The sequence below is a fragment of the Actinomadura meyerae genome (assembly GCF_900188445.1).
In the GTDB taxonomy this organism is placed as follows: Bacteria; Actinomycetota; Actinomycetes; order Streptosporangiales; family Streptosporangiaceae; genus Spirillospora; species Spirillospora meyerae.
Genome location: NZ_FZOR01000025.1, coordinates 1 through 57,150, shown reverse-complemented (window position 1 = coordinate 57,150; position 57,150 = coordinate 1). Strand labels below are relative to the sequence as shown.

Here is a 57,150-nt window from a genome sequence, read left to right as displayed (position 1 = left end):
GCCTCGTCCGGATGCTCGCCGAGGCCGACCGCCCCGTCTGGACCCGGATGTCGTTCGCCACCGCCGAGGAGAACCTGCACCGCGCCGCCCGCGACGGCCTCGACGCGACCCTCTACTGGCCGGGCATGGGGGAGGTCCCCGCCGCCGAGCTCGTCCTCCGCAAGCTGCTGCCGCTCGCCCACGAGGGCCTCGACCGGTGGGGCGTCGACCCCGCCCGCCGCGACCGGCTCCTCGGCATCGTCGAGCGGCGCTGCGTCAGCGGGCAGACCGGCGCCGCCTGGCAGATCGCCACCGTCAACGCCATCGAGGAGTCGTCGGGCACGTCCCGCCACGACGCGCTCCGGATGATGACCCGCTCCTACACCGAGCACGCGCGCGGCAACACCCCCGTCCATCTGTGGCCCACCGGGCCCTGATCTTCACGTCTCCTCCACATTCCACGCCCGACGCACGCATATCGGGCTTCTAGAGTCTGGACCCGTGACGGGTAACGAGACTCGCGTCCTCGTGGTCGAGGACGAGCCGACGATCGCGCGCGCCGTGGCGGACCGGCTGGCCGCCGAGGGCTTCGGCGTCGAGACCGCGGGCGACGGGCCCTCGGCGGTCGAGCGGGCGCGCGCGTACGAGCCGCACCTCATCGTGCTGGACGTGATGCTGCCCGGCTTCGACGGCCTGGAGGTGTGCCGCCGCGTCCAGGCCGAGCGCCCCGTGCCGGTGCTGATGCTCACCGCGCGCGACGACGAGACGGACCTGCTCGTGGGCCTCGGTGTCGGCGCCGACGACTACGTGACCAAGCCGTTCAGCATGCGCGAACTGGTGGCGCGCATCCGGGCGGTGCTGCGGCGCGTCGAGCGTCCCGCCATGGAGCCCGCGGACGGCACCGTCCGCCTCGGCGACCTGGAGATCGACGAGCGCGCGCGCCGCGTCCGCCGGGACGGCTGCGAGGTGCACCTCACCCCCACCGAGTTCGACCTGCTCACCTGCCTGCTGCGCAACCGCGGCGCGGTGCTGACCCGCGCCGTCCTGCTGGAGCAGGTGTGGGACTGGGCGGACGCCTCCGGGACCCGCGTCGTCGACAGCCACGTGAAGGCGCTGCGGCGCAAGCTCGGGCAGGAGCTGATCCGCACCGTGCACGGCGTCGGCTACAGCCTGGAGCCGGCGCCGTGAGCCCGATCGTCCACCGGCTGTGGGCGCGGCTGCCCCGCCCCCTGGACCCGCTCCGGTCGATCAAGGTGAAGTTCGGCGTCGTGGTCGTCGTGACCGCGTGCGTCGCCGTGCTGATCGTCCTGTGGGGGTACCCGCTGGGGTTCCGCGCGCGGCAGACGATGCCGGTCGGCGTGCTGATCTCCCTCGTCGTGATACAGCTCCTCGCGCACGGGATGACCGCGCCGCTCCGGGAGATGACGGCGGCGGCGCGGGCGATGGCGCGCGGCGACTACAGCCGCCGGGTCCGCGCCACGTCGCGGGACGAGGTCGGCGAGCTGGCGCAGGCGTTCAACCGGATGGCCGCCGACCTCGCCGAGGTGGAGCGGCAGCGCCGCGACTTCGTCGCCAACGTCTCGCACGAGCTGCGCACCCCGATCAGCGCGCTGCACGCCGTCCTGGAGAACGTCGCGGACGGCGTCACGCCCGCGACCCCCGCCGTCCTCGAATCCGCGCTGGAGCAGACCGAGCGGCTCGGCCGGCTCGTCACCCAGCTCCTCGACCTGTCGCGCGCGGAGGCGGGCGCGGCCGTCCTCGACCTGGCCGACATCGACGTCGCCGAGTTCGTCGACGGCGTCACCGCCGAGGCCCGCGCCGGGCACCCGGAGGCGGTGTTCGAGACCGACGTCGCCCCCGGCCTGCACGCCGTCGCCGACCGCGACCGCCTGCACCAGATCGTCGCGAACCTGCTCGACAACGCCGCCCGGCACGGCCCGGACGGGCGGCCCGTCACCGTCACCGCGCGTCCCGCGAACCTTCCGGGCGGACTGGTCATCGAAGTGGCCGATGAGGGACCCGGCATTCCCCCCGAAGAGCGCGCCCGCGTGTTCGAACGCTTCTCCCGCGGCGCGGCGCCCGGCACGCGCGCCGGTACGCCCGGCGGCGGCACCGGCCTCGGCCTCGCCATCGCGAACTGGGCCACCGACCTGCACGGCGGCGACATCACCGTCCTGGACACCCCGACCGGCTGCCGCATCCGCGTCCTGATCCCCCCGACCAGCGGAGACCCGACATGACGACCGACCCCGAGGATCCCGCCGACCAAGCGCAGGCGGACCCGAAGCCCGGCGAGGAAGCGAAGAAGACCCCCGTCGCGGTGTCGCCTCCGCCGGGCGCGGTGCCCCCGCCGCCCGGCGCGGTGCCCCCGCCGCCGGGAGCGGTGCCGGCTCCGCCTTACCAGGGGCAGCCGGGTTACTGGGCGCGGCCGGGGACTCCGCCGCCGCTCGCCTACAAGCCCACCAAGATCGAGAAGGCGCTGAAGGCGTGGCGGCGGCCTGCGCGGCCGATGGCGCCGTCACTGCTGGCGGGCACGCTGATCACCGGAGTGATCGGGGCCGTCACGGTCGGGCCGCAGCTCCGGGCGGGGCTCCTCGGCGTCGGCGTCGTCATCGCCGCCGTGGCCGTCACCTATGTGGCGGCGGCGTCGGCGTGGTCGGCGGGACGGATCGTCCGGCCCGGCGCAGGACGGCGGGGAACGCGGGTCAACCGGACGGCGCTCGTGTTCGGGCTGCTCGCCCTCGGCCTGGCGTCGTCCGCCGCGCTGCGGGAGGCGGAGTGGGTCGTCGTGCCCGCGCTGCTGCTCGCCGTCGCCGCCGGGTCGTACGCGGCGTCCGGCGGGCGGTCGTGGCCGGAGGTGCTGCTCGGCGGTCTCGCGGTCGTGCCCGCGGGCGGCGCCATGCTGCCGTGGGTCGCGGAGAGCGGCTACCGGACGGTGACGTCCGAGAAGAGCAACGCGTGGCCGGTGATCCGGACGTCGCTGATCGCGGGCGGGCTCCTCGCGGTGTTCGGCGCGCTGTTCGTCGGGGCGGACGCGGCGTTCGGCACCCTCGCCTCCGACCTCGTCCCCGACGTGTCGCCGTTCTCGGGCGTCCTGTACCTGTGCGCGGGCGTCGTGACGATGGCGCTGGCGTCCGCCGGGGCCTACCTCGGGCAGTCGCCGCCGCCGCTGCGCATGCTGGCCCCCGAGCCCGGCAAGCCCGCCGGGCGCTGGTCGTGGGCCGTGCCGATCGCGGCGCTCGACCTGCTGTTCCTGCTGTTCTGCTCGATCCAGGCCGGGGTGTTCCTCGCCGACGACAAGGACGAGCTGCTGCGCTCCACCGGCCTCACCTACGCCGAGTACGCGCGGCAGGGGTTCTTCCAGCTCGTCGTCGTGACCGTGCTGGTGCTGGTGGTGGTCGCCGCCGCCAAGCGCTACGCGCCGGACGCCACCCAGGGCGACCGGATGACCGTCCGGGTCCTGCTGGGTCTGCTGTGCGCGCTGACGCTGGTCGTCGTCGCCGTCGCGCTGCGCCGCCTCTACCTGTACGAGGAGACGTTCGGCTGGACGCGGTTGCGGCTGTGGGTGCACGCGTTCGAGCTGTGGCTCGGCCTCGTCGTGGTGCTGGTCGCCGTCGCCGGCGTGGTGCGGGGGCGCGTCCCCTGGCTGCCGCGCGCGGTCGCGGGCAGCGGCGCGGCGGCGATGATCGCGCTCGTGCTGATCAACCCGGACGGGTTCATCGCCGAGCACAACGTCGCCCGGCACGCCCAGCTCGGCAAGATCGACGTCCGGTACCTGCGGGAGCTGTCCGCCGACGCGGTGCCCGCGCTGGACGCCCTGCCGGAGCCGCTCCGGACGTGCACGCTGCGCAGGATCGCCGCCGGCCTCACCGAGGACGAGCCGGCGATGAGCGCCAACCTCGCGCGGGCGCGGGCCAGGGAGATCCTGGAGCGGCGGCCCCTCGACGGCTCGGCGGACTGCCTCAGCCCGTCTCGTCCATCGTGAGCAGGGCGTAGGCGGCGAGGGTCGAGTCGTCGGTGATGCGGCCCGCCCGGATGAGCGCCTTGAACTCGTCCCTGGACATCCATTTCTGCCGCATGTCCTGCTCCTCGGGCTCCCGGTCGGTCTCCCCGGCCACCAGGTCGGACGCGACGAAGATGTCGAAGCCCTGGCCGCTCGTCCCGTGCGAGCAGTTCAGGTGGCCGAGATGCCGCAGCGTCCCGGCGCGCAGGCCCGTCTCCTGGGCGAGTTCGAGGCGGGCCAGCTCCTCCGGCTCGGCGGCCTGGCGGCCGGGCAGCGAGCCCTGCGGGAAGCTCCAGGTGCGCTTGCCGATCGGGTACCGGTACTCCTCGACGAGGTGGAACCCGCCGTCCTCGACCGGGATGACCAGCACGAAGTCGGGTTTGTCGACGACGCCGTAGATGCCGCGCGAGCCGTCGAGGCGCTCGACCTCGTCCTCGCGGACGACCATCCAGGGGTTCTCGTAGACGATCCGCGAGCCGATCCGGCGGACCGCGGGCTCTTCGCTCATGTCAGGCTCCCGACCCGTAGCGGTACACGAGTTCGTGGCGGTCGCCGACCACCACCCGGTGGGTGACCTCGACGACGCGGTCGTCCTGGTCGTAGGCGCGCCGCCACAGGGTGAGGACGGGCTGGTCCGGGCCGATGCGCAGCGTCTCCTGCTCGTCGGCGCGCGGCAGCCGGCACGTCACCGACTCCTCGAACGTGATGCGGTGGCCGGTCTCCTCCAGCCGCGAGTAGATGCCGCCCGGACCGGTGTCGACCTCCAGCAGCACGGGGATCCGCTCGACGATGGGCCAGATGACCCAGGTCGTCGCCGTCTGGACGGGCGGCTCCCCCTCCACGCCCTGGACTCGCGCCCGCTCCAGCACGCGCGTCCCGACGGGGACGTCCAGCCGGGGCGCGAGCCGCTCGTCCGCGCGGATCTCGGTCACGGTCGTCCGGGTGAACGGGCGGCGCCCGTCCCGCTGCGCCGACACGTGGAAGCCGCGCCACTCGCCGACCTGCCGCGTGATGTCGGCCGCCGCGCGCCGCACCTTCGGCGCGGTGCGAACCTGCGCCCCCGCGCCGTGCTGCAACCGCACCAGACCCGTCTCCGCGAGGATCCGCAGCGCCCGCCGCACGGTGGACCGGTCGGCGCCGAACTCGCCCGCGAGCCGCCGCTCGGACGGCAGCCAGGACCCCGGTTCGAGCTCGCCCTCGACGATGCGGGCGGCGAGCGCGTTCGAGATCACCTGTGCCTTCGTGGGGGGTCGCGGCATACCAGATCAGATCCTGCTCCGGGTCGGTGCGTTGACCTCACACCGTACAGATCCCACCCGTCCGGGCGGCCTTTTGGGGTTCTGCGGAACGTGTTGTGGGCGGTGCTTGGTAGTCCTATGGTAGACCCACCATAGGCCGACCGAGGGAGCCCCGGACCATGTCGGTGACCATGTGCATGCCCGGGTGGCGCAGCGAACGCTCGGGCGAGGGCCTGCGCGCCACCAGGGTCACCCGGCTGTCGGACTACCAGCTCGTCAACGGCTGCCTGGAGGAGATCCACGCGGCCGACGAGGGCGAGCTGTGGCTGCTGTGCGACGCGCAGACCCGGCTCGCCGAACGCGTCGCGACCGCCGAGCGGCTGCGCTCGCTCCGCCGCGGCTGACGCGCGGCCGGACCGCGGCGGGGGCGAGCGGGCCGCGGTGCTCAGCGGCGGAAGCTGACCACCTCGCCGGAGTCGCCGACCGCCTCGCGCGACGGCGGGATGATCCGCTCGCCCGCGTTGTCGGCGAGCAGCGCGCGGGCGCGCAGCACGATCTCCAGGTCGAAGCGCAGGTCCGGGTCGAGCAGCTGGTCGCCGAACAGCTCCTCCAGCTGGCGCAGCCGGTACCGGACGGTCTGCGGGTGGACGTGCAGCCGCATCGCGACCTCGTTGGCGTTGCGGCCCGACTGGAGCCAGGCGAGCAGCGTCTCCGCGAGCCGGTCCTGCTGGCTCGGGCGCAGGTGCGCCAGCGGCGCGAGGCGCAGGTCGGCGAGCGAGGTGATGAGGCCCTCGTCCTGGAACAGGATCAGCGTGGACATGTGCTCGACGCTGCGGATGACGCCGCTGTCGGCCTCGATGACCCCGCGCTGGACGAGCGACAGCGTCTTGCGCGCCCACTGGATCGACCGGGCCGCCTCCATCAGCGGGACCGTGGGGCCGACGACGGCGAGCGTCCCGGCGAGGGCGCGGTCGACGAGCTTGGCGCGGCCGGGGCCGTCCGGGTCGGGGATGATCAGGCTGGGGGTGCGGCGGGTCAGGTCGGCGAGGACGTCCGGCGGGAACGCGGGTTGGCGGGCGTCCTGGTTGTGCCGGCCGAGCGCGACCGCGGCGACCGTCCGGGGAACGGGCCAGTGCGCGGCGGCGGCGAGGTCGGCGATGGCCTCCTGCGCGGCCGGCGGGTCCGCGAACAGCAGGTCGAGCAGGCGCTTGCGGCGGCGCTGCATCTCGCCCGCGACGGCGGCCTTGGCCTGCGAGAACCCCTCGGCGGCGGCGTGTGCGAGCTCGTCCTGGAACTGCATCAGCACCTCCCCGACGGCGCCCAGCGTGCGGGGGGACACCTTCAGCACCTCGGCGCCCTCGGTCATCCGGCGCCACGCCACCATGCCGCCGACCCGCATCGCGGTCTGCATGGCGTCGAGGCTGCGGCCCTCGCCGGCCTCGCCGCGGCCGATGGCGCGGAAGAAGTCGGTCACCGGGGCGGGGTCGTGCGCCGGGTCGGCCACCCGGTCGACGAAGTAGTGCAGCACGCGCTCGACGGCGAGCCGCAGGGTGCCGGAGTAGGAGCCGTCCCCGGGGCGGTCGTACTCCCTGACGCGCGTCTGGATCTCCTGGATCATGTCGTCCGCCACCTCGTCGAGGTGCGGCCGCATGTGATCCGCCAGTTCCCTCGGCAGATCCGCCCATGGGCGCCCATTAGTGGTCGAACCGTCGTTCGCCACGGACTCTCCCTTTCCTCAGTTCCCCAGCGTTGCGCGCCATACACGGGGGGTAATTAATTACTTATGCGACTCATGTGAGGCAAATCATGACCCGTGACGAGCTCGGGCGCAAAGTCTAGGTCGACTTTCGACCAGCTTCGGCCGACGCGATGACCATGGTTCGACAACTCCGGGAACTTCCGCCGACGACCCGTCACATCCAGGCCCCGCGCCGGACCCCCACGCACCCCCGCGCGCCCGCCCCGGCGCCGTGCTCCCACCACCGGCAAGTACTTGACGCAGCGGAAAGTAGAAAGTACTTTCTTCATCGGAAAGTACTTCTTGAGTCAGCAGGAGTCCCCATGAGCGACCAGTACACCGACGCCGCCGAGGCCCTCGCCGCGATCGAGCGCACCCAGCAGCGCGCCTACGCCGACCAGCGGCTGCCGGTCTGGTACCTCCCGGGCGTGGTCGCCCTCGGTACGGCGGCCGCGGTCGCGACCGAGCTCGACGGCGCCGCCCAGGCCGCCGTCACCGGCGTGGCCGTCGCCGGGCTCCTCGGCCTCGTGTACGCCCTGTCCGCCCGCACCCGCATCAAGTTCCGGCCGCGCACCTGGACGCCGAAGGCCGCCGCCGTGATGGCGCTGTGGATCGCCTCGATCTTCGCGGTCTGGGGCGTCGTCCCGCTCGCGGCCGGGCTCGCCACCGGCTCGGGCGTCTGGCAGAAGGTCCTCGCGGGCGCCGTCACCGCCGCCTACAGCGCGGCGACGCTCCGCCGGGCTGAGGACATGGTGTTCGCGCGCCTCGCCGGGAAGGTCGTCCGATGAACCTCGACCCGGTGATCCACACCCCCGCGCGGCTGCAGATGGTCTCCCTGCTGGCGACCGCGACCGAGGCCGAGTTCGGCTTCGTCCGCGACAGCCTCGGGCTGAGCGACTCGGTGGTGTCCAAGCACGCGAGCGCGCTGGAGAAGGCGGGCTACGTCGAGATCCGCAAGGGCTACGTCGGCAAGCGCCCCCGCACCTGGTTCAAGCTCACCCGCGAGGGCCGCCGCGCGTTCGACGAGTACGTCGCCACGCTCCAGCGGATCGTCGGCCGGCCCCTCGCCGACGCCCCGGCGGAGAGCGAGCACTGATCGCGCGGCCCGCGGGGAGAGCGGCCCGCGGGGAGAGCGGCCCGCGGGGAGAGCGGGCCGCCAGAAAGCGGGCCGCCAGAAAGCGGGCCGCGCGAGGCATAGCGGCGCGCCTCCGGCGGCGTCTGGAAGGGGGACACCAAACCGGAGGTGACGATGGACGACGCAGCGGAGCGGCGATTCCGCGAGTTCGTCGAGACGAGATCGGTGGCCCTGATGCGGCTGGCGTACCTGCTCTCGGGAGGCGACCAGCACGCGGCCGAGGACCTGCTGCAGACCGCGCTCGCCAAGACCGCGGCGCGCTGGGGCAGCGTGGACAACCCGGAACCGTACGTGCGGCGCGCGATGTACCGCCAGCAGGTCAGCGACTGGCGGCGGACGCGGCGGCGGCGCGAGACGCAGGTCGGCGCCCTCCCCGACGGGGCCGGGCCCTCCCGGCCGGACGCCGCGGCGGCGGTCGATCTGAAACTGACCGTGCGCACGGCCCTCGCCCGCCTCACGCCCAAGCAGCGCGCCGTGCTGGTCCTGCGGTTCTTCGAGGACCTGCCCGAGGCCGAGGTCGCGCGCATCCTCGGGTGCGGCGTCGGCACCGTGCGCAGCACCACGCACCGCTCGCTCGCCAGGCTGCGCGAACTCGCCCCCGAACTGAACGCCCTGGAGCCCGAGGAGGCCCGCCGATGAAGCCGGAGACGATCGTCAAGAGCACGCTCGAGGAATGGGCGGACGAGGCGCGCGTCCCGGCCGGCCTCGCCGACCGCGCGCTGCGCCGCGGCACCCGCCGCCGCTCCGCCAGGTTCGCCCTGTTCGGCGGGACGGGGGCGGTCCTCGCCGGGGCGGCCGCCGCCGTCCTCGTCGTCGCGGGCGGCGGCACGGGCGGCGTCCAGGACCGGCGGGAGGTCGCGTTCGAGCCCGTGTCCCTGTCCTCGGACACGTCGGTGCGGACCGACCCCGGCAGCGCCTTCCCCCGCCGGCTCGTCGCCGCCGGCCACACCGCCGTCGCGGCGTACTACACGATGAACAGGGGCATTGACCGCGGTGCCGCGCACCTCCGGCGCACCTGGCACCTCTACAACCCCTCGACGGGCGAGTACGAGAAGGTGCCGTGGACGTACCTCAGCGTCGCGCCCGGCATGCAGCGCGCGGCCGTCCTGCAGGGCCCGCTGCCCGCGCGGCGGGTCGGCGTCCTCGACATGAAGACGCGGAAGGTCACGAACTGGATCCCGGTCGAGCGGCCCGTCGGAGGGGTCGCCTGGTCGCCGGACGGAAGCCGGCTGCTCCTGACGTCCTACGCCTCGGACCCGGACGCGCGGGGCGTGCCCGAGAAGGCACCGCGGACCGGCTACTACATCACGGGCAGCGCGTCCGACCCCGGCCCGTTCCACCCCCTGCCGCCTGAGCGCGGCAACCCGAACTACCGGCAGGACCTGGGCTGGAGCCGGGACGGGAAGCTGATCTGGTCGCCGACCGCGCAGGTCCCGGCCAAGGTCTTCCACGACCTCGACGGCAGGCGGCGGCCCGCGCCCGCGCACGAGGCGACCGACGCGGAGGAGGCCGGCCTGTCGCCGAACGGGAAGCTGGTCCCCCGGTTCGGCCCCGGTCCCGGCCCGTCCGTCACCGTCACCGACGTGGACAGCGGCCGCAAGGTGGCGGTGCTGCCCGTCCAGCAGGCCCTGGCCTGGGCGGACGACGACCGGCTGTTCGCCCTCGGCTGCGACGTGCGCAAGTGCACCCGCAAGAACGAGTTCCGCAACCGGCTCCTGCTGGTCTCGCTGACGGGAAAGATCACCCCGCTCACCGGATACCAGCGCTCCGACAGGGCCGGCTCCTGGATCCCGGTCTTCACGCACCGCTGAGCCGCACCGTCCGCACCGGGCCGCCGTCCCGCCTCGGGGCGGCGGCCCGGTGCGGACGCTCGGGGCGATTCACCTGAACAGCACCGGTCCCCCCAGCCGACGGGCGTGTGAAATCGCTGATCGCCGCCCGCACCGCACATGCGTCGAGCCGGGGTCAGGCCAGGAAGTGGTCTAGGACGAGGTACGCCCCCAACCCGACCATGGACGCCCCCGACAGGCGGCCGACCAGGCGGGTCCTGCCGGGCGTCCCCTTCAGAACGGTCCGGGTGAGAGTGCCCAGGCAGAGGTACCAGACCCAGCAGGTGGCCATGAAGGTGAGGCCGAGGACGCCGATCTGCGCGGCGATGGGCCAGCTGTCGCCGGGGTCGGTGAACTGGGGCAGGAGGGCCACGAAGAGGAGCAGGCCCTTGGGGTTGAGCCCGCTGACGCCCATGCCGCGCAGGAAGGCACGCCGCCCGGTACCCGCATCGGGGCCGTCGCCCGCCGTGGCGGGGCGGGCGAACGTTGTCCCGCCGTGCCAGACGAGGTAGGCGCCGCCGACCAGGGTGAGGACGGTCAGCACGGCTGGGGAGCCGGCGACGAGTGCGCCGACGCCCGCCGCGACGGCGAGGGTCATGGCGGCGTAGCCCGCGACCAGGCCGCCCACCGCCGGCACGACGGAGCGGCCGTGCAGCCCGGCGCCGATGGTGAACGCCCAGTCCGGGCCGGGGACCGCGATGAGCAGCAGGGCGATCGTCCAGAAGGCGAGTACCGAGCCGGCCGCCATGGCTCCCCTCCCTGATGGGGGTCATTGCGGGAAGACTAATCAGGATTGTCCGGAAGGTGTTCTCAACTTTCCCCGAGCACGCCGCTGTCAGTGGAAGGATCTTCTCCATGGACGCGATCGACCGCAAAATCCTTGCCGTGCTCCAGGAGGACGGGCGGCTGACGGTCACGGATCTGGCCGCGCGGGTCGGGCTGAGCGTCTCGCCCTGCCACCGGCGGCTGCGGGAACTGGAACGCAACGGGACCATCCGCGGCTACCGCGCGGTCGTGGACGCCGCCGCTCTCGGCCTGACGTTCCAGGCGCTCGTGTTCGTCACCATGCGGCAGGAGGACAGGGACACGCTGCTCGGCTTCGAGGACGCCGTCGCGCGGGTGCCCGAGGTCGTCCAGGCGCAGCGGCTCTTCGGCGATCCCGACTACCTGCTGCGCATCGTCACCGCCGACCTGACCGCCTACCAGGAACTGGAAGACGACGTGCTGTCGGCGCTGCCGGGCGTGCAGCGGCTGAACTCCACGCTCGTGATGAAGCACGTCGTGGACGAACGCCCGCTGCCCACCTGAGCGCTCGCCATCGGCGGGCCAAATGCCGCCGCCCCCGATCACGAAATATCACGGAGTCGTTTTCCAACGCTCATCCGGCGCTCGCCGAAAACGCGTCACACGCCGCTTGTCCACGCTGAGGCGAACTTCACTCACCGTATCCTCGTCGCCCATTCATGTGATCATGATCACGTCGAGGCAACCGCGATTGCGGTCTCACTCTGCGTCATATTCACTGATCAACGGGCATGAACCGGCGAGAAGTCGCGTAAGCGCGAGAGGCGGTTTACCGGCCGCAGCGAATGTCCGTCTCCGGCCATCCAGCCGATGGACCGTCCAAACCCCCTGGTGGTGGGGCCGATCATCGCTAAGCTACGGGCTCAACATTCTCCTTCGTCTCCCTGGCACCTTCTCGCGAGTGCCCTGCATTGCCAGCCGCCGGCCCGCGGCATATCCCCCGCCATTGCACGGTGCGAATCTCGCCCGCCCGGGACACGGAGAAGCCCCAACAGAGGAGAGAACCAATGCGCGCGAGTCGGCTGGCCGCGGTGGGAATCGCTGCGGGATCCATGATGCTCGGAATGGCCGCCCCCGCCTTCGCCACCCCGGACGACACCGTCACCCCGGGCGCCTTCTGCGACGAGGCTGGCGCCACCGGCAAGACGGACAAGGGCACGGCCATGGTGTGCAAGCCCGCCAAGGACGGGAAGCTGCGCTGGGTCTCGGCCACGCCCGGCGGTGACGAGCCCGGTGACGGCAACGAGAACCCCGGCGGCGAGGACCCGAAGCCGACCTTCAAGTTCGGCTACGACAAGGTGAAGCTGTCCAGCCTGCGCGTCGCGCCGGGCTACAAGACGACGTTCACGGTGACCTGCCCGACCGCGGTGACCATCACCGGCAACGGCTACACCCAGAACCCGCTGCCGGTGAAGAAGGCCGGCGAGGACACCTGGACCGCCACCGGGACGTTCCGCAAGAACCTCCCGAACCCGACGGTCGCCACGGTGGTCTGCAAGGACTTCGGCTCGGTCAAGTACAGCACCCAGCCGGAGAAGGGCGAGAACAAGCCCGGTAAGCCCGGCAAGCCCGGCCAGATGAAGCCGAAGACGCCGAAGATCCCGACCGGCCGCATCGACACCGGTGACGGCAGCACCTACGCGCAGAACGAGGGCGCGCCGGCCGGCCTGCTGGCCGCCGGGTTCGGCGCGCTGATGGCCCTCGGCCTCGGCGCCGTCGCGCTGCGCCGCCGGACGGCCGGGGAGCGGTCGTAACGTTGCCGGAACTCCCTGCTTCGGCCACCGGTCGCCGCGCCGTCGGCGCGGCGACCGGCGCGCTGCTCATCGGACTGCTGTTCAGCGGCTGCGGCGGCGACGACGGCGGCAGCGCCTCGCCCGGGACTCCGGAGCCCGCGGCGACGCAGACGACGGGCGCGACCACGCCCGCGTCGAACGCCCGTCCGCTGTCCCAGTCGCAGCCGACGAAGATCGCCATCCCGAAGATCGGCGTGTCGGCCCCGGTGGGCTCGATCGGGCTGCGGCCCGACGGGCGCGTCGAGGAGCCGCCGCTGAGCAAGCCGAACCTCACCGGCTGGTACGAGGAGGGCGTCACCCCGGGCGAGGTCGGCCCGGCGGTGATCCTCGGCCACGTCGACGCCAACGGCAAGGCCGCGGTGTTCGCCCGGCTGAAGGACCTGAAGCCCGGCGACAAGATCTCGGTGTCCCGCGAGGACGGGTCCACCGCGACGTTCGCCGTGGAGCGGGCCCAGCGCGTCGACAAGGACGCCTTCCCGCACGAGAAGGTGTTCGGTGAGACGCTCGACCACGCGTCGCTCCGGCTGGTCACCTGCGGCGGCGCCTTCGACAAGAAGATCGGCCACTACAAGGACAACCTGATCGTCTACGCCAAGCTGATCGGTTCCTGACCCGCAGTACCGAGGAACGCCCGCCGGTGGACGCACCGGCGGGCGTTCCCGTCTCCGCCCCCCGACAGCCTTCGATGCCCATAGCCTTCGATGGTGACGGAGAAGCACAGCCCGCACGAGCGGTGGGTGCCTGGAGCGGGACGCGACAATGACGAGGTCCGGGCAGGGAGCGAGGAGGCTCGCCTGGCGTTCGAGCTGGGGAACGCCGGGTGGTCAGCGGGTGGTGATGAGGCCGGACTCGTAGGCGATGATCACTAGTTGGGCGCGGTCGCGGGCGCCCAGTTTGGTGAGCAGGCGGCCGATGTAGGTCTTCACCGTGGCCAGGCTCAGGTGCAGGTGCCCGGCGATCTCGGTGTTGGACAGGCCGCGGGCGACCAGGGTGAGGACGTCGCGCTCCCGGTCGGTGACGCCGTCGAGGGCGCGCGGGAGCGGGCGTTCGGGCTGGGGCAGGCGGGCGAACTCGGCGATCAGGCGGCGGGTCACGGTGGGCGCCAGGAGCGCCTCGCCCGCGGCGACGACGCGGACGGCGTTGAGGAGGTCGGCCGGCGGGGTGTCCTTGAGGAGGAAGCCGGCGGCTCCGGCGCGCAGGGCCGAGAAGACGTGCGCGTCCAGGTTGAACATGGTCAGCATGAGCACGCGGACGCCTGCGGTGCCGGTGTCCTGGTGGATCCGGCGGGTGGCCTCGATGCCGTCCATGTGGGGCATCCGCACGTCCATCAGGACGACGTCGGGCCGCCGGGCACGGACGAGTTCGACGGCCTCGGCCCCGGTGGCGGCCTCCCCGACCACCGTGAGGTCGGGGGTGGTCTCGATGAGCGCGCGGAAGCTGCCGCGCAGCTCCTACCAGTCCTTCCACATCTTCCAGTACGCCTCATTCGCGATCATGCTCGGCTGGATCGTGCTGGCGATCGGAACCTGGCGCTCCGGCGTCCTGGGCCCAGTGCGCTCCCTGGCGCTGGCGCTCATGGCGCTGCTTCCGCTCGGGGTCCTGAAGGGCACCACACCCCTGTCGATCGTCGGCACGGCAGGCCTGTGCATCGCACTCGTCCCCCTCGGACTCGCGATCCTCTCCAACGGCCCCCGCCCCACCCGCCGGTCGGCGACCCGGTTCAGCCTCAGCGCCCTGGCGGTGGTCACCCTCGCCTTCGTCTCGTCCCTGGGCTGACCCCCCCGACTCGGGTAAAGGTCTTTCGTCGGCAGGGACTTGTCTCCGTCGGCGCCCTTGACAGCGATGATCAGCCCTTCTCATTCTTAACTTCGGCTGACGATTTCCCATGGCGATCACCGGGGGCGGGTATGTCTTTCTGGAGTCGGCAGATGGTCGTGCGGAGCGCGACCGGGTTTCTATTGCTCGCGGGATCGCCGGTTGTATTCGGCGCGGAACCCGCCATGGGGGCCGCCGACTCGACTGTCACGGTTTGCGCGGTGCCGAAGAGCTCCCCGCATAACGAGAAGACCGTGCAAGTGGCGAAGCAGGCCGTCGGCAAGCTGCTCGCCCGTTCCCTCTCCTATCCCGGGCCGTGTGCTGAGTACGGGCAGAGCGCGCCCCTCGGGAACGGGAGGCTCACCGCGTTCTCGCAGACGAGAGGGAAGACCCCGCTGGTCATCGGGCTGCTCGCCAAGGACGGCACCTACGACGGCCTCCCGTACGAACCGCCCACCGGCGGGATCTGGTGCTACGACAAGAACGGCGACGGCACCGTCGACCAGCACCGTGAATGCACGGGCGGGCATGAGAGATCCCTCCACTTGAGCCCGAAATTCAAGAAGAGGGTCGACTCGCCGTTCACCTACGTCCTGGCCAACTGGAACCCGATGGGGCACATGCCTCCCCAGATATGGGACGTTCCGCATTTCGACGTCCATTTCTACATGAACCCCGAAGCGGAGCGGCTCGCGATCCGCCCCGGACCGTGCCCGCAGCTCACCAACTGCGACGACTACCCGAAGGGGAAGATCCTCCCGGCCGCGAAGTACCGGCACCCCGACTACGAGGACACCGACGCCGTCGAGCCCGGGATGGGCAACCACCTCGTCGACACGACCGCCCCCGAATTCCATGGGGCGAAGTTCACGTCCTCGTTCATCTACGGCATCTGGAACGGCAAGGTCACCTTCTACGAGCCGATGGTGAACCTCACGCAGTACAACGGACTGCGCAACGGCACCATCGCCGACCGCTGCGTTCCGATCAAGCTGCCGCGGGCGTACGAGCGCTCGGGCTGGTACCCCACGCGGTACTGCCTACGGCACCGCCACAACCGCGCCGAGACGGTGACCTCGCTAGAGGGGTTCGTCTACCGGACGGCGAGCTGACTCCGGCGGCTGAGGCGTCCGGGCCCCTGACGGCGGAAAGCACTGACCGCCGGGGCCGGCCCGGCGGTCAGGGGGTACTGCTCCTTCACTCCTTGATCAGTTCGGGAGTCTGGTGGTCGGGTGCCGGGGTCGGGTCGGAGGTCCGGGTGCCGGTGGTTGCCACCAGAAGGAGGGCGGCGCCCGTCAGGGCCACGCCGAACCAGGCGATGTTCGTGACGCCCAGGTGGTCGGCGAAGAGGCCGCCGAAGAGGGCGCCGAGCGCGATGGACGTGTTGTAGGCCATCGTGTTGAGCGACATCGCGGCCTCGAAGGTCTCCGGTGCGGCGGACAGGGTCATGTTGACCTGGGAGAGCTGCACGACGCCGAACGAGACGCCCCAGAGGATCAGGGCGACGATCGCGCCCGTCCTGCCTCCGCCGATCGCCAGCAGGAGGAGGAGCGACGTCACGAGGCCGACCGAGCCGACGATGAAGCTGCCTCGCAGGCTCTTGTTCACCGTGTAGCCGGCGATGAAGTTGCCGATCGCGCCGCCGAGGCCGAAGAGCATCAGGACGACGGTGATGAAGACGGCCGAGGCGGACGCGCGGTCCTCCAAGAACGGTCGGACGAAGGTGTAGGCGCCGAAGTGGCCGAGGACGAACAGCACCACGGCGGTGAGGACGAGCCGCAGCCGCGCGTTGTGGCGCGGCAGGCCGTAGACCTCGCAGACCGACACCGCGTTCGACGAGGGCAGCGACGGCAGGATGATGGCCACGGCCAGGAGCACCAGGACGCTGAGGCCCGACCAGATGAGGAACGTGGTCCGCCAGCTGGTGAGGTCCTCCAGGATCGTCCCCAGCGGGACGCCCACGACGGTGGCGATCGAGATGCCGGACATCACGGTCGCGGCGGCACGGCTCGCGTGCCGTTCCGGGACGAGGCGCATCGCCATGCTCACGCCGATCGCCCAGAAGACGCCGCTCGCGAAGCCCATGATGAGCCGCGTCGCCAGCACCGCCGGGTAGTTCGGCGCGACGGCCGTGATCAGGTTGCCCAGGGCGAGCACCACCAGCAGGGCGGACAGCAGGACGCGCCGGTTGACGCGCCGCGTCCACGCCACGATGAACGTCACCGCGAGGCCGGCCGAGACTCCGTAGAGGGTCACCATCAGCCCGGCGACGCCGACGGAGATGTCCAGGCTCTCGCTCAGCGGGGTGAGGAGGCCGACGGGCATCAGCTCGGTGGTGAGGAAGACGAAGAGGCTCGCCGTGATGGCGGCGACGCCCAGCCACGCGCGCGCGGGGCTCTGCTCGGTCATGGTGCTCATCCCTCCGCGTCCTCGGGGTACCAGCGCAGCTCGATGACGTTGCCGTCCGGGTCCTCGACGTAGACCGACTTCGCCGTGCCGCGGGCGCCGAACCGGTCGACCGGGCCCTTGATGACGGTGAACTCGCCGGACCCGATCAGCCGCTCCCAGTCCAGGGGTTCGATGGCGAGGCAGAAGTGGTGGACGTTCGTCCCGTCGCGCGGGCCCTCCAGCAGGTCGATGATCGTGGACTCGCCGACCCGGACGGTCGGGAAGCCCGCCTTCCCGGCCCGCCACTCGTCGACACGCTCGGGTCGCAGCCCGAGCGGCCCGGTGTAGAACTCGAGCGCCCGTTCGGCGTCCCGCACGTTGAGCACCAGGTGGTCGATCGCTTTGACGCGTACCACAGGTCCCCTCCAAAAACCTTTTAACGTTGAAATCTTCAACGCTGAAGACTGTAGGCGCGGTGATACCTTGACGTCAAACACTTCAACGTTGAGGAGTTCAGGTGACGCGTGACGCCCTCGACCTCGTCCTGGAGCAGTGGGCCCGCGCGCGCCCGGACCTGGACGCCTCCCCCATGGGCGTGCTGGGCCGGCTGTCCCGGGTGACGCGGATGGCCGAGCGGGAGCTCAAGGCGCTGTTCGCCGAGTTCGGGCTGGAGCGGGGCGAGTTCGACGTCCTCGCCACGCTGCGGCGCGCGGGCGCGCCCGGCGGCATGACGGCGGGCGCGCTGGCGCGCCACTCGATGGTGACCTCCGGAGCCGTCACCAACCGGCTCGACCGGCTCGTCGCCAAGGGCTACGTCACCCGCGACGTCGACCCCGCCAACCGGCGCACGGTCATCGTCGCGCTCACCCCCGAGGGCCGTGACCTGATCGACCGCGCCGTCACCGCCCACCTGGAGAACGAGCGGCGCATCCTCGCCGTGCTCGCCCCCCGCGAGCAGGCGGCCCTCGCCGGGCTGCTGCGCACGCTGCTGCTCGGCCTCGGCGACGCCGCCGACGACGGAGCGGCCGAGGACGGAGCGGCCGAGGACGGAGCGGCCGAGGACGGAGCGGCGGCTGAGGAGGCATGACCAGGCACATGAAAAGGGGACGGGCCCGGCGCGAACCGGGCCCGTCCCTCGCGAGCGGGTGTCAGCGGCGGTAGAGGTTCAGCTTCTCCTCGCCGATCTTCTCGCGGAGGACCGGGTCGTCCACGCCCAGGCCCTCCTTCTCGGCGCCGCACAGGACGGCGACCTTGCCGATGTGCTGGTTGGTCTGCACGGCGCGGGTCGCCTCCCCGGCCTCCTCCAGCGGGAACGACTTCGACAGCGTCGGGTGGATCATGCCGAGGCCGAACAGCCGGTTCACCTCGGCGGCCTCGTGGTAGTTGAAGCCGTGCGAGCCGATGATGCTCTTCAGCCGCATCCACAGGAACCGGTTGTCGTACTCGTGCTTGTAGCCGGTGGACGAGCCGCACGTCACGATCTTGCCGCCGCGCTTGGCGACGTAGACGGACGCGCCGAACGTCTCGCGGCCGAGGTACTCGAACACGATGCCCGGGTCCTCGCCGACGAGGCTCCGGATCGCCTCGCCGAGGACGCGGCCCGCCTTCGGGTGCCGCAGCCCCTGCTCGCCGAGGTTCAGCTCGTTGCGGTTGATGACGTGCTCGCAGCCCTGCGCCCGGACGATCTCGGCCTTCTCCTCCGACGACACGACGCCGACCGGGATGCCGCCGCCGTTCTTGACGAGCTGCGTCGCGAACGAGCCGAGCCCGCCCGTCGCACCCCAGATCAGGACGACGTCGCCCTGCTTCATCCGGGCGCCGTGCGTCCCGACCAGCATCCGGTAGGCGGTGGCGGCGCACAGCGTATTGGAGCCGGCCTCCTCCCAGGTGAGGTGCGCGGGCTTGCGGATGAGCTGGTTCGCCTTGACGATGCAGTACTCGCCGAGCGACCCGAAGTTCGTCTCGAAACCCCAGGCGAGCTGGGTCTCCGACATCATGCCGTCGTCGTAGGAGCCGTGGTCCTCCTCGTCCACGTAGGACGGGGACAGCACGACCTTGTCGCCGACGTTCCAGTGCTTCACGCCCGCGCCGGTGCGGACGACGACGCCGGAGCCGTCCGAGCCGAGGATGTGGTACGGCAGGTCGTGCCGGGCGCCGTACCAGCCCTGCCGGCCGAACTTCTCCAGGAACGCGAACGTCGGCACCGGCTCGAAGATCGCCGACCAGACGGTGTTGAAGTTGATCGCGGCGGCCATCACCGCGACCACGCACTCGTCGGGCGCCAGCTCGGGCATCTCGACCTCGCCGACGTGCATCGAGCGGCGCACGTCCTTGTCGGTCTGGCCCTCGAAGATCCCCACTTCGTCCTTGCGGGTGAACGCGGCGCGGAACCGGGTCGGCAGGTCGATCTCCTGCAGCTCCGGACCGCTCGCACCGGAGCGGACGGCGTCGAGCAGGGCATGGGACGAGCCGGACTGGGCCATGGGGTCCTCCGTGGGGGACGACGGGGTTCGGGGGGTGTGCCGGCCCTCAGCGGGCCGTGGTGGACGTGAGGACGGCGTCGCGCTCCCGCCGTCCGGCCAGCCTGCCCTCCAGGTGCGCGGCGAGAACCTCGACACCGGGCGGGTCCAGCAGGTTGAGGTGGTGCACCCCGGGGATCGTGACGATCTCCAGGTCTGAGCAGAGCCCGCCGAAACCGTTGGTCCCGTCGAGCACGTAGCGGGCATCCCGGACGGCCCAGGGGGTCTCCTCGGGCGCGTAGTACAGGATGACCCGACCGTCGTACGGCTCGGGCTTGTACGCCTCCAGGGAACGGGTGTCCTGGTGGGACGTGAGCTGGTGGGTGAGGGCCGCCGGGGGGATGTGGTCGACGAGCGGGGCCGCGCGCTCCATCACGAGCGCGAACTGCGCCTCCTCGTCCAGGCCGGACAGCTCCTCGTAGGTGAGGGTGACCCCGAGGCCGTACGTCTCGTTGATGTAGTCGGCGAAGGCGGAGAAGCGGCGGGCGAGGGTGTCGGACTCGTCGTCCACCGGCAGCGGCAGGCCCGCGTCGAACAGCGCCACGAACTCGACCTCGCGCCCGGCGGCGGTGAGCTGCCGCGCGGTCTCGTAGGCGAGGACGCCGCCGAACGACCAGCCACCGAGGCGGAACGCGCCCTCGGGCTGCGCCTCCTGGAGGTGCTGGACGTAGCGGGCGGCGCGCTCCTCGACGGACGGCGCGTCCTCGAACCGCTCCAGCCCGTACACCGGCTGGTCGTCGCCGAGCAGGTCGATGAGCTGGCGGTAGCAGGCGGTGGTGCCGCCGGCGGGATGCGCGATGAAGATCGGCCGGCGGGTGCCGGAGGTCTTGAGCGGCCGGACGGTCTGCCGCGCGGCCTCCTCGTCGGCGGCCCGGATGAACTCGGCGACGTTCTCCGCGGTCGGGACCTCGAACAGCTCGCCGCGGGTGACCTCCGCGCCGAGTTCGGCGCCGACGCGGGCGACGACCTCGTCGGCCTGGTGCTCGCGGCCGCCGAGGTCGGCGAAGAAGTCGGCGGTGACGCCGACGCGGTCGACGCCGAGGACGTCCTCGATGATGCGGACCGCGAGCCGCTCGGCGGCGTCGCGCGGCATGACGTAGCCGGACTCGGCGTTCGACACGGCGGTGGGGGCCGGGGCGCCGCCGAGGCCGAGCTCGCCCGCCGCCCACTCCTCGAACACGTTGACGCTGGCGCCCTGCAGCAGCACCGACGCCGGGACGGTCAGCCCGAGGTCGTGCTCGACGCCGCTCTTGATCCGGACGGCGACGAGCGAGTCCAGGCCGAGGTCGGTGAGCGGGACGGCCGGGTCGAGGCGCTCGGGGTCGAACCCGAGCACCGAGGCGATCCGGTACCGGACCTGCGCGGCGATCAGCGCGCGGGCTTCGGCGGGGTCGAGGTCCTTGAGCGCCTCGACGCCGGGCCAGTCGCCGGCGTCGCCGGTCCCGGTCCCGCCCGCCGCCTCGGTCAGCGCCGCGAAGTACGGCATGGTGCGGATCTCGGGGAACAGCCCGACCGCGGTCGCCGGGTCGAAGCGCAGCACGCCCGCCGCCGGGACGTCGTGGACGAGCAGCGCCTCCAGCGCCTCCGCGCCCTCCGCCGGGCTGATCGGGTCGATGACGGTGACCGAGGCGTCGGCGGCGCCGCCGACCTGCGACCAGGTGCCCCAGTTGATCGTGGTGCCGGGCAGCCCGCGGGCGCGCCGGTGCGCCATCAGCGCGTCGATCGCGGCGTTCGCGGCGGCGTAGGCGGCCTGTCCGGGCGAGCCGAGCAGCGCGGCGGCCGAGGAGTGCATGACCAGCCAGTCGAGGTCGAGGTCCCGGACGGCCTCGGCGAGCCGGCGCGCGCCCTCGACCTTCGCCGTCCACACCCTGTGGAGATCGTCCGGGCCGAGGTCGGCGATCAGCCGGTCGTCGATGGCGCCCGCGCCGTGCACGATGCCGCACAGCCGCTTGCCGCCCTCCCGGGCGACCGCGACCAGGCGCTCGGCGGTGCCGGGGGCCGCGATGTCGCCGAGCACGACGCCGACGTCCACGCCGTCCTCGCGCAGCCGGGCGATCACCTTCTCGGCGTCGGCGCCGGGGCCGCCCCGCCCGGACAGCACGATGCGCCCGGCGCCGCGCTCGGCCAGCAGCCGCGCGGTGACCAGGCCGATCCCGCCGTACCCGCCGGTGATGATGTAGGAGGCGCCGCGCCGGACGATCCGCTTGGGCTTCGCGGGCGCGGCCGGCAGCGCGGCCTGCGCGAGGCGCGCCGCGTACCGGGTGCCGCCGCGCCAGGCGACCTCGCGCTCGCCGGCGGCGGCGAGCAGCTCGGCGACGAGGTCCTGGGGGCGGTCGACGTCCACGTGGGTGGCGCGCTGGACGGTCCGCTCGAACGCCAGCACGCGGGTGATAGCGCTGATGAACCCGTGACCGGGCAGCCCCTCCGCGCCGTGCACCGGGAGGGCGTTGCGGGTCGCGACGTAGAGGCGCGGGCCGTCCGGCAGGGAGCGGCTCACCCCGACGGTGGTGAGGACCAGCTCCTCGTCGACCAGGTCGGCGGACGGGACGAGCACGACGCCCTCGACCGGTTCCTCCATGGCGGGGTGGTCGTCCGGCGGGCCCGCCGTGACCTGGTGGCGGACGACCCGCTTGCCGCGCTCCTCCAGCCCGGCGGCCGTCGCGGCGGCGAGCGCGTCGTCCCGGTCGGACAGCACCAGCCACGTGCCGCCGCCGGCCGCCCCGGCCTCACCGGCCGCCCCGGCGCCGCCGGGCAGGGGCGACTCGTCCCAGACCAGCTCGACCAGCTTGTCCTCCAGCGGCACCGGGACGTCGGGGCGCTCGACGCGGCGCAGGACGATGCCGGTCGCCTCGGCGAGCAGCTCGCCGTCCGCCGACAGGAGGACGACCGAGCCGGTCACGCCCTCCTCGTCGCGGACGACGCTCGCCCGCACGTGGCCGCCGCGGTGGGTCGGGCCGTGGACGCGGAGGCTGCCGATCGTCTCGGCCAGCCAGACGCCGCCGTCGCCGCCCGCCGCTCCGTCCGAGAGGGCCGCCTCGTCCGACAGGACCGACAGGCAGCGGTCGAAGACCTCGGGGTGCAGCCGGTAGTGGCGGCTGCCGCGCTCGGCGCCCGCGACCTCGGTCGCCGGGCCCGGTTCGGGCACCGCGGGGGCGAGGTGGTCCTCGCCGACGTCCGCGCTGGCCAGCCGCGCCCAGGTGCCCGCGGGCGTCAGCGCGTGGATCTCCACCCGCTGCTCCGCCTCGGTGAACGTCGTGGTGACGGTGGTGTGGTCGGCGAGCGCGAGCGGCCGCTCCATCCACAGGCTGTTGACGCGGACGTCCTCGGTGCCGAGCGCGGTCGCGCCGGCGGCCAGCGCCATCTCCGCGAACGCGGCGACCGGCAGCGCGCGCAGGCCGTGGACGGCTAGGCCGTCCAGCCACGGCTGCGCGGCCGTGCCGACGTCGGCGCGCCAGGCGTGCCGGTCCTCGCCGGGCAGCTCGACGTGCGCGCCGAGCAGCGGGTGCTCGTCGCTCCGGCCCGACGCGCGGGCCGACAGGTCGACCCAGTGCCGCTCGTGCCGCCACGGCGACTGCGGCACGTCGACGATCCGCCCGTCCGGCGGGACGGCGACCTTCAGGCCGTGGGCGGCGAGGGTCGCGAGCTGCGCGTGGAACGTCAGCGTGTCGTCGGTCTCCTCGCCCTTGCGGGCCCGCTTGAGCGTGTGGGTGACGAGCGCGCCCGTCCCTTCGAGGGTCTCGCCGACCGCGTGGGCGAGGATGGGGTGCGCGTTGATCTCGACGAACGTCCGGAAGCCGTCCTCGGCGGCGGCGGACACGGCGTCGGTGAGGCGCACCGCGTTCCGCAGGTTCGCGGCCCAGTGGTCGGCACCGAGCGCGGCGTCGGAGTCGAGGTGGGCGCGGGGGTCGTCGAGAGCGGTGGTGTAGAGCTTGATGCCGTCCGCGAGGGGGGTGCCGCGCTCCGCGCCGACCTCGGCGAGGAGTTCGCGCAGCTCGGGCAGCAGCGGGTCGACCTGCGGGGAGTGCCCGGCGCCCTCGGCCTGCACCATCCGGGCGAGCCGCCCCTCGGCCTCGGCGCGCTTCACGACCTCGGCGACCTGGCCGGCGTCGCCGGTCACGACGGTCTGCTTCGGGGACGAGTGGACGGCCGCGTACACCTCGGGCAGGCCGTCCGCGAGCCGCGCGACCTCCGCGGCGGACGCGCCGAGCACCGCCATCGCGCCGCCGCCGACGAGCCGGGTCAGCAGCCGGGACCGGCGGCAGATGACGCGGACGCCGTCCTCGACCGTGAGCGCCCCCGCGACGACGGCCGCCGCGACCTCGCCCATCGAGTGGCCGACGACCGCGCCCGGCGTGACGCCGTAGGACCGCCACATCCGGGCCAGGCCGAGCTGGATCGCGAACAGCACCGGCATGGCGTCGGCCGGCCCGTCCGGCTTGCGGCCCTCTTCGAGCAGCGACCACAGGTCGGGGAAGCCCTCCTCGGCGAACAGGCCGTCGAGGTCGTCGATCGCCTCGGCGAACGCGGGCTCCTCCTCCAGGAGGCGCTGCGCCATGCCCGCGCGCTGCGCGCCGTAGCCGGAGAAGACCCACACCGGGCGGCCGGGCGCGCCGATCGCGGAGCCCGTCACGACACCCGGGTGGGGACGCCCTTCGGCGAGGGCCGTCAGCCCTTCCACGAACCCGGCGCGGTCGCGGGCGGAGACGGCGGCGCGGGCCCGCCCGCGGCCGGCGCGCCGGTGCAGGGTGCGGGCGACGTCGGCGAGCTCCACGTCGTCGCGGTCCGCGAGCCACCCGGCGAGCAGGGCGGCGTGGTCGCGGACGCGGTCGTCGCTCGTGTCGGACAGCGGGAACGTCCGGACGACGGCCGGCTGGACGGCCGCCTCCTGCGGGGGAGCCTCCTCCAGGACGACGTGCGCGTTCGTCCCGCCGAAGCCGAACCCGGAGACGCCCGCCCGCGCCGGGTGGCCCCTGTCGGGCCACGGGGTCTCCTCCGCGACGACCGACAGGTGCAGCTCGTCGAACGGGATGTGCGGGTTGGGCTCCTTGTAGTGCGCGCTGGGCGGGATGACCCGGTGGTGCAGCGAGAGGACGGCCTTGATGAGCCCGGCTATGCCCGCCGCGGACTCCATGTGGCCGAGGTTCGACTTCGCGGACCCGAGCAGCAGCGGCGCGTCGCCATCGCGTCCCGCGCCGAGGACCTCGCCGACCGCCTTGGCCTCGATCGGGTCGCCGAGGAACGTGCCCGTCCCGTGCGCCTCGACGTAGTCGACCTCGCGCGTGTCGATGCCCGCGCTCGCGTACACGTCGCGCAGCAGGGCGCGCTGCGCGTCGGAGTTCGGCGCGACGAGCCCGTTCGAGCGGCCGTCGGAGTTCACGCCGGAGCCCCGCACGACGGCGAGGATTCGGTCTCCGTCGCGCTGCGCGTCCGACAGGCGCTTCAGCACCACGGCGCCGCAGCCCTCCGCGCGGACCATGCCGTCGGCGGACGCGTCGAACGCCTTGCAGTGCCCGTCCGCCGCCGTCCCGCCGGCGAGGTCGAACGTCATCGTGACGGTCGGCGACAGCAGCAGGTTCACCCCGCCCGCGAGCGCCACGTCCGCCTCGCCGCTGCGCAGCGCCTGGACGGCCAGGTGCGTGGAGACCAGCGACGACGAGCACGCCGTGTCGACGATCATGCTGGGGCCGCGCAGGTCGAGCAGGTACGACAGCCGGTTCGCGATGATGCTGAGCGCGGCGCCGGTCGCCGTGAACGGCTCCAGCGACGCCAGGTCGGACGCGGTGAACGCCGCGTACTCCGGCGCCGACACCCCGACGAACACGCCGGTGCGGCTGCCGCGCAGCGACGCCGGGCCGATGCCGGCGTGCTCGAACGCCTCCCAGGCCACCTCCAGGACGAGCCGCTGCTGCGGGTCCATGACGGCGGCCTCGCGCGGGGTGATGCCGAAGAACTGCGCGTCGAACCCGGCGAGGTCGTCGAGGAACCCGCCGAGCCGGGTGGTCTTCTCAAGCAGGTCGCCGACCTCGGGGGAGCCGTCGTCGAACGGGTCCCAGCGGCCGTCCGGCACCTCCCGGACCGCGTCGCCCCGCCCGGTCAGGAACCGCCAGTAGTCGGCGGGGCCGGTCAGGTCGCGGTCGCCGCCGGGGAAGCGGCAGCCGATGCCGACGACGGCGATCGGCTCGTCGCTCGCGCCCGTCCGGACCGGCGCCGGCTGCGGCGCGGCGGCCTCGGCGGGGGCGGCGCCGCCCGCGAGCGCGACGGAGAGCTTGTTGATCGTCGGGTGCTCCCAGACGAGGGTCGCGGGCAGCGACCGGCCGAGCATCTGCTCCAGGTCGCCGGCGATCGCCACCGCGTCCCGCGACGCCAGCCCGAACTCCTCCAGCGGGCGGTCGGGGTCGATGTCGGCGGCGGTGGTCCGGGAGCGGCGCGCGATCTGCTCGATCAGATGCCGGCGAATCGAATCCTCGCTGATCCGAGTCTCGTCCTGCGGGGTCTCCCGCGCGGCTCCGGAACGATCGTTGCTCTGCATGCGGTGGGTTCCCCCCATGAAACCGGGATCGTTCATCGAAGCGGAGGGACCACTTTGTCCCACACTGACCGGCTCACGATGCGCACCCAGACCACTTTTCTCATCGAGGTCTTGTCACGGTGATGACAAGACTCGGCAGTAACCAATGTGGCCTGATGGGATAGTTGAGATCGCCCGGAAGATGCCAGGGCCGAGTAACGGAGCGCCAACCAATAGTAACAATAGCGACGACTGCTTTTAGGGGGAAGCGGCGGATTTCCCGGCGGTCCGGGGACCCCCGCCGCACGGACTCTTGACCCGGGGCCGGTACCGATGGGCGCTGGCGGTGGTGGCCGTCAGCGCGTTCATGACCACCATGGACAACACGGTGGTCTTCACGGCGCTGCCCACGATCATGGACGACCTCGACATGTCGTCCTCGGCCAAGGACTGGGTCGCCACCGGCTACATCCTGATGTTCTCCTGCCTGATGATCACGGGCGGGCGGCTCACCGACGTCTTCGGCTGCCGGCTGACGTTCACCACCGGCATGGTCGTGTTCACCGCCGCGTCCGCCGTGTGCGGCCTGGCGCAGACGTCCGAGGTGCTGATCCTCGCCCGCATCGTGCAGGGCGCCGGGGCCGCGCTCGCGCTGCCCGCCACGCAGGTCATGGTCACCGTCGGGCGCAACGACAAGCAGCGCTCGATCGGCAACATCATCTTCATCGGCGCGGCGTCCGGCGCGACCGCGCTCGGCCCCACCATCGGCGGGATCATCGTCCAGCACTGGCACTGGGGCTGGATCTTCCTGATCAACATCGTGCCCGGCATCCTGGTGATCCTGCTCGGGCTGTTCACCCTCACCGGGCAGGGCGAGAACAAGCACGCCCGCATCGACCTGCCCGGCGTGCTGATCTCCGCGACGATGCTGTTCGCGTTCATCTACGCGCTGGAGGTCGGCAACAAGCGCGGCTGGGCCGACCCGTCGGTGCTCAGCGTCTTCGCCCTCGGCGTCATCGCGCTGGTCTGCTTCATCGTGGTGGAGAGCTGGGCCCCCGACCCGATGATCGACCTGCGGTTCTTCCGCAACCGGGTGTTCACCGGCGGGCTGCTGTCGCAGATGCTCTACGGCATCGGCTTCAACGGCATGATGTTCTACTCGCAGCCGTTCCTGCAGCGCTTCCTCGGCTTCTCACCGCCCGAGGCGGGCCTGGTCATGCTGCCGCCCGCCATCGCGATCATCCTGCTGACCCCGCTGGCGTTCCTGATGGCCGCCAAGGTCGGCCCGCGCCCGGCGATCGGCGCCGGGATGGCGCTGATGGGCCTCGGCATGGTGCTGTTCTCCATGCTCAAGGTCGGCGACGGCTACGCCGACCTGATGCCGGGGGTCATGCTCGTCGGCGTCGGCGCCGCGCTCGGCATGCCGCTGGTGATGTACGTGCTGAAGGCCGTCCCGGAGAAGCGGGCCGGGGTGGCGAGCGGCGTCATCAACGTGATCCGCGAGGCGTCCGGCGCGTTCGGCATCGCGATCGTCGGGCTGCTCGTCCAACACGTCCCCGACCCGGGCGCGAGCGCCGCCGAGCTGGAGACGTTCCGCGCCGGCACCTCCTCCGGCCTCATCCTCGGCGCCGTGCTCGTCCTCATCGGCGGCCTGATCAGCGGGATCACGCTGCCCAGCCGGCGCGGCTGGCTCGGCCCGAAGCACGGCAAGACCCCGCCCGTCATCCCCGACGACACCCCGAAGTACGACCCGACGGCCACCCCGCGCGACCCGATCCCCGCGCTGGTCGGGGCGGCGCCCGAGCCGCTCGCGACGCCGCTCGCCGAACCCGTCGCCGTCGCGACCGCCGCGCCGCCGAGCGCCCCCCTCCCGCTTCCCCTCACCTGGGAGGACGACGACCCCATGCCGGACGAGCCCGCCCCCAAGACGACCCCCGGCCCGCACTGGTGGACCGACTCCGCGTCCGAGCCCCTGGACGGCGCGCCGGGGAACGGCGACCGGCCCCCCATCCCGGCGCCCTGGCCCGCGCCGCCCGGCGACGGCCCGCCGCCCGCCGCACCACCGGCGCCGCCCGCGCCGTCCGCCGCGGCGCCCCCGCCGGTGGCGCCGCCTCCGCCCGTCGTGCCGTCCGAGCGGCCCGCCGCGGCGAACGCGTGGGAGGACTGGCCGACCGACGAGACCGCCCGTCCCACCACCCCGATACCGGCGGTCCCGCCGCAGGCCGAAGAAGCCGAGGAGGCCGAAGAGGAGGCGCTTGAGGCCGCCGGCCCCGGCGCGACGCCGGTGTGGCGGGTGCGCGGCGGCAGCCCGGCCGAGCCGGTCGCCGAGCCCCCCGAGGCCACCGGCGTTCCGGGCCCGGACGCGGCGGACGTCGAGGAGCGGCCCGCACCGCCCGAGGGCTGGTACGAGCCGTACGTCCCGGAGGAGGAGGGCCCGGCGGAGGGTCCGCGGTCCGTCCCGCGCAGCGACGCCTGGTAGGAGGCACCGTGAGCAGAATCGTGATCTTCGCCGCCGGGTCGCGCGGGGACATCCAGCCGTGCGTCGCGCTCGGCCGGGCAATGCGGGCGCGCGGCGACGAGGTGCGGCTCGTGGCGAGCGCGCGGTACGCGCCGATGGCCGTCGCGGCGGGCCTGGAACTCGCGCCGCTGACCGCCGACCCGGCCGAGATCCTGGAATCGGACGCCGGGCAGGAACTGCTCGCTGGCGGCCGGAACCCGGTGAAGTTCCTCGGCGGATTCCGGCGCATCCTCGGCCCGATGGCGGAACGGCTGCTGGCCGAGTGCACGGACGCCTGCAAGGGCGCGGACCTCATCCTCGGGCCGACTCTCGGATTCCTCCCCCGCCATATCGGCGAGCATCTCGGCGTCCCGTGGGCGCTGATCCATTTCCAGCCGAGCGAGCCGACCGGCGCGTTCCCGCATCCGTTCGTCCCGCAGGCGCGCCTGCTCGGCCCGTGGGGGCGGCGGGCGAGTTTCCGGGCCGTCGACGAGATCGCCTGGCAGCTGTCGCGGCCGTTCATCAACCCGTGGCGGGACGCCTCGCTCGGGCTGCCCCGGCTGCCGCTGCGCGGCGGCCGGCCGGACGGCCCGGTGCTCGCGTGCTTCAGCCCGGCCGTCGTGCCGAGGCCCGCCGACTGGGGTCCCGAGGTGCACCTCACCGGGTACTGGTTCCTCGACGAGCCCGGGTGGGAGCCGCCGGCGGAGCTGGCGGAGTTCCTCGCCGCCGGTCCGCCGCCCGTCTACGTCGGGTTCGGGAGCATGGTGCCGAAGGACGCCGCGATGACCGGCCTCATCGTGCGGACGGCGCTGAAGCTCGCCGGGGTGCGCGGCATCGTGCAGGGCGCCCCGGCCACGTCGGACGAGGACGTGCTCGCCGTCCGGGACGTCCCGCACGCGTGGCTGTTCCCGCGCATGGCGGCCGTCGTGCACCACGGCGGCGCCGGCACGACCGCGGCGGGGCTGCGCGCCGGCGTCCCGACCGTCGTCTGCCCGTTCTTCGGCGACCAGCCCTACTGGGGCGAGCGCGTCGCCGCACTCGGCGCGGGGCCCCGGCCGCTGCCGTTCAAGGCGATGGCGGTGCCGCGGCTCGCGGCCCGGATCCGGCGGGCCGTGCACGACCCGGACCTCGCCGACCGCGCCGCCGACCTCGGGCGCCGCATCCGCGCGGAGGACGGCATCGGCCGCGCCCGCGAGGTCATCGACGCGCTGCTGCGCTGAGCCCCGGAGTCCGCTCCAGCCTCCGCCTCAGCGGTCGTCGGCGGGGTCGCTCCAGCGCCAGCCCGACCCGTCCGGGGCGGGCTCGATCGCCCTCTTCACGCGCGGCGGGCGGGGCGGCCTCGGCTGCGGCGGACCGTCCGCCCAGGGCCGCCATGGTGCCGTGCCCGGAGCGGGCCCGGCACCGTTGGGTGCGGCCCCAGCGCCGTTGGCCGAGCGGAACACCAGGTGCGGCGGCTCCGGCTCGGCGGGCGGCTGCGGAGACGGCCGGAAGGCTTCGTGCGCGTCCACCGGCTGCGGCTGCGGCGGGGGCGCGGGCGGCGCCTCCGCCTCCGCCCAGTTCAGGGCGTACGGGAAGGGCTGCTCGTCCGGCATGCGCGGCGGCGCGGCGGTCGCGCCCGCCGGCACGGGGGCGGCGGTGTGCTCGCGCAGGTCCATGCGGGCGTGCAGCCCGGCGAGGAACGGCGGCAGCCACCAGTTCGCCGCGCCCATGAACCGCATCGTCGCCGGGACGAGCAGCGACCGGACGAGCGCCGCGTCCACCACGACCGCGACGAACATGCCGACGCCGATCAGCTTCACGACCGTGATGCCCGCCATGCTGAACGCCGCGACCACGACGAGGAACAGCAGCGCGGCGCTGGTGATGATGCCGCCGGTGTGCTGCATGCCGGACGCGACCGCGACGCGGTTGTCGTGCGTGAGGTCCCATTCCTCGCGGATGCGGCTGAGCAGGAAGACCTCGTAGTCCATCGACAGGCCGAACACGACCGCCAGGATGAGGATCATGCTGGTGGCCTCGACGCCGCCCGTCGGGGTGAAGTCCAGGACGCCCGCGAGGTGCCCGTACTGGAAGCCCCACACGATCGCGCCGAACGAGGCGCCGATCGACAGGACGTTCATCACGATCGCCTTCAGCGGCAGCACGATCGACCCGAAGAACATGAAGAGCAGGATGAACGTGGCGACCCCGACGAACAGCGCCATCTTCGGCAGCGTGCGCATCAGGCTCGACATCAGGTCCATCTGCGAGGCCGTGCTGCCGCCGACGTCGATGTGCATCGGGTAGCCGTCCTTGGACAGGCTCATCCCGCGGATGTCGGTGACGAGGTCCTGGGCACGCTGGTCCATCGGCTCGTACTTGTGCGTGACGGAGATCCGCACGCCGCCGTACTCGCCCGAGTAGCCGGTGAACTGGGCCTCGGTGACGCCGGGGAGCTTGCCGAGCTGCTGCCGGAACTCCTCCAGGTAGGGCGGGATGGGGTCGCCCTTCTTGGCGGGCTTCCAGTCGCGCGGGATGAGGTCGCCGGACACGACGACGTCGATCGGCTCGGCGGACCCGTTCGGGAACTCCCGCTTGACGGTCTCGACGACGGCGCGGGTCGGGCTGTCCTTGGGCAGGACGCGCGCGTCGACGCTCCCGAACTGGACGTTCAGGAACGGCACGAACATCACGCCGAGGATGACGAGCACCACCGCGAAGTACGGCAGCGGGTGCTTCATCACGCTGTGGCCCAGGCGGTACCAGAAGCCGCTCGCCGGGTCGCGCTGCGCGCGCTTGGCCGTGGGCCGCCGCCACGGCATCCGGCCGCCTTCGACACGCGTCCCCAGGAGCGCCAGGAGCGTCGGCAGGAGGACCGTGGCGCCGAACACGGCGACCATGACGGTGGCGATGCCGGCGAGCCCGATCGTCCGGAGGAACATCTGCGGGAAGAGCAGCAGGCCGGCGAGCGCGGCCGACACGGTGACGCCGCTGACCATGATGGTGCGGCCCGCGGTCGCCATGGTGGCGGCCAGGGCCGACTCCCGGACGGGTTTCAGGTCGGCCTTGTAGGCCCTCTTCGCGGCCTTGCGCGCGGCCCTGTCCCGCTCCCGCTTCCAGGGCTTGCCCGGTGGCAGCCCTTGCGCGGCCATGCCTCGCGCCAGTTCCTCACGGAACCGGCTGATGATGAAGAGCGAGTAGTCGATCGACAGGCCGACGCCCATCATCGTGACGACTTCGAGGGCGAACGACGTCACGTCCGCCGCGTACGTCACCACGTGCAGGACGGCCAGGCCGCCGATCGTCGAGAAGATCGCCACGACGATCGGCTGGAGCGCGGCGACGAGCGCGCCGAACAGGATCACCAGCAGGATCAGCAGCGGCAGCGCCGTGATCATCTCGGCCCGGACGATGTCGGCGACGACCTGCTGCCCGAACTCCTCGCCGAGCGGGATGCTGCCGCCGAGCTCGACGCGCAGGCCGGGCGCCTTCTCCAGCCGGTCCTCGACCGCGTGGTAGTTCTCGGCCTTCTCCGCCCCCGTGCTGCCGCGGATCTTCACCGCGACGAACGTCGAGCGCCGGTCGTGGGAGGCGAACGACTTCGCCGCCTCGCCGTCGAACGACCAGTAGGAGATGATCTCCTCGACGTTCGCCTTCGGCAGCCGCGCCACCGTGCCGATGACGGCCGCCTCGTAGCGCGGGTCGTCCACCGTCATCGTGTCGCTGGAGTAGAGGACGAGGACGTCGGGGTTGGTGCTGCCGAAGTAGGTCGCGCCGAGCTTGGCGACGAGCGTCGAGGACGCGTCCGGGTCCTCGAAGCCGCCCTCCTTGAACTTGGCGAACACGCCGAGGCCCCAGGCGCCGGCGACCGCGGTCGTCACCAGGATCAGCACGAGGCTGGTCCACCGCCGCCGGTGGATGAGACGCCCCAGCCCCGAAAGCATGATCCTCCTGTGTCACGGCGGCCGGAGGGCCGCCCGCGTCGACGCTACCTGCGGGACGCCACGTGCCCGCTACGCGCGGGACGCGAGCCGCGCCGCCGTCGTCGGCAGCCCGCCGTCGAGGTACCGCTTCCGCGTCGCCGCACGTGCGATCTTTCCGCTCGACGTGCGCGACACGCCACCCGGTTCGACCAACACGAACTCGTGCACGCTCATCTCGTGCTCGATGTTGACGGCGCCGCGCACCGCCGCCTCGACCTCGTCCAGGTCGAGCCGGCCGAGCGGGACGCGGCGGTTGCGCTCGGCGACGATCACGAGCCGCTCGGTCTCCTCGCCGGTGAGCGCGAACGCCGCGACGTGGTCGGGGCGGATCGCGGCGTGCGCCTCCTGCGTCGTGACCTCGATGTCCTGCGGGTAGTGGTTGCGGCCGTCCACGATGATGAGGTCCTTGATGCGGCCGGTGACGTACAGCTCGCCCTCGTGGACGACGCCGTAGTCCCCGGTCTTCATCCAGGGCCCGGCGGGCAGGTCGCCGGGCTCGCTCAGCTCGCCGCCGAAGGTGTCCTGGCTGCGCTCGGAGTTGCGCCAGTAGCCGGGGGCGGTGTTGGGGCCGTGCACCCAGATCTCGCCGACCCGCCCGTCCGGCTGCTCGCGCCGCGTCTCCGGGTCGACGATCGCGACGAGCTGCCCGCAGGGGCCGCCGCACGACACCAGCTCCGACCCGCCCTCGCGCAGCCGCAGCTCGCCCTGGGTGAGGGCCTCCCGGTCGACCGAGATGACCTTCGGCGGGACGTCCTCGGCCGCCGCGGTCACGAACACCGTCGCCTCGGCCAGCCCGTAGCCGGGGGCCTGCGCGCCCGGCCGCAGCCCGGCCGGCGCCAGCGCCTCCGCGAACATCGACAGCGTCGACGGGCGGATCGGCTCGGCGCCGTTCAGGCAGGTCGTCAGGCCGGACAGGTCCAGGCCGGCGATCTTCTCCTGCGTCGCCGCCGCCGCGACGTACTCGAACGCGAAGTTCGGGCCCGCCGTGTAGACGTTCTTGCCCGGCCGCGCCGCGATCAGCTGGAGCCAGCGCATCGGGTTCATGATGAACGACACGGGGTCGGTGTAGATGGCGTGGTCGCCGTTCACCAGCGGCAGCGCCATCGTCGCGATCAGGCCCATGTCGTGGAACAGCGGCAGCCAGCTCACCAGCTCGGGGCCGGGCCTGTCGGGCGCCCACCCGGACCACAGCTGCGCCGCGTTCGCCGTCACGTTGCCGTGCGTGATCTCGACCCCGGCCGGGCGCCGCGTCGACCCCGACGTGTACTGGAGGTACGCGAGGTCGTCGAAGCCGATGGGCTCGTCCTGCCACGTCCCGGCGAGCGCGAGGTCGACCTCCTCGGCGAACACGATCTCCTTCGGCTGCGGGACGTCGTGGTCGGCGAGGAACTTCTCCACGTGCGGCAGCGCGTTCCGCGTCGTGACGATGACCGCGGGCTCGGCGTCGGTGTAGGCGCCGATCAGCCGGTCGGCGTGGCCCGGCAGGTCGGGCGAGAACAGCGGCACCGCGATGACGTGCGCGTACATCGCGCCGAGCATCGTCATCATGTACTCGAGCGTCTGCGGCAGCAGCAGCGCGGCCCGCTCGCCGGGCCCGGTGACCTGGCGCAGCGTCGCCGCCATCGCGCGCGCCCGGCGGTCGGTCTCGGCCCAGCTCGCCGTGACGTGCGCGCCCGCCGGGTCGGCCGAGTAGTCGACGAAGGTGTAGGCCGGCGCGTCCGGCTTCTCCCTCGCCCACCGCGCGACCCGTTCGATCAGCGGGGTGCGGCCGGAGCCGCCGGGCAGCAGTTCGGGAAGCAGCGAGCCCAGAGCCATTGATCATTCTCCCGAGGGGACGGGCCGGACGGGCCCGGTGCGGACGGGGTCGGGCGCCATCGGCGGAGGGCGGGCCGGGCCGGCCGGGGCACGCCCCGGCGACCGGCGATGATCGTCAAGCTACCCGATGGTAGTCAGCACGCGATATTAGCTCCCGGCCACATTCGCCGAAGCCGGGTTTGTCACCCCCGTGACAACCGGAAAACGCCGGAACACGCCTGGGCGTCCGGCCGGTCACCGACCGTGCCCGGGATCACCGCTCGCCGGAGAAGATCTGTTCCACGATGCCCCGGCGGTGCCGCCCCTGGTACGTCGTCTCGGGGTTGACCTCGTCCGGAAGCTCCGCGAGGTACCGGCTCTCGGCGTCGATCAGCTGCTCGAGTTCGCCGCGGTCGAGGAACACGCCCTTGCATCCCGGGCATTCCTCGATCACCACGCCGTGGCGCTCATGGGTGTCGAGCGTCGACTCGCACTTCGGACACTGCAGCGTCGTCTCTGACATAACGGATCCCCTGTCCGTAACGACGGCTTTACTGTCAGGCGGTCAGCCTACTGACATGACGCCCGTTCCGGTATTGCTCGCCATTCGATCCGGCTGTCCGAAGGCGGCACGCCTGCGTTAGCGTCGCCATCCGCCCGTCCGGCCGCGTCACCCGGCGGCGGCGGCCTGCCGCAGCGCCAGCCGCCTCCGGTAGAGGCCGATGCAGGCGGCTCCCCACAGCAGGCCGATCTCCGCGATGAGCGCGGCGCCGATGACGACCGCCCAGTCCAGCTCGTCGCCCTCCTCCGCCCCGGCCGGCGCCATCAGCGTCATCCTGGTCGCACCGGGCGCGACCCGCGGACCCGGCGGGACGTTGGCGGGCGGCAGCACGACATCCCTCGGCGGCGCCACGACGGGCAACTCCGGCATGGCGAACCCCGGAGGCGCATCCCCGTTCGACCCTCCACCGCTCCCAGGGGGCGCCACCGCGACGCAGGGCTCGCCTTCGCACTGACCGTCCGCCGGCGGGTCGTCCGCAGGCGGGTCGATCGCAGGCGGGTCGATCGTCTGCGGACTGAGGCCGGGAAACTCCGCAAGCTCCCTGGGCGACTCTTGGCTCGCAGTGGGCCGGGGCACAGGCGTTCTAGGCGTACGGGTCTTCGGCGTCGACGTCTTCGGTGTGCGGGTCTTCGGCGAGTTACCGCCGCCGCTGCTCAGCTTCGGGACGGACGGGCCGGGAGTCACCCTCGGGCTCTTCGATGCTGCACAAGGTTTCGCACTCTTGCGCGGCTTGCCGCTGCCGCACGGCGTCTTTGTCGGCAGGTGGCTGCCGCTCGCCCTCGGCTTCGGCCCGGACGCCTTCGACTTGGGGCTCTTGGGACTGGACGGCTCGGCGGACGGCTTCGAACCGGTTGGTGTCGATGTCGGTGACGCTGTTGGCGAGGACGTGGATGGGGACGTGGATGGGGGCGTGGATGGGGACGGGGGCGAGGACGAGGTCGTGCCCGAGAAGCCGAACACCGCCTGCAGCGATCGAGTGACGGCGTTGGGGGCGTCCGCCACCGCACGGATGCTCAGAGGCTTCGCCGATGCCTCCGGCGTCGCGGACGCGGGGAGCCGCAGTGTGCCCGTCCGTTCGCGTGGCTTCTCGCCGACGTCCCCCAGGGCGCAGTCGAGTCGCCCTGGCTCGGCCTCGGTGCAGCCCGCCGGGAGACTCGTCCAGGCAAGGGGGCGCTCCGCGGTGAGCCGCAGCGTCGCGTCGCGCGCGACGCCGCCTTCCGCGTGGACACGGACCGTGTACGCCAGGGCGTAGCCGGGTCCGGATGTGGCGATGCTGGAGAACGCCTGGTCCATGAGTAAACGGACGGTGGACGGGCGTCCGCCCGGTACGGCCTCGGCGGCCGGGATCAGCAGCACGAGAGGTACGGCCAGCGTGCCGGCGGCAGTGATCGCGCCCCAGCGTGTCCTTCGGCGCACCGTTCCCCCTAGCGGTCAACGTCATGGCTGCCAGGGGGGCGGCGCCGCGGCGCCGGGCACAGACAGTTATTGCCAATCGCCGGTACTAGTAACGTGCCTCACCCCGGCGGCGAGCTATCTTTCGCATAGCGAAATCGGTTCTCCGTAGAATCGGGTGGGCCGCGGTGAGGAGAGGAGACCCGGGGTGGCGGAGGCCGTTCGGTCGCTGGAGCGCGCGTTCGACCTGCTGGAGCATCTGGCGGACGCGGGCGGCGAGATGGCGCTGTCGGAGCTGACGGAGGTCTCCGGGCTGCCGATGCCCACGATCTACCGGCTGATGCGCACGCTCGTGAACAAGGGGTACGTCCGGCAGGAGCCGTCCAAGCGGTACGCGCTCGGGCCGCGGCTCATCAGGCTCGGGGAGGGCGCCAGCCGGCTGCTCGGCACCTGGGCGCGGCCGGTGCTGGCCCGCCTGGTGGACGAGATCGGGGAGACCGCCAACATGGCGGTGCTGGAGGGCGACGAGGCCGTCTATGTCGCGCAGGTGCCGTCCAAGCACTCGATGCGCATGTTCACCGAGGTGGGGCGGCGCGTCCAGCCGCACTGCACCGGTGTGGGCAAGGCGCTGCTGTCGCAGCTGCCCGACCAGCGCGTCCGGGAGATCCTGTCCCGGACGGGCATGGACGCGCACACCCCCAAGACCTTCACCGACCCGGACGCGCTGCTCGCCGAACTGGACCGGATCCGTAAGCAGGGATACGCGCTGGACGACGAGGAGCAGGAGATCGGCGTCCGCTGCGTCGCCGTGCCGCTGCCGGGGACGCCGACGCTGACGGCGATCTCGGTGTCCGGCCCGTCCGGCCGCATGACGAGCGAGGCCGTCCCGGGCGTCGTGCCGATCATGCGGGACGCCGCCGAACGGTTCGCGAAGGAGCTGAGCCCCACGACGTCCTGACGCGCGCCGTCTGAGGCGCGCCGGGGATCGGTCGATGGGCCTCAGTCGACGGGTTCGCCCACCACGACGGTCGGGCGCCCGCCGCGCTCCCAGGTGACGAAGTCGCCGGCCGACCTGACGAGCATCGCGGCGAGCCACAGGGCCACGCCGGTGTCGTCGGCGATGCCCACGACCGGGATCACGTCGGGGACGGCGTCGATCGGGGAGACGATGTAGACCAGGCCGAGGGCGAGCAGGCCGAGCGTCCCGAAGGACATGCCCTTGTACTGCCCGCGCAGGACCGACTTGATCATCCGCGGGACGGCCCGCATCCGCTCCCAGAGACCCGGTGCGTCGGGCTGCAGGGTCTCGCTGTAGATCTGCCAAGCCTGGCCTGCGGCGGCCGCGCTGCGCTTCTTGTTCACGAGCACTCCTCGTCCGAACGGGGTCGTGGCGGGCGCGCCCCCGCGGCGCCCACGACTACGTACGACGCGACCATCGCCGGAAATGTTCCCCCTTGTCGGGCCGCGCGGCCCCGTTCGAGGCCACCGGGGGTGAGTTCTTCATCACTCCGGCGGCCGAGGTGCGGCGATTCGCGGCGTGTTGCCCGGCGCCCGCTGCCAGCATGTCCCTACGGGCGGCTCCCCCAGCACGACCGGCACGGCCCGTCGAGCATCGCAGGAGTGACGAACCGATATGAGCGGCGACCATGCGAACCGCCCCGTCCACGGCACCGCGGCGGGCGGCCCCTATGTCGCGCTGCCCCCGACCGCGGTCGACGCCGAGGCCTCGGGTCCGGTCCGGCTGATCGTGGCCTGGCCCGGGTTCGACCCGCCCCGCACGGCCGCGGCGCTCGCGGCGGCGGTCCCGATGACGGGCGTGCCGGTGTGGCGGGCCTTCCTCGACCTTCCGGGCCGCTCGCCGGGCGGGCTCGGCTCGGGCGCGATCCTGGAAACCGAGTCCATCGAGGCGTACTGCACGGCGGTCGAGGACGCCGTGGACCGGCTGCCCGACGCGCTCGCCGACATCCGCCGCGACCTCGCGCTCCCCGACGGGCCCGTCGCGCTCGCGGGCTTCAGCACGGGCGCCGCCGCCGCGCTGCTGGCCGTGCTGCGCGGCACCGTACCGGTGCGCACCGCCGCGCTCGTCGCGCCCGTGGCCGCCCCGGCGCGGGCCGCGCGGGCGGTGGAGCAGCGCTCCGGCCGCGAGCGCGACTGGGCGCCCCGGGCGTCCGAGCGCGCCGACCGGCTCGACCTCGGCGCGCTCGCGCCCGGCCTCGCCGGACGCGACGTCCCGACGCTGCTCATCGGCGGCGCCAAGGACCGCGTCGTCCCGCCGCGCGAGATCACGGCGCTGCGCGACCTGCTGCGCCGGCACGGCACCGGGGCGGTCGAGTCCACCACGTTCCGGATGGGGCACGCGCTGGCCGCCGAGCCCGGCACCGAGCCGCGCCCGCCGATCACCGAGGCCGTCCAGGTGGACACCGCCCTCACCGACTGGTTCCGCGACCACCTGGCCGACACCGGGGCCGGGGCGGCGGACGACGGCAGGCACGGCGCCTGGTCGGCGGACGGCCGGGCCGGGGCGGCCCCGGCGGCGCGCCCGGGAGCGGTGGCCGGCCGGCCCTCGTGAGCGGCGGCCGAGCCGCCCCGCCCGGATGCGGGCGCGTTCGAGCGCCCGCCCGGACGGGGCGGGAGACGGCGCGGCTCAGCCGCGGGACAGGACCTCGTAGCGGACGGGGATCACACCCGACCCGGTGCCGCCGACCTTCTTCATCGCCGCCCTGGACAGGTCCAGGCAGCGGCCGCCCGCGTACGGGCCCCGGTCGTTGATGCGGACGACGACCGAACGGTCGTTGTTCTTGTTGGTGACCCGGACCTTGGAGCCCATCGGCAGCGTCTTGTGCGCGGCCGTCAGCCCGTCCGGGTCGAAGCGCTCACCGCTCGCGGTCATCTGGCCCTCCCAGTAGTAGGAGGCCATGCACGAACCCGAGTCGATGACCTTGGACTTCTTCTTCTTGGACGTCTTCTTCGGCTTCGCCATGCGAGCGGCGACGGCGTCCGAGTCCGGAGCCTTCTTCCGCTTCTTCTTCGGCGGCTTCGCCGGATCCCGCGACGCCGTCGGCGACGGCTCCGGTGCCCGGGTCCCGCCGCGGCCCACCCGCGGCGAGTCGGCGTCCGGACGGCCGGCGAGCGGGTCGCCGGGCGGGTTCCCGGTCTGTGCGGCCTGCGCGGACTTCGCCGACCCGTCCGCGCTGACCAGGGCGAACGCCCCGGCGGCGAGGACGGCGACGGCGGCGCCGGAAACGATCAGGACGGTGCGCAGGCGCGCGCGAAGAAGACGTCTTACAGGGCTACCCACAGAGGAGTCCTTTGTTAGGGGACAGGGCCCCGGACGCCCGGCTCATCTCACGGCGCGCTCAGGCGACCTTCCCGTCCCCCGAGTCCTCCGCCGCCGGCGGGCGCGCTCGCCCGTCCCGTCTCTCCGCGCCGCTCTCAGGGGCGCGTCCGCGTCATCGCGGTCCGGCGTCCGGCAGGTGCGGCGGGAAATGCTTCTTCACTTTTGATCACTAAAGCGCCGCACAAGTCCTTGACCGTACGTTGTGTCTCGTGTGAATCAAGACGTAGGGCCCTGGTTTGTGGGGTTTGTCACCCGACTCTTTGCGCTGCGGAGTCGATCAACTTCACGCGGTCACGCTGTTTGTAGATCGTCTTTACCCTCTCTCGACCGGGTATCTCGGGCAGATAACAACCGTTCCGGAGCACCTGGCGACCGTGCCCGAACAGCACGAAAGGGGCGTCCCATGGATGCCGATCGCATCCGCGGAACGCCCCGAGCGCGTTGCTGGAAGGGGTCGCGTGTCACCCGATGGGCAGCCCGGGTGCGCCGACGGGCAGGCCGCTCTGCGTGAGCCCCCCGAGCAGCATGGACACCGGGTCGGCGTCGGGGCCGTTCTCCAGCGGGCCGGACGCCGGGCGCGGCCCCGGGCCGCCGGCGCGGCGCGCGCCGGCATCCTCGGCCTTGAGCACGTTCAGAACGCTGCCGACGTTCTGCCGGGGCCGGTCGAGCTTCGCGCCGGCCTCGCCGACGGTGTCGCCGGCCTGCCCCACGACGTCGGACGGCACCGGCGCGGCGTAGCGGTAGCGCGGCGGGAAGAGCAGCGAGCCGACCGGCAGGCCGGCCGGGCGCGCGGCGGCGAGCTCGGCCGGCACGTTCGGGACGTCGAGGGGCACCGTGTCGTCCAGCCCGCCCGGCGCGGCCATGCTCACCGGCGCGCCGGCGGCGCGCGCACCCGGCAGGGTCGTGTCCGGGAGGGTACCGCGGGTACCGCCGGCGAGCGTGTCGCCGATGTCGCCCAGCAGGCCCCCGCCGCCCGGTCCGCCGGACTCCGCCGGCGCCGCGGCCGTCCGGCGCACGGCGCCGAGGCAGTCGCCCCGCGGCAGGCCGAGCGACTGGCCGGCCACCGGCAGCGAGGTCTCGGGCAGCTTCGTCCCGGCCTTGTCGTTGACGGTCTTGCCCGGCTTCAGCTTGCACCGGGCGGCGGCGGGCGCGGCGCGGAAGGCGCCCGGAGCGTCGCGCAGGGCGCCGTCCACGGTGCCCGTCGCGCCCTCGGCGGCCTGCCCGCCGGTCCGCACGGCGGTGTCCGGGAGCGCCCGGGTGACCGGGTGGGCCGCGGCGGCCGCGTCGTAGAGGAGCGCGGTGGACGGGCCCGGTGCCGCCTCCGCCGCCGTGTGCGCGTTCGCGGGCGCCGCCGCGACCGCGAGCACGGCGGCGAACGGAGCGACGACGGCGGCGCCCAGCAGGCCCTTGGCTGATCGGTTCATTGTTTCCCCCCGGTTTTCCGGCTTGACCCTGCACGTGCGATGTGCGCGATGTGCGCCCGCCGGTCCGGCGAATTCGGCGCACCGTCGAGCGGGGACGTTAGTACAACGAGAAGGCGCGCACGGCCGATTCGAGAATCAATTGGTAAACGGCAGAGAGATCTCCGAAATCGATGCGCGGCCGCGCCCGATCTGCCAAAGGGTGACAATTTCCGACATAGGAGAAGGCGGGGGCGCCGCGCGCCCCCGCCTTCTCCCCGTTCTGGTCACCGGGTCCGGCTCCCTTGTCCCGGCTACTCGGTCCCGGCTACTCGGCCGCGCCGAGCGAGATGGCCTCGTCGACCTCCTCCTTGCGCGCCGCGACCTCCGCCGCGTAGCGCTCCTCGTCGACCTTCTCGGCGATCTCCTCGTCCTGCCTCATCAGCGCCTCCAGGTCGGCCTTGGCGTTGTCGAGAACGCCCATGTCCCGATAGGCCGCCTGCACCTTGTCGCCCCACAGGCCCACGTCCCGCACGCACGGCACGATCCGGCTGAACAGCAGCGACTGATAGAGGGTGTACATATCGGAGTTGTCGACGTACTCCATGCATTTCTCGACCGGCATGTCGAGCGTCTCGAAGATCTCGCGCCCCTTGAAGCGGTCGCGCATCAGGTAGCAGCCCTCGACGACGAACTCCTCGCGCTCGGCCCGCTCCTTCTCGGTGAGCTCGGCGTAGTAGTCCTTGAGCGCGAGCCGCCCGAACGCGACGTGCCGCGCCTCGTCCTGCATGACGTACGCGAGCAGCTGCTTCACCAGCGGGTTCGTCGACATGTCGCGGTACAGCCCGAACGCGGCGAGCGCGAGGCCCTCGATGAGGACCTGCATGCCGAGGTAGGGCAGGTCCCAGCGGCTGTCCTCCAGCGACTCGGCGAGCAGCTTCGCCAGGTCCTGGTTGATCGGGTAGTACATCCCGATCTTCTCGTGCAGGAACTTCGTGTACAGCTCGACGTGCCGCGCCTCGTCCATCGTCTGGGTCGCGGCGTAGAACTTCGAGTCCAGGTCGGGGACGGACTGGACGATCCGCGCCGACACGTTCAGCGCGCCCTGCTCGCCGTGCAGGAACTGGCTGAACAGCCACGACCCCTGGTGGCGGCCGAACTCGTCGCGCTCCTTCTGCGACATCTTCTCCCAGATGTCGGACCCGTGGAGCGGGTTGAAGTTCTCCGGCAGGCCGGCGACGTTGAGGGGGTCGACCTCAAGGTCCCAGTCGATGCGCTTCTGCGCGTCCCACTGCTTGTCCTTCCCCTTCTGGTACAGGCTCAGCAGCCGGTCGCGCCCGTCGTCGTACTCCCAGGTGAAGCGGGCATCGCCCGCCATGGGGACGTTCCACGTCTCGGTCGGGACCGGGGTGGAGTAGAGGTCAAAGGAACTCACGGGGGGATCCTCCTCCAGGCGTTGCGCCGCGCCATCGCGACGCGTGCGTGCACCGCCCACGGCTTTACATACCTTCGTAACATGTAAAGCTCGGGGAGGCCAGGGCCCCCGGCGGAACGCGCCGCGAAAGCCGTCGCCCGCACCTCCCCGGGGAGATGCGGGCGACGGGAGAGCTCGGAGCCGGGCGCGCCGGTCGGCGGGTCGGCGGGTCAGCGCGACTGGAGGGCGTCCAGGCCGACGGCCTGCGCGATGACGAGCCGCCGGTCGAGGCGCGGGTCCTTGATGTCGACGGTGTAGCGGTCGCGGAACCCGAACTTCTTCTCCACCGAGAAGACGACCTGGTCGCCCGCGTAGAAGTCGAAGTGGTACGGCCAGGCGAACGGCAGGCTGTCCACGTACGGGATGATCTGCCAGACGCGCCGCAGCACCGCCACGAACTTGTTGCGCTCGCTGCCCGTGGTCACGCCGAGGCCCGGCTGCTCCAGATGCCAGGTGGAGGCCAGCAGCGACTTCTTGAAGTCCTTGCGGAAGACGCCGATCGGCTGCCCGTGCGCGTCCGTGACGTCGTAGGCGGACGCGAGGTCGATCCGCTTGCGCGCCTTGAAGCCGAGGATCGGACGCGTCTTGGTGTCGTCCGAGTACAGGGTGACCTGCTCCTTGAACGCCAGCCGCTTCTGCTGCGCGAAGGCCAGCAGCTCGCCCTCCCCGCCACCGGGGGCCTCGGCGTGCACCTCGTACTGGTTCACCATCAGGCGCACCCGCTGCCGGATCAGCAGCCTGTTCTGCGCCTGCAGTCTCTCTTCGTCCAGCGGACTCACCCGTTCTGTCGCTTGTGCGGTGGGAGTCTGCCACAGCGAGTCCCGCACATCCCGGTTTTTCCGGGAGTGGGGGACGCCTACGCCTTTGGTGCCCGGGGAGAGGGGGCGATGGCGCTCAGGAGTGCCGGATATGGGACGCGAGGTAGGCATGGATCATGCGCTCGGCCTCGGCCACGATCTCGGGGTCGCCGTCCGGGCTGCGGCGGAAGGCCATCTTCAGCACGGCGTCACCGGCCTCGACCGCGATGGCGAGCGCGGTGGCGAGGCCGGGGGTGTCCCGGACGTCGAAGGTGTCCACGATCATGCGGCGGAGCCGGTCGGCGACGACGGCGTTGTTGTCGGCGTCGGAGTCGAGCAGGTTGACGTCGGCGACGTCGCCGAAGCGCAGCACGCGGAAGCCCGGGACGGTGCGGTGCATCTCGACGAAGATCTCGATGATGGCGCCGACCGTGTCGGACCAGTCGCCGAACCCGCCCTCGGCGAGCCGCGCGGAGATGCGGTCGCCGAACTCCTCCAGGTTGCGCAGGGCGAGGGCCTGCGCCACGGCGCGCTTGTCCGGGAAGAACTGGTACACCGAGCCGATCGCCACCTCGGCGCGCTGGGCGATGCGCGTCGTGGTGAGGCCGTCGTAGCCGTCCTCGTCGAGGATGTCCGCGCAGGCGTCGAGCATCCGCTGGACGCGTTCGGCGCTGCGGCGCTGGGCGGGACGGCGGCGGAGCGGGGTCCGGATCTCGGTCACCCGGCCATTGTCCCCGACCGGGGGCATGCCCCGCATGGACCGCCAGGCCGTTCACCACCCCGGGGCCACCGGAGTCTTCCGCGCGCACCACCCCGCCACTAACATCCGAAGGCTATTCGCATTTTGGGGAGAGGATCGCGATGGGTCTGCCGGAGGGCTTCCGCTGGGGCGTCGCCACCGCCGCCTACCAGATCGAGGGCGCGGTGGACGAGGACGGGAGGGGACCGTCCACCTGGGACACCTTCGCGCACACGCCCGGACGCGTCCGGGACGGCCACACCGGCGACGTCGCCTGCGACCACTACCACCGGTGGCCGGAGGACGTCGCGCTGATGTCGGGCCTCGGCGTCGGCGCCTACCGGTTCTCCATCGCGTGGCCGCGCGTGCAGCCGTCCGGGAGCGGACCCGTCAACGCCAAGGGCCTGGACTTCTACGACCGGCTCGTGGACGGCCTGCTCGCCGCCGGGATCTCGCCCGCCGCCACCCTCTACCACTGGGACCTCCCGCAGCCGCTCGAAGACGCCGGCGGCTGGCTGGAACGCGACACCGCCTACCGGTTCGCCGAATTCTCCTACCTGGCCGCCGAGCGGCTCGCGGACCGCGTGGACATGTGGATAACTCTGAACGAGCCCGTGGTCGTCACGGCCTACGGCTACGCGTTCGCGGTCTACGCGCCCGGCAAGGCCCTGCTGATGGACGCCCTCCCCACCGCGCACCACCAGCTCCTCGCGCACGGCCTCGCCGTCACCGCGCTGCGCAGCCGCAACGCCCGCGCCGTCGGGCTGACGAACCACTACTCCCCGGCGTGGGCCGCGACGCCCGCCGACCAGCCCGCCGCCGACGCGTTCGACGCGTTCATGAACCGGCTGTTCACCGACCCCGTGCTCCTCGGGCGCTATCCGGACCTCATGGGGGACGCGCCGTACATCCGGTCGGCGGACCTGTCCGTCATCGCCTCGCCCATCGACTTCCTCGGCGTGAACTACTACCAGCCGACGCGGCTGGCGACGCCGTCCGAGGGCCCGCTGCCGTTCGACATGGTCGACATCACCGAGTATCCGACGACCGGCATGGGCTGGCCGATCGTCCCGGACGCGTTCCTGTCGCTGCTCCGCACGCTCGACGCCCGCTACGACCTGCCGCCGCTCTACATCACGGAGAACGGATGCTCGTTCCCCGACGAGGTCGGCGCGGACGGCACGGTGGACGACTCGTCCCGCATCGAGTTCCTGGACGCCCACATCAAGGCCATGCGCACCGCCATCGACGAGGGCATCGACATCCGCGGCTACTTCGCGTGGTCGCTGCTGGACAACTTCGAATGGTCCGAGGGCTACCACCCCCGCTTCGGCCTCGTCCACGTCGACTATGAGACGCAGAAGCGCACCCCAAAGAAGTCCTACGCCTGGTACCGGGATCTCATAGCGTCGTCCTGACCGGTTCTACGCTGGGCGTATGGCCGTCGAAGGACAAGCCCTCGGTCGAGCGCTCAGGCGGGCCCAGCACCGGCACCACAGGGCGCTCGACGGCCGGCTCGCGAGCGTCGGCACAACGCTGGCGCAGTGGGACGCGCTGCGGGCGATCAGCCGTTCCCCGGGCGCGTCCGCGCGGGCGCTCGCCGCGGAGACGTTCCAGAGCGAGCAGGCGTTCGGCACCCTCGCCGGGCGCCTCGGCGCCCAGGGCCTCATCGACCGGCGCCCCGGCGCGGGCCGGAGCATCGAGCACCGGCTGACGCCCGCCGGCGAGAAGGTCCTGGCGGCCGGGAGCGCCGTCGCCGACGAGGCCCTCGCCGAGCTGTTCGCCCCGCTGCGGGAGGACGAGCGGGACGCCCTCCTCGACCTGCTCCTGCGCATCGGCGGGACGGACTGACCGCCCGCCCGGACGCGGCTCCTGGATAGTCTTCTCCCTCCGTTTTCGTCGGGGAGGTAGGGGATGCCGGAAAGCCGCCCGTTGCGTGCCAACGACCCGCGCGAGGTGGCCGGGTACCGGCTCACCGCCCGGATCGGCGAGGGCGCCCAGGGCACCGTCTACCTGGGCGAGTCGGACGAGACCGGGCAGCGCGTCGCCGTGAAGCTGCTGCACGCCGACTTCGGCCGGGACCCGCGGGCCCGCACCGCCTTCGAGCGGGAGCTCGACGCGGCCCGGCGCGTCGCCCCCTTCTGCACCGCCCGCATCCTCGCCGCCACCGCCGACGACGACCCGCCGCACATCATCACCGAGTACGTCGACGGACCGTCGCTGAAGGACCTGGTCGCCGAGCGCGGCACCGCGTCCCCCGACGAGCAGGTGCGGCTGGCGATCGGCACCGCGACCGCGCTGGCCGCCATCCACGAGGCGGGCGTCGTCCACCGCGACTTCAAGCCCGCCAACGTGCTGCTCGGCCCGGACGGCCCGAAGGTCATCGACTTCGGCATCGCCCGGCCGCTGGACGCCACGTCCGCCACCATGACCGGCGCCGTCGGCACCCCCGCCTACATGGCGCCCGAGCAGGTGTCGGGCTCGTCCGGCGGCGCGCCGGTGGACATGTTCGCGTGGGCCTGCACGATGGTGTTCGCCGCCAACGGGGCGCCGCCGTTCGGCGGCGACACCGTCCCCGCGATCATGCAGCGCGTCCTGTACGCGGAGCCGGACCTCGGGGCGCTGACCGAGCGGCTCCGCGACCTGGTGACGGCCTGCCTGGCCAAGGACCCGGCGGACCGGCTCACCGCCACGCAGGTGCTCCAGCGGCTCCTCGGCATCGGCCCGGACGCGAACCTCCTGGCCGAGGGCAGCTCCGCCGCCACCCGCCCGGCCGGTGCCGTGCAGACCGCCGAGCCGAGCGCCGGGCCGACCGCACCGCCGCCTCCTCCCGGCCCGTTCGCGCCGCCGGCCGCGCCCGCGCCTCCGTTCGGCGGGGGAGCGGCCCCCCGGGGGCCCGTCGGGCCGCCTCCGGGCTTCCCCGCCCCCGGGACCACCCGTCCGGCGCAGGGACGGAGCAGGCGCCCGCTGCTGGTCGCCGGTGCCGCGGCGGCCGGAGTGCTGCTGGTGGCGGGCGCGCTCACCACCGCGATCCTGCTGAACGACGGCGACGATCCCGGCAGGAAGAAGCCGGGCGATTCGGAGAGCGGCAAGCCGGTCGCGCAGACGACGGGCGCCGGCGGAGGGAAGTGCAGCTACCCGCCCTCGTCGAGCGACCAGGTGAAGTTCGTCGGGACGCCGCCGGTCAACCCGGTGGGGCTCCCCACCAAGGCCACCATCAAGACCAACCTGGGCGACCTGGAACTGGAACTCGACCCTGCGGCGCCCTGCACGGTGAACTCGCTGGCCTTCCTGGCGAAGCAGGGCTTCTACAACCGCACGTCGTGCCACCGCCTGACGACGAACCCCAGCCTCAAGGTCCTCCAATGCGGCGACCCGACCGGGACCGGAGCCGGAGGCGCGTCCTACACCTTCGAGAACGAGAACACGGCCCCGCCCTACGTCAGAGGCACCGTGGCCATGGCGAACGCGGTCAACGGCCCCAACAGCAGCCAGTTCTTCATCCTCTACGGGGACGCACCGGACCTCGCCCACTCCTTCCCCGTCTTCGGGCACGTCACGTCCGGGCTGGACATCATCGACCGGGTCGCCGGGAAGGGCACGGAGAGCGGCGATGACGGCCCACCCAAGCAGAAGGTCACGATCACCGCATTCACCACGTCGGCGGCGTAGCCCGCCTGTACATGCCTTCCCCGATTCACCGCTTCTGCGTCCCATGACCCGCCAGACGGCGTGACGGTCCGTTTTACTGGCGACCGGCTCGCCCGGCGAGCGGAAACGTGAACATCGGATGGCAGGGAGCCGCGGTGGAGGACCTGCGACCTGGAGATCCTCGAACGGTCGGCCGGTACGCGCTGTCGGCCCGGCTGGGCGCGGGCGGGATGGGGCAGGTGTTCCTCGGCTCGTCCCCCGGCGGGCGCCCGGTGGCGGTGAAGCTCGTCCATCCGGGGCTGGCCTCCGACGCCGAGTTCCGGCGCCGCTTCAAACGCGAGGTCGAGGCGGCGCGCCAGGTCGGCGGCTTCCACACCGCCCCGGTCGTCGACGCCGACGCGGACGCCGACATCCCCTGGCTGGTCACGGCCTACGTGCCCGGACCGTCGCTCGCCGCCGCCCTCGCCGAGCACGGGCCGTTCCCGCTGGAGTCAGCCCTCGTGCTGGGGGCCGGGTTGGCGGAGGCCCTGGAGGCCATCCACGCGGTCGGCGTCGTGCACCGCGACCTCAAGCCCTCGAACGTCCTGCTCGCCTCGGACGGCCCGCGCGTCATCGACTTCGGCATCGCGCGCGCCGTGGACGCGTCCGGTGTCACCGGGCATGCCGGAACGCCCGGGTTCATGGCACCGGAACTGCTGTCCGAGGGGACGGTCGCGCCCGCCTGCGACGTGTTCGCCCTCGGCGCCGTCCTCGCTCACGTCATGGGGGTGCGGCCGTTCGGCGAGGGGCCGTCGGAGGCGCTGGTCTACCGGGTCGTCCACAAGGAGCCCTCGCTGGACGGCCTGCCCGACCCCATCCGGGGGATCGTCGCGCGCTGCCTCGCCAAGGACCCGGCGGCGCGCCCGAAGCCGGCGGAACTGCTGGAGGCGCTGTCGGCGGCCGGCCGGAGCGACGCCTGGTTACCGCCGCCCGTCCAGGAGATGCTGACCCGCTATCCCGCACCCGGCACCCGTCCTGTATCCGCCACCTCCTTCTCCGGTCACACGCCCTCCTCCGGTCACACGCCCTCCTCCGGTCACACGCCGTGGCCCGGTCCGCAGGCCGTCCCCCATCTCCCGCCCGTGGCGTTCACCGGGAACAGGTTTCCCGTCGTGCTCGCGCTGGTCGGGCATTCCCTGCTGTTCGTCCTCGGCATCGCCTTCGGCATCCTCACCCTGATGGGCTTGGGGAGCCTGTCGAACAGCGGTGACCGCGTGCTTCTCGCTCTGGTCCTCGCGGTGCTCTGCGTGGTGGCCATCGCGATGATCCGCACGCCGGTGATCTGGCTCGTCCCCCTCATCCGGGAGCTGGTGAGCCCGTGCGACCTGGAGATCAGCCAGAACGGCATCCAGGTCCGGTTCCAGGGCAGGCTCGTCCGCTACCCGTGGCACGGGATCGGCCGCGTGACGGTCCGCCGCGCGGACTCGCCCTCCGGATGGTCGCTCTGCATCTCCCCCGGACCCGGTACCGGTCATCCGCCGCCCCGGGGGCCGCGCATGATGCTCTGCTACCTGGAACGGAAGTCGGGCTGGATCGTCGTCATGCCCGTCCACCGGATCAAGGGCTCCCGGCGCGAGCTCGAAGGCGTCCTCCTGCGGTACAGCGGCCCGCACTGGGGCGGCAACGGCTGACCTTCCCAGGCCCGCGGCGGACGAGCCGTCCGGGCCTACGCGCTCGCCGGTTCGGCGCCGAGCGTGCCCAGCGGATCGTCCATCAGCGCGGCGAAGCCCAGCTCCGCGGCGCCCACCAGCGTCGCGTCGTAGCCGAGCGCGGCGGTGCGGAGCGCGACGCGCTCCCGGGACACCGGCAGGCCGCTCGTCCGGACGCGGGCCTCGACCTGCGCCGCCGCGCCCCGGTAGAGCTCGCTCAGCATGCCCCCGAAGACGACGACGCCGGGGTTGAACAGGTTGATCAGGTTGACCACGCCGATGCCGAGCCAGCCGCCGACCCGGTCCAGGGCCTCCCGTGCGGCCGGGTCGCCCCGCTCGGCCGCCGCGACGACCGCCCGCACGCCGTCCCGGCCGACCGGCCCGCCGGCGCGTCCGGCGGCCTCCAGCAGCGCCGCTTCGCCGACCTCCGCCTCCAGGCAGCCGCGGGAACCGCAGTTGCAGGGCCGCCCCCCGTACGGGTTGACGATCATGTGGCCGAGTTCGGCGGCGTAGCCCTCGTCGCCGTCCAGCAGCCGGCCGCCGACGATGATGCCGCCGCCCACGCCGACATCGCCGTGCAGGTAGACGAGGTTCCGGCTGCCGGCGCCCGCGCCGCGCTCGTACTCGGCCAGCGCGCCGAGATGGGCCTCGTTCCCGACCGCCACCGGCAGCCCCAGCCCGAGCCGCCGGGCGAGCGCCGGACCGACGTCGAGGTCCGTCCAGCCCATGGTGGGCGCCAGCCGCACCTTGCCGTCGGCGGCCCCGACCAGGCCGCAGTACGACATGCCGACGCCGGCGCACTCGGCTCCCTCGGGCGCGGCGGCCACCAGTGCGCGGCCGAACTCGGCGAGGGCGCCGACCACCTCGTCGAGGTCGTCCTCGCCGCGGCGGCGCGGCGCCTCCCGGCGCTCCAGCAGCGTCCCGCCGAGCCCGACCCGGGCGGCGGTGAGCCGGTCCACGGCGACGTCGAAGGCCAGCACGTACGCCCGCTCGCTCGCCGCGCGGACGACCAGCGACGGCCGGCCGGCGCGGCCCGTCGCGGCGGCCGGCTCTTCCCGCACCAGCCCGGTCTCGGCCAGCTTCGCGATCAGCGTGAGGATCGTGCTGCGGTTGACGCCCATCCGCTCGGCCAGCTCGGTGCGCGACACCGCCCCGTCCCGGTGCACCTCCCGCAGCACGGCCCCGGCGTTGCGCCGCCGCGTCGGCTGCGACGCCCGCCGCGCGGGGCCGGTGGCACCCGGCAGGAGAGGGGAGGACATGCCGTCCACGCTACCCAAGGCGCCTCCCCGGTCCCAGCGCGGCCGGGATGAGAACCGGGTCGCCCGGGCGTTGGAACAGATGACGAGCACCGCCCCCTTGACCTGGAAGGACAGTGACCGATGGCTCTGAAGCGACCGTCCTTCCTGCCGTCACTGGACGAGCTGGAACGGCAGGCCGAGGCACGCTCGGCGGACCGCGGCCGCCCCGGCTCCCACTTCGACCACCCGACCGCGAAGAACCTGTTCGTCGCCGTCCTAGTCCTGACCGTGCTCGCCCATGTCGTCGGCGGCATCGTCTTCCTCCTGCTGGGCTTCTGACGCGCACCTCCTGACGCGCACCTTCTGACGCGCACCGTTCTGACGCGCACCGCGAAAACCGGATGCGGCCGCGCGGCCGGGCCCGGCATCGTGGGTGGATGCTGGTCGACCATTTCCCGCTTCTCGGGCTCCGGCTGAGGACACCGCGCCTCGAACTGCGGCTGCCGTCCCCGGAGGAACTCGGCGCCCTCGCGGACGCCGCGGTGGAGGGCGTCCACGCGCCGGACACGATGCCGTTCGCGGTGCCGTGGACCGACCGGCCGCCCGCCGACATCGCCCGGGGCGTCGTCCAGCACCACTGGGAGACGCTCGGACGCTGGTCGCCCGGCGACTGGCAGCTCAACCTCAGCGTCTTCCACGCCGGCGAGGTCGTCGGCCAGCAGGACCTCCGGGCCCGCGACCTGGCCGTCCTGCGGCAGGTGCAGAGCGGCTCGTGGCTCGGGATGCGCCACCAAGGGCAGGGGATCGGCACCGAGATGAGGGCCGCCGTCCTGCACCTGGCGTTCGCCGGCCTCGGCGCCGAGGAGGCCCTGTCCACCGCCTTCGAGGACAATCACGCGTCCCGCGCGGTGTCGCGCAAGCTCGGCTACGCCGAGAACGGCATTGGACGCCAGGTCGTGCGCGGGGTGGCGACCACCGAACACCACGTGCGCCTCACGCGCGCGGACTGGGAGAAGCACGCCACCGTCCCCGTCACCATCGAGGGCCTCGCACCGTGCCTCCCCATGTTCGGCGTCCCGGAGCCCACGACCCCCTGACCGCGCTGCTGGACGCGTGGCGCGGCCCACCGCCGACGCCTGCCGCAGGGCTCACCGTGCTTCGCGGACGGGGGTCGGCGGTGCGGGCTCGGCCGCATCGGGGACGGCCTGCTGGACGGCGGCCCTGCCGGGGAGCAGCAGGGCCAGCACCGCGGCGACCCCGGCGAACGCGGCGGCCCACCAGAACGCCTGGTGGAAGGCGTCCTCCGGGTGGCCGGTGCCCATGACGTGCGCCAGGATCACCGCCAGGACCGCCGTGCCGAAGGACCCGCCGATCTGCTGGGCCACGCGGATCAGGACGCTGGCGTGGGCGACCGCTTCGCGGTCCAGGCCCAGGTACGCGACGGCCATGACGGGGACGGTGACGGCGCCCAGGCCGATGCCGCGCAGGAGCAGCCATCCGGCGAGCGTCCACGTGCTCGTGTGGGCGTCGGCGAAGGCGAAGGGGACGGTGGCGGCGCCCACGACGAGGAAGCCGGCGACGGTGATCGGGCGGGCGCCGAGGCGGTCGGTGAGGCTGCCCGCGAGGGAGCGGCTGAGGAGCGTGCCGATGCCCTGCGGGACGAGTGCGAGCCCGGCGTCGAGGGCCGTGGCGCCCCGGACCTGCTGGAAGAAGAGCGGCAGCAGCAGGAGCGCGCCGTACAGGGCGAAGCCGGAGAAGAACAGCACGGTCGAGGCCGACACCGTCGGGCGGTGGGCGAACAGGCGGACGTCCACGAGCGGGTCGGTGCGGCGCAGCGCGTAGGCGGCGAAGCCCGCGACGAGGCCGACGCCGATGATCAGCGGGGCCAGCGCGCCGAGGTCCGCGAAGCCCTTGGAGGCGGCCTCGGAGAGGCCGAAGATGGTCGCGGCCAGGCCGGGCGCGAGCAGGGCCAGCCCGGGGACGTCCAGGCGGGGGCGGCCGGACGGGTCGTCGCGGTCGAGGAACCGCGCGGCCAGCCAGATGCCGGCGACGCCGAACGGGATGTTCACCCAGAACATCCACCGCCAGCCGAGGTGCGCGAGGATCGCGCCGCCCGCCAGCGGGCCGAGGATCGGGCCGAGCAGGGCGGGCAGCGCGATGACCGCCGTGGTGCGGCCGAGCAGCCGGCCGCCCGCGGCGCGGACGACCAGGGTGGTCATCACCGGCAGCATCAGCCCGCCGCCGATGCCCTGGACGACCCGCCCGGCGATCAGGGCCGGGGCGTCCCAGGCGGCGCTGGACGCCAGGGACCCGGCCAGGAACACCGCCAGCGAGAAGATCCACACGCGCTTGCCGCCGTACCGGGCCATCGCCCAGGTGCTCAGCGGGACGGTGATGCCGAGCGCGAGCAGGTAGGCGGTGGTGACCCACTGGATGGTGGCGACCGAGGCGTGCAGGTCGGCCGCCAGATCGTGCAGCGCGACCCCGACGATCGTGGTGTCGAAGACGACGGCCAGGATGCCGGCGATCAGCACGCCGGCGGTCCTGAGCACCTTCGGGTCGAGACGCTCCCCCATGGCATCCCCCAATAAGAGTCATCAGTGTTTCTTATCTGCACGGTAGGCTACCACGTTAAGAAACACAAGTGACTCTTAACGGAGGACACGGTGGCGGAGGACACGGTGGCGGAGGAGCCGAGTCGGCGGCGGCGGGGCAAGGCCCTGGAGGACGCGCTGCTGCGCGCCGCCTGGGACGAGCTGCTCGAATCCGGCTACGCGGCGCTGACGATGGAGCGCGTCGCGGCCCGCGCGGGCACCAGCCGGGCCGTCCTCTACCGGCGGTGGCCGGGCCGGAGCGAACTGGCGGTCGCGGCCATCCGGCACCGGCGGGAGACCCATCCGGTCGCCGTCCCGGACACCGGGAACCTGCGCGATGACCTCATCGCGCTGATGCGGTCGGCGACCCAGCGGCGCAGCGAGCTCGCCGCCATGATCGGTGCGCAGTTCGGCGGCCTGTTCACCGAGGCCGGCACCACCCCGGCCGAACTGCGCGAGCAGCTCCTCGGCACGGAGCCGCCCTGGTCACGGGAGGTCTACCGGCACGCGGTCGAGCGCGGCGAGATCGACCCCGACCGCGTCCCCGACTCGGTGCTCTCCATGCCGTTCGACCTGCTGCGCCACGACATGCTCATGACGTTCGAACCCGTCCCGGACGCGCGCATCAACGCCATCGTGGACGAGCTGTTCCTCCCCCTGCTCGCCCGCTACCAGGAAGGCTAGGCGGCGGACAGGGTGTACGTCGTGCCGCTGCTGCTCTGCACCCAGGCGTCGGGCAGGGCGGAGGCCAGGGCGTGCTGGGCGCGCCAGCCGGTGCAGTGCCCGGGGACGACGAGGCTCGGCGCGAGGTCGGTCAGCGCGGCGACGGTCGGCGGGATGACCGGTTCGAAGGCCGGTCCGCCGAGGTGCAGCCCGCCGACGAGCGCGTGCAGCCGGTCGACGCCGGTCAGCCGCCGCGCGTGCCGGACGATGTTGACCGCGCCCGCGTGCCCGCACCCCGTCAGCACGACCAGGCCCCGGTCGCGGACGTGCACGACGAGCGCCTGGTCGTCGGTCACCAGCGGGTCGTGCGCCCACTCCGACCCCGTCCACGCCTGGTGCGGCGGCGGCATGCCCCGCTCGAACTCGGTGGTGCGGTCGACCTCGCCCGTGATCAGCACGCTGCCGTCCAGCAGGAGGGACGGCTCGCGGCGCTCGATGACCTCGAAGCCCTCCCCGGCCAGCGCGCGGGGGCTCAGCGTCGGCAGCTCCTCCGGCTCCCGGCCGGGCAGCGCGAGGCGCCGCCGCGTCCAGGCGAGGGGGTGCACCACCATCGGCAGCGACCGCACCCCGCGCCTGCCCGCCAGCCCGGCGAGCCCGCCCGCGTGGTCGAAGTGGCCGTGGCTGAGCACGACGGCCTGGATCCCGCCGAGGTCGAGCCCGAGCCGGTCGGCGTTGGTGACCATCGCGTCGGGGGACAGGCCGGTGTCGAACAGCACGCTGGTGGAGCGGCCGCCCCGGCGCACCGTGACCAGCGCGGAGAAGCCGTGCTCGGCGATCATCCCGCCGAACGTCCGGCCCTCCTCGAACTGCGGCGCGGTCACCGCGCCCAGTCCGGCGCCCGCCCGCCGGACGCGCTCGCCGTCGGTGAGCAGGGCGTCGTAGACGTTGTCGACCAGGGTGACGATCTCCACCTCGTCGACCGGCTCCAGGGCGATCGGATCGACCGCCGCGCCCGGCGCCGGGCGCGGCATGGACGCCGACGCCTCCGCCTGCCCGCCACCTGTCTCGCACATGCCGCCAGCCTAGCCGCGGCGCCCCGCCGCGCCCTCTCCCATCGTGCGCTCTCGCACCGCGCCCTCTCCCACCGCGTGCTCTTGCACCGCGAACCGCTGCCGGTAGGCCGACGGGCTGAGGCCGGTGCGGCGGCGCAGCTGGGCGCGCAGGTTGGCGGGGGTACCGAGTCCGCTCGCGCGAGCCACCGCGTCCAGCCGCTCCTCGCCGCGCTCGATGATCCGGCAGGCCAGCTCCACCCGCTCGGCGGTGAGCCAGGCGAGCGGCGTGGTGCCGAGCTCGGCGCGGAAGCGGCGGTGCAGCGTGGCCGGGCTGACGGCCGCGCGGGCCGCCAGGGCGGGCACGGTCAGCGGCTCGTGCAGGCGCTCCCGCGCCCAGTCGAGCAGGGGCGCGAGCGAGGCGTCCGGGATCCGCGGCATCGGGCGCTCGATGAACTGGCGCTGGCCGCCGTCGCGGTGCACGGCGAACACCAGCCGGCGGCTCACCGCGTTCGCGATCTCCGCGCCGTGGTCGCGGCGCACCAGATGCAGGCCGAGGTCGAGCGCGGCGGCGCTCCCGGCCGAGGTCAGGACGTCGCCGTCGTCGACGAACAGCACGTCCGGTTCGAGGCGGACGCGGGGGAAGCGCGCCCGGAACGTCCCGGCCCAGCGCCAGTGCACGGTCGCGCGGCGCCCGTCGAGGACGCCCGCGGCCGCCAGCGTGAACGCGCCGGTGCAGAGGCCGACCAGCCGGGCGCCCCGCGCGGCGGCGGCCCGGACGGCGGCCAGCACCTCGGGCGCCGGGTCCTCCTCGGGGTCCGGGCGGTTCGGCACGATCACCGTGTCCGCCCGCTCGACGGCCCGCAGGTCCTCGATGCCCGACATGGTGAACAGCCCCGCGTGCATGACGGCCGCGCCGCCGGGGGCGCAGAGCGCGAAGTCGTACCAGGGGCGGTCCAGCTCCGGGCGGCGCAGGCCGAACAGCTCGGTGGCCACGCCCATCTCGAACGGGTTGGAGCCCGCGCCGATGATCATCACCACGCGATGCGAGAATCCTTGCGCCATACGCGATTTCTAGCACTCACGGCGAGGTGCCGCGTCCCCGCAGGGTGGGGGCATGAACAGCGAACCCATCGAGCTGGCGGCGGCGCTGGACTCCTTCACCGACCTGTGGAGCCCGCGCATCGTCGCCCGCGTGAACGACTACGACGTCCGCGTCGCCAAGGTCGAGGGCGACCACATCTGGCACGCCCATGATGATACCGACGAGTTCTTCCTCGTCCTTGACGGCGAACTCACCATCGCCCTGCGCGAGGCACCCGGCGGCGAACGGACGGTCACGCTTCCCAGAGGAGCGGTGTTCGTCGTCCCGCGCGGTGTGGAGCACAAGCCGTCCGCGCCGCGCGGCGCCTCGATCCTGCTATTCGAGCCGACCGGCACCTTGAGCGTGGGCGACCGCCACGAGTCCGTGCCCGAGTCGGTGGACGCGACCACCGGCCACCCTCTGCAGGGCGCTTGAGGGATCCGACCGGCGTGGGGACGGCGGTTAGAGCGTCACCGTGGCCGCTATGCCGTAGTGGTCGGACAGGTGTGCGGTCGTGCCGTCGGGGAGGCGGGTCTCCTCGGTGAAGACCAGGCGGGGGTCCGCCTTCAGGCCCGGCCTGTGGAGGAACTGGTCGATCGCCCCGATGTCTGCGCACTCGGGGCGGTAGGTGGGCTCCGTGCCGCCGCCGAAGGCGTCCTCCAGCCCGGCGGCGGACGCGAAGCCGGTGAAATAGCGGGTGTCGCGGGGGACGTTGAAATCGCCGACGGCGATCAGCGGTTCCGCCGGATCGATCCTCGTGATGGCGGCGGCGAGCTGCTCCAGCTCGGACTGCTCCACTTTCGTATAGGCATTGGACGGGGACCAGTCCATGTCCAGGTTCGCGGAAAGGTGCGTGTTCACCACCGTCAGGCTTCCGCCGGGCACGCGGAGGCGGGTGAAAAGCGCACCTTTGTTCAGCAGCCATTCCTGCCGGGCCGGGCGCGCGAGCCGGTACGGCAGGAAGTGGCTTTTGGCGATCGGCCACCGGGAGAGCGTGACCAGGCCGCCGCGCACGAGCGGGAATCCCCCGGCGCGCGCCATGAACGGGAAGGACGGCGTCGCGCGCCGGAACCGGGCCAGGACCTGAGGCGAAATCACCTCCTGCAGGCAGACGACGTCGTAGTCCGACTCGTCGACCAGCCGGGCCAGCGCGTCCATGCGGGCCCGCACGCGGTCACGGAACAGCGTGTTGAAGGTGAGAACGCGGATGCGCCGCGCGTCGTCCCGCATCGCCATGCCGCCACCCTACGACGCCGGGACTCCCGGCCGCCCGCGCCCGGCCGCCGGGATGGCTTGTTCACAGAAATGCGCATTTTGCATTATTTCTCGCTAGCCAGAAACCGCGATGGACTATCCCGTTCGCGTTGAAGCCCGCAACCGGGTGGTCCATGATGCAATGCCGTTAAATTAGCCTGACCGTCAGGGTGTTATCCACATATCCACAGGCGTCGCAGGTCCATGTGGAGTTCGTGAAAGCGAT

At 72.9% G+C, this 57,150-nt stretch carries 51 protein-coding genes (1 of these 51 only partly in view); 27 read left to right on the top strand and 24 right to left on the bottom strand.

Annotation, left to right across the window (positions count from 1 at the left end):
* The 4 genes from CHF16_RS24035 to CHF16_RS24020 all read left to right on the top strand — a co-directional run.
* Positions 1-416: the final stretch of a glutamate-cysteine ligase family protein gene (locus CHF16_RS24035; RefSeq protein ID WP_089328377.1), read on the top strand. 1,066 nt of this gene lie to the left of the window's left edge; 416 of the gene's 1,482 nt are visible here — the last part of the coding sequence; its start codon lies off the left edge, out of view; its stop codon occupies positions 414-416.
* A 64-nt stretch (positions 417-480) separates the two neighbouring features.
* Positions 481-1,167, top strand: coding sequence for a response regulator transcription factor (locus tag CHF16_RS24030; RefSeq protein ID WP_245869108.1), 687 nt, complete (start codon positions 481-483; stop codon positions 1,165-1,167).
* Complete coding sequence (locus CHF16_RS24025) at positions 1,164-2,219, top strand: sensor histidine kinase (protein ID WP_089328375.1); 1,056 nt, start codon at positions 1,164-1,166, stop codon at positions 2,217-2,219. Before CHF16_RS24030 ends, CHF16_RS24025 begins: the two co-directional genes overlap by 4 nt.
* A complete protein-coding gene (locus CHF16_RS24020; RefSeq protein WP_089328374.1) occupies positions 2,216-3,964 on the top strand; it encodes a DUF4153 domain-containing protein in 1,749 nt (582 codons plus the stop codon). The genes CHF16_RS24025 and CHF16_RS24020 overlap by 4 nt, the downstream gene beginning before the upstream one ends.
* Here CHF16_RS24020 and CHF16_RS24015 read toward each other — a convergent pair.
* Together CHF16_RS24015 and CHF16_RS24010 are read right to left on the bottom strand one after the other, a co-directional pair.
* A complete protein-coding gene (locus CHF16_RS24015; protein WP_089328373.1) occupies positions 3,942-4,490 on the bottom strand; it encodes an NUDIX domain-containing protein in 549 nt (182 codons plus the stop codon). The two genes, CHF16_RS24020 and CHF16_RS24015, sit on opposite strands and share 23 nt — an antisense overlap.
* Position 4,491: 1 nt before the next feature.
* The gene (locus CHF16_RS24010) at positions 4,492-5,214 is read right to left on the bottom strand and encodes a GntR family transcriptional regulator (RefSeq protein WP_218826808.1); all 723 of its coding nucleotides are present in this window, start codon (positions 5,212-5,214) and stop codon (positions 4,492-4,494) included.
* Between the two features lie 185 nt (positions 5,215-5,399).
* Between CHF16_RS24010 and CHF16_RS24005 the strand changes: the two genes are divergently transcribed.
* Positions 5,400-5,624: a hypothetical protein gene (locus tag CHF16_RS24005; RefSeq protein ID WP_089328371.1), complete on the top strand. Its 225-nt coding sequence runs from the start codon at positions 5,400-5,402 to the stop codon at positions 5,622-5,624.
* A 41-nt stretch (positions 5,625-5,665) separates the two neighbouring features.
* Here CHF16_RS24005 and CHF16_RS24000 read toward each other — a convergent pair whose 3' ends face one another.
* A complete protein-coding gene (locus CHF16_RS24000) occupies positions 5,666-6,940 on the bottom strand; it encodes a PucR family transcriptional regulator (protein WP_089328370.1) in 1,275 nt (424 codons plus the stop codon).
* A 341-nt stretch (positions 6,941-7,281) separates the two neighbouring features.
* On the opposite strand from CHF16_RS24000, the gene CHF16_RS23995 reads away from it, so the two are divergent.
* From CHF16_RS23995 to CHF16_RS23980, 4 genes are all read left to right on the top strand, one after another.
* Complete coding sequence (locus tag CHF16_RS23995; protein WP_089328369.1) at positions 7,282-7,746, top strand: hypothetical protein; 465 nt, start codon at positions 7,282-7,284, stop codon at positions 7,744-7,746.
* Positions 7,743-8,054 (top strand): winged helix-turn-helix domain-containing protein, encoded by a 312-nt coding sequence (locus tag CHF16_RS23990; RefSeq protein WP_089328368.1) that lies wholly within the window; start codon positions 7,743-7,745, stop codon positions 8,052-8,054. The genes CHF16_RS23995 and CHF16_RS23990 overlap by 4 nt, the downstream gene beginning before the upstream one ends.
* A 153-nt stretch (positions 8,055-8,207) precedes the next feature.
* A complete protein-coding gene (locus CHF16_RS23985; protein ID WP_089328367.1) occupies positions 8,208-8,732 on the top strand; it encodes a SigE family RNA polymerase sigma factor in 525 nt (174 codons plus the stop codon).
* Positions 8,729-9,904 carry a hypothetical protein gene (locus CHF16_RS23980; RefSeq protein ID WP_089328366.1) on the top strand — a complete coding sequence of 392 codons (1,176 nt, stop codon included), beginning with the start codon at positions 8,729-8,731 and terminating at the stop codon, positions 9,902-9,904. The genes CHF16_RS23985 and CHF16_RS23980 overlap by 4 nt, the downstream gene beginning before the upstream one ends.
* A gap of 154 nt (positions 9,905-10,058) precedes the next feature.
* Here the strand turns inward: CHF16_RS23980 and CHF16_RS23975 are convergent, their stop codons facing one another.
* A complete protein-coding gene (locus CHF16_RS23975) occupies positions 10,059-10,670 on the bottom strand; it encodes a LysE family translocator (RefSeq protein ID WP_089328365.1) in 612 nt (203 codons plus the stop codon).
* 107 nt (positions 10,671-10,777) lie between these two features.
* On the opposite strand from CHF16_RS23975, the gene CHF16_RS23970 reads away from it, so the two are divergent.
* The 3 genes from CHF16_RS23970 (at position 10,778) to CHF16_RS23960 (ending at position 13,130) form a co-directional block, all read left to right on the top strand.
* Complete coding sequence (locus tag CHF16_RS23970; protein ID WP_089328364.1) at positions 10,778-11,230, top strand: Lrp/AsnC family transcriptional regulator; 453 nt, start codon at positions 10,778-10,780, stop codon at positions 11,228-11,230.
* A gap of 560 nt (positions 11,231-11,790) precedes the next feature.
* A complete protein-coding gene (locus CHF16_RS23965; protein WP_245869103.1) occupies positions 11,791-12,480 on the top strand; it encodes a hypothetical protein in 690 nt (229 codons plus the stop codon).
* Between the two features lie 2 nt (positions 12,481-12,482).
* Positions 12,483-13,130 (top strand): class F sortase, encoded by a 648-nt coding sequence (locus CHF16_RS23960; RefSeq protein ID WP_089328362.1) that lies wholly within the window; start codon positions 12,483-12,485, stop codon positions 13,128-13,130.
* A gap of 213 nt (positions 13,131-13,343) precedes the next feature.
* On the opposite strand, the gene CHF16_RS23955 is transcribed toward CHF16_RS23960, so the two are convergent.
* Positions 13,344-13,919, bottom strand: coding sequence for a response regulator (locus tag CHF16_RS23955; protein ID WP_342750116.1), 576 nt, complete (start codon positions 13,917-13,919; stop codon positions 13,344-13,346).
* Positions 13,920-13,941: 22 nt separating this feature from the next.
* Here CHF16_RS23955 and CHF16_RS23950 point away from each other — a divergent pair, with 22 nt between their 5' ends.
* A complete protein-coding gene (locus CHF16_RS23950) occupies positions 13,942-14,295 on the top strand; it encodes a hypothetical protein (protein WP_089328360.1) in 354 nt (117 codons plus the stop codon).
* 293 nt (positions 14,296-14,588) lie between these two features.
* A complete protein-coding gene (locus CHF16_RS23945; RefSeq protein WP_143228099.1) occupies positions 14,589-15,446 on the top strand; it encodes a hypothetical protein in 858 nt (285 codons plus the stop codon).
* A gap of 85 nt (positions 15,447-15,531) precedes the next feature.
* Here the strand turns inward: CHF16_RS23945 and CHF16_RS23940 are convergent, their stop codons facing one another.
* Complete coding sequence (locus CHF16_RS23940) at positions 15,532-16,752, bottom strand: MFS transporter (RefSeq protein ID WP_089328358.1); 1,221 nt, start codon at positions 16,750-16,752, stop codon at positions 15,532-15,534.
* On the bottom strand, positions 16,749-17,138 hold the full coding sequence (locus CHF16_RS23935) for a VOC family protein (RefSeq protein WP_089328357.1): 390 nt from the start codon (positions 17,136-17,138) through the stop codon (positions 16,749-16,751). Before CHF16_RS23935 ends, CHF16_RS23940 begins: the two co-directional genes overlap by 4 nt.
* A 101-nt stretch (positions 17,139-17,239) precedes the next feature.
* Here CHF16_RS23935 and CHF16_RS23930 point away from each other — a divergent pair, with 101 nt between their 5' ends.
* On the top strand, positions 17,240-17,809 hold the full coding sequence (locus tag CHF16_RS23930; protein ID WP_245869100.1) for a MarR family winged helix-turn-helix transcriptional regulator: 570 nt from the start codon (positions 17,240-17,242) through the stop codon (positions 17,807-17,809).
* A 61-nt stretch (positions 17,810-17,870) separates the two neighbouring features.
* Here the strand turns inward: CHF16_RS23930 and ccrA are convergent, their stop codons facing one another.
* On the bottom strand, positions 17,871-19,205 hold the full coding sequence (gene ccrA / locus CHF16_RS23925) for a crotonyl-CoA carboxylase/reductase (protein WP_089328356.1): 1,335 nt from the start codon (positions 19,203-19,205) through the stop codon (positions 17,871-17,873).
* A gap of 46 nt (positions 19,206-19,251) precedes the next feature.
* Entirely contained in the window at positions 19,252-25,770 is a 6,519-nt protein-coding gene (locus CHF16_RS23920; protein WP_089328355.1) for a type I polyketide synthase, read from the bottom strand.
* A 292-nt stretch (positions 25,771-26,062) separates the two neighbouring features.
* Here CHF16_RS23920 and CHF16_RS23915 point away from each other — a divergent pair, with 292 nt between their 5' ends.
* Together CHF16_RS23915 and CHF16_RS23910 are read left to right on the top strand one after the other, a co-directional pair.
* Positions 26,063-28,228, top strand: coding sequence for an MFS transporter (locus CHF16_RS23915; RefSeq protein WP_089328354.1), 2,166 nt, complete (start codon positions 26,063-26,065; stop codon positions 28,226-28,228).
* An 8-nt stretch (positions 28,229-28,236) separates the two neighbouring features.
* Entirely contained in the window at positions 28,237-29,466 is a 1,230-nt protein-coding gene (locus CHF16_RS23910; RefSeq protein WP_179271673.1) for a glycosyltransferase, read from the top strand.
* Between the two features lie 27 nt (positions 29,467-29,493).
* Here the strand turns inward: CHF16_RS23910 and CHF16_RS23905 are convergent, their stop codons facing one another.
* The 4 genes from CHF16_RS23905 to CHF16_RS23890 all read right to left on the bottom strand — a co-directional run bounded on the left by CHF16_RS23905 (position 29,494) and on the right by CHF16_RS23890 (position 34,933).
* Positions 29,494-32,169 carry an MMPL family transporter gene (locus CHF16_RS23905; RefSeq protein WP_089328352.1) on the bottom strand — a complete coding sequence of 892 codons (2,676 nt, stop codon included), beginning with the start codon at positions 32,167-32,169 and terminating at the stop codon, positions 29,494-29,496.
* Between the two features lie 69 nt (positions 32,170-32,238).
* The gene (locus CHF16_RS23900) at positions 32,239-34,023 is read right to left on the bottom strand and encodes a fatty acyl-AMP ligase (protein WP_089328351.1); all 1,785 of its coding nucleotides are present in this window, start codon (positions 34,021-34,023) and stop codon (positions 32,239-32,241) included.
* Between the two features lie 253 nt (positions 34,024-34,276).
* Positions 34,277-34,525 (bottom strand): TFIIB-type zinc ribbon-containing protein, encoded by a 249-nt coding sequence (locus CHF16_RS23895; protein ID WP_089328350.1) that lies wholly within the window; start codon positions 34,523-34,525, stop codon positions 34,277-34,279.
* A gap of 147 nt (positions 34,526-34,672) precedes the next feature.
* Positions 34,673-34,933 (bottom strand): hypothetical protein, encoded by a 261-nt coding sequence (locus tag CHF16_RS23890; RefSeq protein WP_089328349.1) that lies wholly within the window; start codon positions 34,931-34,933, stop codon positions 34,673-34,675.
* Between the two features lie 1,231 nt (positions 34,934-36,164).
* Between CHF16_RS23890 and CHF16_RS23880 the strand changes: the two genes are divergently transcribed.
* Positions 36,165-36,914, top strand: coding sequence for an IclR family transcriptional regulator (locus tag CHF16_RS23880; protein ID WP_281259389.1), 750 nt, complete (start codon positions 36,165-36,167; stop codon positions 36,912-36,914).
* A gap of 41 nt (positions 36,915-36,955) precedes the next feature.
* On the opposite strand, the gene CHF16_RS23875 is transcribed toward CHF16_RS23880, so the two are convergent.
* Positions 36,956-37,318: a YkvA family protein gene (locus tag CHF16_RS23875; protein ID WP_089328453.1), complete on the bottom strand. Its 363-nt coding sequence runs from the start codon at positions 37,316-37,318 to the stop codon at positions 36,956-36,958.
* A gap of 271 nt (positions 37,319-37,589) precedes the next feature.
* On the opposite strand from CHF16_RS23875, the gene CHF16_RS23870 reads away from it, so the two are divergent.
* Entirely contained in the window at positions 37,590-38,525 is a 936-nt protein-coding gene (locus tag CHF16_RS23870; protein WP_089328347.1) for an alpha/beta hydrolase, read from the top strand.
* A gap of 75 nt (positions 38,526-38,600) precedes the next feature.
* On the opposite strand, the gene CHF16_RS41920 is transcribed toward CHF16_RS23870, so the two are convergent.
* The 5 genes from CHF16_RS41920 to CHF16_RS23845 all read right to left on the bottom strand — a co-directional run bounded on the left by CHF16_RS41920 (position 38,601) and on the right by CHF16_RS23845 (position 43,685).
* On the bottom strand, positions 38,601-39,254 hold the full coding sequence (locus CHF16_RS41920; protein WP_218826807.1) for a septal ring lytic transglycosylase RlpA family protein: 654 nt from the start codon (positions 39,252-39,254) through the stop codon (positions 38,601-38,603).
* Positions 39,255-39,754: 500 nt separating this feature from the next.
* Positions 39,755-40,717 (bottom strand): hypothetical protein, encoded by a 963-nt coding sequence (locus CHF16_RS23860; RefSeq protein WP_089328346.1) that lies wholly within the window; start codon positions 40,715-40,717, stop codon positions 39,755-39,757.
* A 304-nt stretch (positions 40,718-41,021) separates the two neighbouring features.
* On the bottom strand, positions 41,022-42,128 hold the full coding sequence (locus CHF16_RS23855) for a ferritin-like domain-containing protein (protein ID WP_089328345.1): 1,107 nt from the start codon (positions 42,126-42,128) through the stop codon (positions 41,022-41,024).
* A gap of 209 nt (positions 42,129-42,337) precedes the next feature.
* The gene (locus CHF16_RS23850) at positions 42,338-42,946 is read right to left on the bottom strand and encodes an LURP-one-related family protein (protein WP_245869097.1); all 609 of its coding nucleotides are present in this window, start codon (positions 42,944-42,946) and stop codon (positions 42,338-42,340) included.
* A gap of 115 nt (positions 42,947-43,061) precedes the next feature.
* Complete coding sequence (locus tag CHF16_RS23845; protein WP_089328344.1) at positions 43,062-43,685, bottom strand: TetR/AcrR family transcriptional regulator; 624 nt, start codon at positions 43,683-43,685, stop codon at positions 43,062-43,064.
* A gap of 140 nt (positions 43,686-43,825) precedes the next feature.
* Between CHF16_RS23845 and CHF16_RS23840 the strand changes: the two genes are divergently transcribed.
* From CHF16_RS23840 to CHF16_RS23825, 4 genes are all read left to right on the top strand, one after another.
* Positions 43,826-45,121: a GH1 family beta-glucosidase gene (locus CHF16_RS23840; RefSeq protein ID WP_089328343.1), complete on the top strand. Its 1,296-nt coding sequence runs from the start codon at positions 43,826-43,828 to the stop codon at positions 45,119-45,121.
* 19 nt (positions 45,122-45,140) lie between these two features.
* Positions 45,141-45,554 (top strand): MarR family winged helix-turn-helix transcriptional regulator, encoded by a 414-nt coding sequence (locus CHF16_RS23835; protein WP_089328342.1) that lies wholly within the window; start codon positions 45,141-45,143, stop codon positions 45,552-45,554.
* A gap of 63 nt (positions 45,555-45,617) precedes the next feature.
* Positions 45,618-47,375, top strand: a complete 1,758-nt coding sequence (locus CHF16_RS23830; protein ID WP_089328341.1) for a protein kinase domain-containing protein — start codon at positions 45,618-45,620, stop codon at positions 47,373-47,375.
* A gap of 134 nt (positions 47,376-47,509) precedes the next feature.
* Positions 47,510-49,024, top strand: a complete 1,515-nt coding sequence (locus CHF16_RS23825; protein WP_089328340.1) for a serine/threonine-protein kinase — start codon at positions 47,510-47,512, stop codon at positions 49,022-49,024.
* 35 nt (positions 49,025-49,059) lie between these two features.
* Here the strand turns inward: CHF16_RS23825 and CHF16_RS23820 are convergent, their stop codons facing one another.
* Positions 49,060-50,301, bottom strand: a complete 1,242-nt coding sequence (locus CHF16_RS23820) for an ROK family transcriptional regulator (protein WP_089328450.1) — start codon at positions 50,299-50,301, stop codon at positions 49,060-49,062.
* 120 nt (positions 50,302-50,421) lie between these two features.
* Between CHF16_RS23820 and CHF16_RS23815 the strand changes: the two genes are divergently transcribed.
* Complete coding sequence (locus CHF16_RS23815) at positions 50,422-50,619, top strand: hypothetical protein (protein WP_089328339.1); 198 nt, start codon at positions 50,422-50,424, stop codon at positions 50,617-50,619.
* A gap of 98 nt (positions 50,620-50,717) precedes the next feature.
* Complete coding sequence (locus CHF16_RS23810; protein ID WP_089328338.1) at positions 50,718-51,377, top strand: GNAT family N-acetyltransferase; 660 nt, start codon at positions 50,718-50,720, stop codon at positions 51,375-51,377.
* Positions 51,378-51,428: 51 nt separating this feature from the next.
* Here the strand turns inward: CHF16_RS23810 and CHF16_RS23805 are convergent, their stop codons facing one another.
* The gene (locus CHF16_RS23805) at positions 51,429-52,856 is read right to left on the bottom strand and encodes an MDR family MFS transporter (RefSeq protein ID WP_089328337.1); all 1,428 of its coding nucleotides are present in this window, start codon (positions 52,854-52,856) and stop codon (positions 51,429-51,431) included.
* Between the two features lie 90 nt (positions 52,857-52,946).
* Here CHF16_RS23805 and CHF16_RS23800 point away from each other — a divergent pair, with 90 nt between their 5' ends.
* Complete coding sequence (locus CHF16_RS23800; RefSeq protein ID WP_245869093.1) at positions 52,947-53,558, top strand: TetR/AcrR family transcriptional regulator; 612 nt, start codon at positions 52,947-52,949, stop codon at positions 53,556-53,558.
* Here the strand turns inward: CHF16_RS23800 and CHF16_RS23795 are convergent.
* Both CHF16_RS23795 and CHF16_RS23790 read right to left on the bottom strand, forming a co-directional pair.
* Positions 53,555-54,610, bottom strand: a complete 1,056-nt coding sequence (locus CHF16_RS23795) for an MBL fold metallo-hydrolase (RefSeq protein WP_089328336.1) — start codon at positions 54,608-54,610, stop codon at positions 53,555-53,557. The two genes, CHF16_RS23800 and CHF16_RS23795, sit on opposite strands and share 4 nt — an antisense overlap.
* Before the next feature lie 9 nt (positions 54,611-54,619).
* Positions 54,620-55,651, bottom strand: coding sequence for a helix-turn-helix domain-containing protein (locus tag CHF16_RS23790; RefSeq protein ID WP_179271671.1), 1,032 nt, complete (start codon positions 55,649-55,651; stop codon positions 54,620-54,622).
* Between the two features lie 52 nt (positions 55,652-55,703).
* On the opposite strand from CHF16_RS23790, the gene CHF16_RS23785 reads away from it, so the two are divergent.
* Positions 55,704-56,105, top strand: a complete 402-nt coding sequence (locus tag CHF16_RS23785) for a cupin domain-containing protein (RefSeq protein ID WP_089328335.1) — start codon at positions 55,704-55,706, stop codon at positions 56,103-56,105.
* A 27-nt stretch (positions 56,106-56,132) separates the two neighbouring features.
* Here CHF16_RS23785 and CHF16_RS23780 read toward each other — a convergent pair whose 3' ends face one another.
* Positions 56,133-56,900 (bottom strand): endonuclease/exonuclease/phosphatase family protein, encoded by a 768-nt coding sequence (locus CHF16_RS23780; protein ID WP_179271670.1) that lies wholly within the window; start codon positions 56,898-56,900, stop codon positions 56,133-56,135.
* Positions 56,901-57,150 lie beyond the last annotated feature (250 nt).

Coding starts and splice junctions, on each gene's coding strand:
- CHF16_RS24020 (WP_089328374.1), top strand. CDS start 2,216: ATGACGACCGACCCCGAGGATCCCGCCGACCAAGCGCAGGCGGACCCG.
- CHF16_RS24015 (WP_089328373.1), bottom strand. CDS start 4,490: ATGAGCGAAGAGCCCGCGGTCCGCCGGATCGGCTCGCGGATCGTCTAC.
- CHF16_RS24005 (WP_089328371.1), top strand. CDS start 5,400: ATGTCGGTGACCATGTGCATGCCCGGGTGGCGCAGCGAACGCTCGGGC.
- CHF16_RS23995 (WP_089328369.1), top strand. CDS start 7,282: ATGAGCGACCAGTACACCGACGCCGCCGAGGCCCTCGCCGCGATCGAG.
- CHF16_RS23990 (WP_089328368.1), top strand. CDS start 7,743: ATGAACCTCGACCCGGTGATCCACACCCCCGCGCGGCTGCAGATGGTC.
- CHF16_RS23985 (WP_089328367.1), top strand. CDS start 8,208: ATGGACGACGCAGCGGAGCGGCGATTCCGCGAGTTCGTCGAGACGAGA.
- CHF16_RS23980 (WP_089328366.1), top strand. CDS start 8,729: ATGAAGCCGGAGACGATCGTCAAGAGCACGCTCGAGGAATGGGCGGAC.
- CHF16_RS23975 (WP_089328365.1), bottom strand. CDS start 10,670: ATGGCGGCCGGCTCGGTACTCGCCTTCTGGACGATCGCCCTGCTGCTC.
- CHF16_RS23970 (WP_089328364.1), top strand. CDS start 10,778: ATGGACGCGATCGACCGCAAAATCCTTGCCGTGCTCCAGGAGGACGGG.
- CHF16_RS23965 (WP_245869103.1), top strand. CDS start 11,791: ATGGCCGCCCCCGCCTTCGCCACCCCGGACGACACCGTCACCCCGGGC.
- CHF16_RS23950 (WP_089328360.1), top strand. CDS start 13,942: ATGAGCGCGCGGAAGCTGCCGCGCAGCTCCTACCAGTCCTTCCACATC.
- CHF16_RS23940 (WP_089328358.1), bottom strand. CDS start 16,752: ATGAGCACCATGACCGAGCAGAGCCCCGCGCGCGCGTGGCTGGGCGTC.
- ccrA (WP_089328356.1), bottom strand. CDS start 19,205: ATGGCCCAGTCCGGCTCGTCCCATGCCCTGCTCGACGCCGTCCGCTCC.
- CHF16_RS23920 (WP_089328355.1), bottom strand. CDS start 25,770: ATGCAGAGCAACGATCGTTCCGGAGCCGCGCGGGAGACCCCGCAGGAC.
- CHF16_RS23905 (WP_089328352.1), bottom strand. CDS start 32,169: ATGCTTTCGGGGCTGGGGCGTCTCATCCACCGGCGGCGGTGGACCAGC.
- CHF16_RS23900 (WP_089328351.1), bottom strand. CDS start 34,023: ATGGCTCTGGGCTCGCTGCTTCCCGAACTGCTGCCCGGCGGCTCCGGC.
- CHF16_RS23895 (WP_089328350.1), bottom strand. CDS start 34,525: ATGTCAGAGACGACGCTGCAGTGTCCGAAGTGCGAGTCGACGCTCGAC.
- CHF16_RS23890 (WP_089328349.1), bottom strand. CDS start 34,933: ATGCCGGAGTTGCCCGTCGTGGCGCCGCCGAGGGATGTCGTGCTGCCG.
- CHF16_RS23870 (WP_089328347.1), top strand. CDS start 37,590: ATGAGCGGCGACCATGCGAACCGCCCCGTCCACGGCACCGCGGCGGGC.
- CHF16_RS23860 (WP_089328346.1), bottom strand. CDS start 40,717: ATGAACCGATCAGCCAAGGGCCTGCTGGGCGCCGCCGTCGTCGCTCCG.
- CHF16_RS23840 (WP_089328343.1), top strand. CDS start 43,826: ATGGGTCTGCCGGAGGGCTTCCGCTGGGGCGTCGCCACCGCCGCCTAC.
- CHF16_RS23835 (WP_089328342.1), top strand. CDS start 45,141: ATGGCCGTCGAAGGACAAGCCCTCGGTCGAGCGCTCAGGCGGGCCCAG.
- CHF16_RS23830 (WP_089328341.1), top strand. CDS start 45,618: ATGCCGGAAAGCCGCCCGTTGCGTGCCAACGACCCGCGCGAGGTGGCC.
- CHF16_RS23820 (WP_089328450.1), bottom strand. CDS start 50,301: ATGTCCTCCCCTCTCCTGCCGGGTGCCACCGGCCCCGCGCGGCGGGCG.
- CHF16_RS23815 (WP_089328339.1), top strand. CDS start 50,422: ATGGCTCTGAAGCGACCGTCCTTCCTGCCGTCACTGGACGAGCTGGAA.
- CHF16_RS23810 (WP_089328338.1), top strand. CDS start 50,718: ATGCTGGTCGACCATTTCCCGCTTCTCGGGCTCCGGCTGAGGACACCG.
- CHF16_RS23805 (WP_089328337.1), bottom strand. CDS start 52,856: ATGGGGGAGCGTCTCGACCCGAAGGTGCTCAGGACCGCCGGCGTGCTG.
- CHF16_RS23795 (WP_089328336.1), bottom strand. CDS start 54,610: ATGTGCGAGACAGGTGGCGGGCAGGCGGAGGCGTCGGCGTCCATGCCG.
- CHF16_RS23790 (WP_179271671.1), bottom strand. CDS start 55,651: ATGGCGCAAGGATTCTCGCATCGCGTGGTGATGATCATCGGCGCGGGC.
- CHF16_RS23785 (WP_089328335.1), top strand. CDS start 55,704: ATGAACAGCGAACCCATCGAGCTGGCGGCGGCGCTGGACTCCTTCACC.
- CHF16_RS23780 (WP_179271670.1), bottom strand. CDS start 56,900: ATGCGGGACGACGCGCGGCGCATCCGCGTTCTCACCTTCAACACGCTG.